The sequence below is a fragment of the Clostridium chromiireducens genome (assembly GCF_003575225.1).
Lineage (GTDB): Bacteria > Bacillota > Clostridia > Clostridiales > Clostridiaceae > Clostridium > Clostridium chromiireducens.
The window spans coordinates 770,726-828,396 of sequence record NZ_QXDJ01000001.1 but is presented as its reverse complement, the minus strand read 5'-3'; the positions used below and the strand labels follow the sequence as shown (position 1 = coordinate 828,396).

The window sequence follows — 57,671 nt, the reverse complement described above, 5'->3', positions numbered from 1 at the left end:
TGGCTTGGTGCTGGAAAGGACAATAAGGATTTAGCATTTGTTGTATGTGGATCAGGAATAGGTGGAGCTATAGTTAAAGATAAGAAGATTCATGGCGGAATTCATAAGCATGGAGGAGAATTTGGTTATTGCTCAATAACATGTGAGTTAGATGGAGAACCTAAATTCACAAGCTGGAGTCAAGCAGGATCTACTACAGCATTAGCAAGAAAGGTTGCAAAATTAAAAGGACTAGAAGAAGGAAGTCTTGATGGTGTTCAAGTTTTTGACCTATGTAATAAAGGTGATGAAATAGCAATTAATGAAGTGAATAAGTACTATTTCATTATGGCAGTAGGAATATACAATATTCAATATACTTATGATCCAGAAGTTATTATTTTAGGTGGGGCTATAAGCGAAAGGCCAGAATATGTTGATGAAATAAACAAGAGATTGGATGCGCTTATGAATAGTGACTTGGAAGGGACAATAAAACCAGTTCTAAAAACATGTGTATTTGGAAATGATGCTAACAAATTAGGTTCATTATGTAATTATCTTCAAAGAGAAAAGCAATAGCAAATTGTGAGATATAAAGGTATTGTGAAGCATCCGAAATATAAAAATACTTGCATTAGAGGTTATTTATAGTTTACTTCTAAGCAACCGAAATGGAATATATGTGTTTGCTTCGGTTCTTAGAAGATTTTACTGGGTGATTCTAAGAACATAAGTTGCATCCAAAGTGCTTGCTTCAAAGACTATGCTTTTGAACAAGCACATTTGGAACAACTTATATTCTAAGAATCACGACCAGTAAAATCTCCTTATGAACACTGCGCAAAAACATATATTCCATTTCTTTGTTTAATAGTAAGCTTAAATAGCAATATATTTATACAAGTATTTTTATATATATCTGGTTATAATACCTTTAATGGATGGATATTCAAGACTTTTCATACAGTTTATATATTTATAATACAATACTCATATATTCTTTGTTATGTATATGTGAAATAATTAAAGTTATAGCAAAACAAAGAAATAGAATACATATATGTGGAGTCAGGCATTGAAAAATAAGCTGCTAGAATATCTTAATGGGAAGTTGTTCCACTTTTGCTTGTCCTGTGCTTGTCACAGGAACACGCAGAAGTGGTGCAACTTTCCGTTTAGATATCACCAGCGAAATTTTTCACAGTCCTGCAGAACATATATGTATTCTATTTCGGTTGTTTATTGCTTCACTTTAAGTGCTTTACAACCCTTATAGCAAGAACAAATGCATGATATTTTATTACTTAGAATATACTTCTTTTCCTAAGATAAATACTTTCTTGATATTTATATCATCATCAAACAAAATCAAATCTGCATCATAACCTTCCTTAATCTGTCCTTTATGATCATGAACTTTACAGTGTTTAGCACCATTATAAGAAGCCATTTTTATTACTTCATAAAGTGGAAGATCAGAATTTTTATATACATTTCTAATTGCTTTATCAAGAGTAAGGACGGAACCAGCTAAAGCGCCATTCCTTAGGCGTGCTTCACCATTATTTACAACAACATCCTGACCTCCTAGTGAATAGTCGCCATTAGGCATGCAGCAAGCCATCATTGCATCAGATATTAATAAAACATTATCAGTACCTTTTTGTTTATACGCAATTCTTAAAACTGGATAAGAAATATGAACTCCATCTGAAATTGTTTCAGTTGTTATATTACTATCAAATATAGCACCAACTACACCAGGGTTTCTGTGATTTAAAGGTGTCATAGCATTAAAAAGGTGAGTAGAGTGACAAGCACCACATTCAATAGCTTCTATAGCCTCTTCATAAGTCGCGCTGGTATGACCCAGTGAGCAAACTATACCCTTTGAAGACAGATACTTAATAAGTTCTTTTGCACCTTCGACTTCTGGAGCTAGTGTTATTGATACAATAATATCTTCATAGTCTTTAACTATTTCATTATATGTTGAAATAGATGGAGTTAAAATATAATTTGGGTTTTGCGCTCCAATTGCTTTTGGACTTACAAATGGACCTTCTAAATGAACTCCAAGGACATGAGCTCCCCCTTCGCCTTTTACCTTAACATTTTTAATTGCATCCAGAGATTTTCTTATATCGTCTATAGAAACAGTCATGGTTGTAGGAGTGAAAGAAGTTGTTCCATGTTCAACTATAGTTTTAGAAATGGTATTGATTGATTCACTGGTACCGTCCATTGTGTCGCAGCCTCCTGCACCATGTATATGCACATCAATAAATCCAGGTGAAATATATAAGCCTTTTGCATCAAGTATATTTTCATCAGAACAATTGGTAGGATTAATCTCCTTTATGCAGCCATTTTCAATAAGTATAGAGCCAGTTTCTATTTTATCTAAATAAATAATATTACAGTTTTTTATTAACATATTATCGCTCTCCTAAAAAAATTATAATATATAAGTGGATATTATCAGTTTCTTATATCTAGTATAATGCATTATTAAAGAATTTTTCAAGTGTATATTGACATATTTAAAAGAATAAATTATACTTTTGTTAAAGTGGTAGTTACCACTAAATGAATTTGTTATTTTGAATTTATATGCAGGAGTGTTGATTTGTATCATATATTAGCTTATTTATATTTTCTTTTGTACAGAGAAATAGTATAATTGGTAATAAACTGCTAGAACTAAAAGAGGTGCACTTATGAATACAATAAACAAAAATTCTAATACTCCTTTATATATTCAATTAATGAATATTCTTATTGATCAAATAGAAAATCATATGAAAGAAAATGACAAATTAGATTCAGAAAGAGAAATTTGTAAAAAATATGGCCTTAGTAGAACTACTGTAAGAGAAGCCTTAGACGAATTAGAAAAAAACAAATATATTTATAAAGTTCAAGGAAAGGGAAATTTTATTTCTCCTAAGGTAGTTGAGCAAGATTTGATTAAGGTTTCTTCTTTTACAGAGGAGATGAAGAAGCATGGAAAGAATCCTACTTCTAGGTTATTAAATTTTGAGGTTATAGAAGCCAGCACCAAAATAGCTGGAAAACTAAAAATAGAAGAGAATGAACTTGCATTTAAAATATCAAGAATAAGAATTGCCGATGATATACCAATGATATATGAAATTACGTATTTACCATATGAAAGATTCAAAGGTCTTGCAAAAGAAATGATTGAGGGCAATCCTTTATATGAGATATTTAAAAGTTCTTTCGATGCATATATTACGTCTGCTGAGGAAGTCATAGAAAGTGTTCTGATAAATAAACTTGAAAGTGTCTACCTTGAGGTTCCACAAGGACAAGCGGGACTTAAATTTGAAAGAATAGCATATGAGCAGACTGATATTATTGAATATACAATTACAATTGCTAGAGGAGATAAATATAGATATAGAGTTTGTTTGAAAAATTAAAGATAAAGGGGAGTATTAACAATGAAGTTACTAGTAGTTAAAAATTATGAAGAAATGAGCGAAGTTGCAGCAAAGATATTTAAAGATGTTATTACTGAAAAATCAAATGCCATCTTAGGACTTGCAACAGGAAGCACCCCTGTTGGATTATATCAGGAACTTATAGAAATGAATAAAAATGATGAAATAGATTTCTCTAATGTGAAGACTGTAAATTTAGATGAGTATGTTGGACTTGGAGAAGAGGATACTCAAAGTTATAGATATTTTATGAATGAGCACCTATTTAATCATATAAATATAAACAAGTCTAATACTTTTGTTCCAAATGGTTTAGCAAAAGATTTAGATGAGGAAGCTAAAAGCTATGATAAAAAAATAGAAGAATTAGGTGGAATTGATATACAAATTCTTGGCATTGGCGGAAATGGGCATATTGCATTCAATGAGCCAAGTGACTTTTTAATTGAAGGCACTCATGTAACTAATTTAGCTGAAAGTACTATTGAAGCAAACGCTAGATTCTTCAATTCAAAAGATGAAGTGCCTACAAAGGCTTTATCTATGGGAATTGGACAAATAATGAAATCAAAGAAAATATTATTATTAGTAAAGGGCCAGGACAAAGTTGATGCCGTAAAAGGATTATTAAATGGAAATATAACAACACATAATCCGGCATCAGTACTACAAATGCATAAGGATGTAACTGTAATAATTGATGAAGAAATGGCGAATGCAATTAAATAGAAAAAGCTTATAATTAAATTACATCAGAAGTAGAATTCAAAAGTTATATCAAAATATTAAATTATTTTGATATAGCTTTTTTATTATACATAACATTTAGCAGAGAAGTTATTTTTATTGGATTATAATAAAATTAAGATATTACATATAAAACTTATAAAGTTGAAAAATAAGTAGATTTATGTATATAATAAGGGATATAAATGATATAATCAATGTATAAATAAGGTATGTTGTAAGAAGGGGCGGAAAGCATAATGGCGAAATATGAAGAAATAGCTGAAGACATAAGGAACGGAATATTAAGCGGTAAATATAATCCTAATGAGCAGCTACCGTTAGAAAAAGAAATGTGCGAATATTATGGGGTTAGTAGAATTACAATAAAAAAAGCTGTCGATGAACTTGTATTTCAAGGGTTAGTAATAAAAAGAAGAGGATCAGGAACTTTTGTAAAGGCACTTGATGATAACGATGTTCAAGAATTAAGCTTAGCAAGACAATTTGAAGGGTTTTCTGAAAATCATAAAGATAGAAAAGTGACATCTGAAGTTATAAAATTTGAGGTGGTTCATCCAACAGAGGAAATTACAACAAAACTAAAAATTACATGTGATGACTTTGTTTACTATGTCGTAAGGGCTAGATTTGCAGATGGTGAACCATATGTAATAGATTATACATATATGCCGATAGGTCTTGTACCAGGAATGAAGAAGGATGTTTTATTAAAGTCAATTTACGGTTATATTGAGAACGATCTTGGGTTTAAAATAAAGAGTGCACATAGATTAATTAGGGCAATTTTACCTAGTGAATTAGAGCAAAAATGGCTAGAGATAGATAGTAATTTCCCAATATTAGAGGTTGAACAAGTAGGATTCTTAGACAATGGTCAGCCTTTTGAATACTCAAAAGCACACCATAGAAGCGATAGAATTGAGTTTAGAACTGTAAGCATTAAATAGATTTTTGGATTATACTAAATAACCGAAATGGAATATATGTGTTTGCTCCGGTTCCTTGAAGATTTTGCCGGGAGATTCTAAGAATATAAGTTGTGCCCAAAATGCTAGCCTCAAATACAAGATTTGAACTAGCATATTTGGAACAACTTATATTCTAAGAATCACGACCAGCAAAATCTTCTAATGAACACTTCGCAAAAACATATATTCCATTTCTTTGTTTAGTGTAATTTTAAAGCACAGCATACTTAGGCAAGTATTTATATATTTCTTTGGGTTCTATGTGCAAGATACTTAAAGTAATTGCGATACAAAGAAAGAGAATACATATATGTGAAGCAGGCATTGAAAAATAAGCTGCTGCATATCTTAATAGAAAGTTGTTCCACTCTTGCTTGTCCTGTGCTTGGCACAGGAGCATGCAGGAGTGGTGCAACTTTTTATTTAGATATGCTCAGCGAAATTTTTCACAGCCCTGCGGAACATATATGTATTCTCTTTCGGTTGTTCATCGCATTACTTTAAGTTCTTCACCATACCGTATTTATTGTTCCTCGTTTATTAAGCCTTTTCTGTAAGCTCTGAGTAATAATTTTAAATCTTTAATTTGGTTTTTAAGTTCTTTACCAATATCGGTATCCCCAACTTTTTTTCTATCTGTCTTTTCAACAATTTGCCTTGAGGATAAAATATCTGTTTCTTTACTGAATGCATCTTCAAGTGATTTAAATGGTTGATGAGATATAAGCTGTAAACCATATGAATTGTAAGTTAAAGTATAGCCAGCTAAGCCTGTTTGACTTCTATAAGCTTTTGCAAAGCCGCCATCAATTACAATTAATTTTCCATTGCATTTTATTGGATTTTCACCAAACTTATTTTTTACTGGAACATGTCCATTTATTATCTTTGATTCAGTTGGCTCTAAACCAAATTCTTTAAAAATCAAATTACACATTTCTTCAGAGTCTCTAAAGTCGTAATAAGGATTTTTCTTTTCCTTATGAGTGCTTTTATCTTTAATAAAATATCTTTCAAATGTAGTCATGTCTTCTTTTCCAAATAAAGAGGAGCAGGCGCCAGTCCATAAGTACCACATTATGTCCATACCATATAACTTTTCTTCACTGCCTCTATTATTAAAATATCCCTCTCTAGCTAAAGAGTCGAATTTATCGAGAAGCCTTTTTCCTCTATATTCTTCACCATTTATTATCATACTTTTAAAGGTCTTATCTTTATTTAAAGGAATGCATCCATGAAATAAAAGATTAGAGTTATAAGTTAGATAGATTCGTCCTTTATTAAATAGGAACAAAACATGCTTTTGCAGCTTATCGCTATTTACAAATGAACTTTTCAGCTTATCCATTAATTTTCTTTCGTCGCAGGTAAGCTCAAAAGGTTTATTAGTGTTAATTGTAGGGAAATTTATATCATTGAGTTCATAAGTAACATTATTTAAGGTTATAGTTTCATCGCTATAGTTAATTTTGTCAAGGAGTAATCTATGATTCATATTGAATTCAGGTCTTCTTTTTATTATTTCATACTCAAGTTTAAACTGAATAATAGTTATTGCTTTATGCATTTTTGAAATTAGCTCTATTTCAGAAGTTCCATAGACGCTTGCTTCATCATTATTCTTAGGGATAAAAGCATTACAATTATCATCCTTGTAATGTTTAAGGGCAAAGGTTGCAAGAGGTAATAAATTTATTCCATAAATATCTTCAATAACATCTAAATTTGAATATCTAGCTGCAATTCTCAAAACATTTGCTATACATGTAGCATTTCCCGCGGCAGCTCCCATCCATAGAATATCATGATTACCCCATTGTATATCCACTGAGTGATAATCAATAAGCGTATCAATTATGATATCAGGTCTTGGACCTCTATCATAGATATCTCCAATTATGTGCAATCTATCTATTACCAATCTTTGAATTAAATTTGATAAGGCCACTATAAACTCGGGTGCTCTTTCAATCTCTATGATAGTCTTTATAATTCCATCATAATAACCTTGTTTGTCATGATTTTCGGATTCTTCGTGTAGTAATTCCTCAATAATATAACTAAAATCTTTAGGAAGAGCTTTTCTCACTTTAGATCTTGTATATTTTGAAGATACATGTCTGCATAATTCAATTAGCCTATATAAATTAATCCTATACCAATCGTTTATATCTTTCTCTTCCTTTTGAACAATTTCTAGTTTTTGTTCAGGGTAGTATACTAATGTAGCCAGACTTTTTTTCTCGCAATCCATCAAAGAGTTCCCAAAAACATCTTGAATCTTTATTTTTACAGCACCAGAACCATTTTTTAATACATGGACGAAAGGTTCGTATTCGCCGTGAAGGTCAGCTAAAAAATGCTCAGTACCTTTAGGTAAGTTTAAGATTGCCTCTAAATTTATTATTTCAGTAGAGGCGGCTGCTATAGTAGGGTATTGCTTAGCTAATAATTTCAAATATTTTATGCTCTCATCATAATTCTCCATGAGGTCCTCCTTTTATAAATAAAAATGTTTAGATTTAATAAACTAAACATTTTTAATCTTTAAAAGTATATCCTATCTCTATATATATTCTACATTATATTTATTAAGAATACTATAAAACAATGAAGAATTTACAATTAATGTAATTATAAACTGTAGGCTATAAACTAGACTAAATATCAGATATCTAGTATGCTATATTCCTTTAGGAGTATTATTTAGTAATCCTCTTTCAGATAAAATATCATAAATAGTTTGAGAAGTAGTATCTTCTAAAGTATAACCAAGTAACTTTACTATGTTTTCTAATTTTTCTTCAGAATCAGTTTCAATCTCTAAATAAGGGAAAGGACAAAAAATTTTATCATTAATATCTATTTCAATTAAACAATCATGCAATTTATAGCTTTCTCTATATTTTTTATTGGACTCTTTAAGTATTAGTCCGAGTGATTTAAATATACCTTCTCCCATTTGTTTATTGTCAATTATAACTTCATTTTCTTCCATAACTTTAAATCTTTCTTGAGACAACATTTTTTTTGTAGTCATGAAATAAACAACCTTATTATTCAGCATATCATTTACAGTCCTTATACGTGCATAACCTTTCTTTGCTAAAAGTCTTCCGTCTTCAAAATCATATATGTCGTTTATTTGATCCTCAACTTTAACTTTTTGAGCACCATTTGATAGTAAAGTTTTTCTTGTATTTTCAACATCAATATCAACAATTCTAGTTTCTAGTTCTTGCATAATGATTATCTCCTTCTTATAAATTATGATTTATATTACAATGAACTTTATTTGAGTTGTCTACATATAAAATTCATTAATACTATATACAAATTCATATAATATTATAATATAGCAGATCAGGATTACGCTAGATTAATTACATAATGAAGTGAGAAATAAGGAAAAATTTAAATAAAATAAATATACTTGCAGAAATTGGTAGTATTAATATATAATAAAAACAAAATTGGTAATGTCCAGTTGATAGTCTGTATAAATGTCAGTAGAAACATTATATTAGTGTCTTATGTTTATGCTTTTAATGAATTTGAATAAAGATCATTTTATGATTGGGGGAAAATTTTATGGAAGGGTCAACAAGGGAAGATGAGGTTATAAAATGTCTAATTGAATTAGAAATAAAAAATAAAAGAGGTATAACAGCAGCTGAATTAGGTTCATTTATGGGATTAGATCGCACTAATATAAGCAGATATTTGAATAAGCTATATAAAGAAAATAGAGTAACTAGGAAAGAAGGAAGACCAGTTGCATTTAGCAGTATTAAAGATGAAAAGCAAGAGAAAAGTTTAAATAAAGATAAACAAGATGGTATAAGAAATAATAATGATAGCTTAGAGGTTCTGGTAGGTTCGGAACAATCATTAAAGTTACCAATACAACAGGCTAAAGCGGCAATATTATACCCTCCAAGAGGGCTTCATACTCTTATACTAGGAGAAACTGGTGTGGGAAAATCATTGTTTGCTGAGGCGATGTATCGTTTTGCAAAAGAGTCAAATATGATATATCAGAATGCGCCTTTTGTTAGATTTAATTGCGCTGATTATGCAGATAATCCACAATTGGTTGTAGCACAGATATTTGGAGTAAAAAAGGGAGCTTTTACAGGAGCAGATAGTGAGAAAGAAGGATTATTAAAGAAAGCTGATGGTGGGATCTTTTTCTTAGATGAAATACATAGATTATCTCCACAAGGACAAGAAATGTTATTCACTTTTATAGATAAAGGATATTTTAGACAGCTAGGAGATACGGAAAAGAAAATTAAAGCTGAAGTACAAATTATAGCTGCAACTACTGAACAACCTCAATCATTTTTATTAAAAACCTTCACAAGAAGAATTCCAATGACAATCGTTCTACCACCTTTACGTGAAAGGAAGTTAGAGGAACGATACTATCTTTTAAATGAATTTATAATAGCAGAATCATTGAGACTGGGACAGAGCATATATATAAGCAAAAATGCAGTAATATCATTTCTATTATATGATTGTCCTAATAACATAGGTCAATTAAAAAGCGATATTCAGCTTTCTTGTGCAAAAGCATTTCTAAATTATAAAGTAAACAAGGGGAATTTTATTCTAGTTGATCAGGCCGATTTACAGCCTAGAGTTCAAAAGGGATTAATGAAAATTCGTGAATATAGAAAAGAGATAGATAGCATAGCTAAAAACATGACGGATATATTAAGATTTTCTAATGAGGATAAGTTATTAAAGAAGCTTGAATTCGAGGTGAATCAAGAGGAAACATCTGAAAGCAAAAGTTTTTATTCCATTGTAGAAAGTAAAATGGAAGATCTAAAGAATAAAGGAATTGATCAATCAAGAATTAATGATATTTTAAATATTGATTTAGAAAAGTATTTTAAAAAGTATATTAGAACAATATCAAAAAGTTTTAAAAAGGATGAGATTGCTAAAGTTGTTGATTTTAAAGTAGCAACAGTTGTTGAGAATATGTTAGCGGTAGCATCTGAAAAACTACATAGAGAATTTGAACAAAAAGTTTTCTTTGGATTATCTCTACACTTACAGGGAAGTATCGAAAGAATCACTTTAGGGAAAAAAATATATCATCCGAAGCTTAATGTTATTAGAGTTCAGTACAGAGAAGAATTTAGTGTGGCAATGGAGATAATTAAGCTAGTTGAAAAGGAATTTAATTTAGATGTTCCGTTAGATGAAATAGGTTATATAACTATGTTTTTATCGGAATGTGATGATGATAGTAATGAGCAATTGGAAGAAAAAGTCGGCATATTAGTAATGATGCATGGAATTAGTACGGCTAGTAGTATGGCAGAAGTAGCTAATTCTCTTATAGGGGAAGAATATGTACAAGCGTTGGATATGCCTTTAACAATGAAGGCAGAAAGTATGCTAGAGAAAGCTAAAGAAAAAGTTAGAGAAATGAATAATGAAAAAGGCATATTGTTATTAGTAGATATGGGCTCATTAATTAATTTTGGAAATATTATTAGCAATGAATTAGGAATTAAAATTAAAACTATTGATATGATAACCACATTAACTGTTATTGAAGCAGGAAGTAAAGCATTAAATGGAAGAAATTTAGATTCAATATATAACTCATGCAGAGATATAGGAAGAGCATCTATACAGATAGCTAAAGAAGATTATAAGGAGGATAAGGATCTTATTATAATTACCACATGCTTTACAGGAGAAGGCGCGGCAGAAAGAATAAAAGAAAGATTAAGTTTTAATTTAAAGAATATTGAAAAGGTGAAAATCGTACCATTAGATATCCTAGATAAGGAAGATTTTTTGGCCAAAGTAAGTAAATTAAAAGAAAGGTATATAATATTAGCGGTTGTAGGTACAATGAATATTTTTATTGAAGGGGTACCATTTATACCAGCGCAAGACGTATTTGTAGAGCAAGGAATAGGTTGTTTAGATCAGTTAATTAATTGTGAATATGATTTTCTAAAAGTACAGAAAGCACTAATAAATGAGATAAAGAATTTGAATTGCATAAAATTAGTATCTTGCATTAGAGAGGTAATAGAAAAAATTCAAGAAAGTTTAGAAATTAAAGTTCAACACGATGCCCAAGTAGGAATGTTAATTCATATGAGTTTTCTTGTAGATAGGCTGAAAAATGGAGGGAAAGAAATTCTATTTAAAAATTTGAAGGGTTACAAGGAAGAGAATAGTAAAGAATTTTCAGAAATAAAAAAGGCATTGAAAGCTTTTGAAGAAACTTATGATATAAAAATAGGAGATGATGAGGTAGCATATATAGTTAGAATGGTTAAAGAAAATATAGTTTAGTGTGTAATGATAAAAAAGTGTGCAGAATGAATTGCACACTTTTTTTATAAATTTGCACAATTAAACAGAACTATATTATAGAAATAAAGCCATTTAAATTTCTTTATTTGATGGATAGGTATTGGCATGACAATTGCTTAATATATTTGTGTAAAGAAAATAAAAATAAATGATATGGTAGAGGAGGTTTTTTATGAAAAATATATTATTAGTTTGCTCGGCTGGAATGTCTACAAGCTTGCTAGTTTCAAAAATGCAGAAGGCAGCAGATGAAAAAGGAATAGAGTGTAGTATACAGGCTGTTGGAGAATCAGAAGTGAAAGATTATATAGATAATGCTGATGTTTTATTATTAGGGCCACAAGTTAGATTTTTACTTACAAAGTTCAAAAAGAGTCTAGTGGATAAAAACATAGAAGTAGAAGTTATAAATACAGTTCACTATGGAACAATGAATGGGGAAAAAGTTTTAGAAAGAGCTTTGGAACTAATAAAAAATAAGTAGTTAAAAGGAGCAAAACATAATGGAAGAAATAATAATGAATCTTATAGTGCATAGTGGGGAAGTTAGAAGTTATTCTATGGAAGCAATTCAATGTGCGAAAAAGGGAGAGATTGATGAAGCTAAAGAACTAATAGAAAAAGCTTCTGCTGAGCTTTCTGAGGCGCATAATGTTCAAACAAGCTTAATTCAAAAAGAAGCATCTGGAGAAAAAACGGAAGTTTCATTACTTATGGTACATGCACAAGATCATTTAATGACAAGTATGACATTAAAATATCTTGCATCTGAAATTATAGAGATACATGAAGAATTACGTAAAAGATAGAGTTTATGTATTTCTTATTTTAAGAAGAAGGTGGTTATGATATGAAATATGTTATAGGTGTTGATGGCGGAGGAACAAAAACAGAAGCTACAGCCTATGATTTAGCTGGAAAAGCTATAAGAACTTCAATAAAAGGTTTTGCGAACTTGTTAAATAATAAGGAAAAGGCTTTAGAAAATATAATAACTGCTATAAAAGAAATAATAGATGAATTAGAAAATCATGAGCTTTGTGGCGTATATCTAGGCATCTCAGGATCAGAAGTTGGAAATAATGCAGCAATAATAAGAGAAAATATAAAAGATAGGTTAGGAATTGAAAGTGTAGTTATGCATGATTCTGAAATAGCCCTTAAGGCTATGCTCAAAGGGAAAGATGGAATATTAGTTATAGCTGGTACTGGTTCGGTAGCATTTGGAGTTAATAATAATTTAACTGCAAGATGCGGGGGATGGGGAAACCTGTTAGGAGATGAAGGCAGCGGATATAAAATTGCGATAGACGCTATAAAGAGAATGATATTTGAAGAAGAAAATGATTTGTCTCCATCTGAATTAAGTAGAGAAATTATGAATAAATTGCAGATTAGTTCAGTTGATGAAATAACAAGATTTGTATATTCATCTACTAAAGATAAAATTGCATCATTAGCAGAAATAGTTGCAAGGCTAGGTGAGTCAGGGGATGAGATAGCATATGAAATACTAACTAATGAGGGAATAGAACTGGCGAAGACAGTCAGCAATGTGTATAAAAAATTAGGCTTTAAAAGCTGCTCTATTGCGCTAGTTGGAGGCGTTATTAAAAAGGCAAAAGTAGTTAGAAAGGCCTTTGAAGATTATATCAAAGAAAAAATAGTTGTCGAAGAGTTCGTAGATGAGGAAATTTCACCGACAATAGGAGCTTACTATATGAATAAGATTAAGGATGAAAGTGAGGTGTAGAAGGATATGAAAAGATTAGGGATTTCAGTTTATCCAAATGAGAATAACATAGAAGAAATAATTGAATATATACATCTAGCTGGAAGATATGGATTTAGAAGAATATTTACATGCTTGATTTCAGTTGGAGATAGAGATTTAGATGATATAGTAAATGACTTTAAAAAAGTTACGGAAGCAGCAAAAGAAGAAAATATGGAAGTTATAGCAGATTTGGACCCTACAGTATTTAAGAAACTAAATGCATCAATATATCACCTAAAGATATTTAATGAAATTGGACTCGATGGAATAAGGCTTGATATTGGTTTTAGCGGGCAAGAAGAAGCTATTATGAGTTTTAATGAATATGGACTAAAAGTAGAACTAAACATGAGTAATGGAACTAAGTACATTAATAATATTTTGTCTTATAAAGCCAATATTAATAATTTGTATGGATGCCATAATTTCTATCCTCACATATATACAGGTCTTTCACTTGAACATTTTATTAAATGTTCAAAACAATTTAGAGAACTGGGATTAAATACTGCAGCCTTTATAAATTCACAAAGAGCAGAGTATGGTCCTTGGCCAGTTTCAGAAGGTTTATGCACACTAGAAATGCATAGAAATCTGCCTATAGATGTACAAGCTAAGCATTTATTAATAACAGGATTAATTGATGATGTAATAATAGCAAATCAATTTGCGTCTGAGGATGAGCTTAAATTATTAAGTGAATTAAATAAAGAAAAGATAACTTTTAAGGTGGAATTGGCTGGAAGTGCATCTAAATTAGATAAGAAAATTATTCTGGAAGAGTTCCACTACAATAGGGGGGATGTTTCAGAATATATGCTAAGATCAACTCAAAGTAGGGTTAAGTATAAAGGTGAAAGCTTCCCAGCAGTTAATACTCCAGATATTAAAAGAGGTGATATATTAATAGATTCGGATTTGTACACTAGGTATGCAGGTGAGCTTCAAGTTGCTCTGAAAGATATGAAGAACACTGGCAAAACAAATGTAGTAGGCAAGATAGTCGATGAAGAAATGTTTTTACTCGACTATATAGAGCCATGGATGAGCTTTGGTTTTAATTTAAATATTTCTAAATAAAAGGGGGAAAATTTAATTATGAATAAGTTTTTTGAATGGATGGAAGAACATTTTGTACCAATCGCATCGAGGATTGGATCACAAAGACACTTAGTAGCAATTCGTGATGGATTTGCTACAATTATGCCTATTATTATGGCAGGAGCTTTTGCAGTTTTATTTAACAATTTGGGTTTTGAGTGGTATCAAAATTTTATGAATTGGCTGCTCCCAGCCTCTTGGAAAAACTGGGGAGGAGCTGTTTGGACTGGATCCTTTGCAATTATGTCAGTATTGGTTGTTTTCACCATATCATATCATTTAGCGAGGTCTTATAATAAGGATGGATTAGCAGCAGGAATAGTATCAGTTGCAGCATCAATTATATTATATTCAACAACTCAGGATGGAGCATTACCAATGACATTTTTAGGCGCTCAAGGTCTATTTATTTCGTTAATAGTAGCATTGATAGCTACCGAGATTTTTGTGAAATTAATAGGTAATCCTAGACTTGTAATAAAAATGCCTAATGGAGTACCACCAGCAGTTTCAAAATCTTTCGCAGCTTTATTACCATCGATTATAGTTCTAGCATTGGCGGCAGGAATTAAGGAATTATTTATGTTTATGAGTGTACCTGATATACATCAAGCTTTATTCTTTACATTACAAAAACCACTACAAGGTATTGCAGGAAGTTTAGGTGGAGTACTTGTAATAGTTTTTTTAGTACAATTATTATGGTTCTTTGGTTTACATGGTTCAAATATACTTGCACCAGTTATAAATGCATTATTACTACCATTGCTTCTAGCTAATACAGATGCAGTAAAAAATGGGCTAGCACCTGAATATATATTAAACAGTCAATTTTTAGATTCATATGTAAACATGGGAGGAGCAGGAACCACAATTGCTTTATTGATTGCAATATTTATTTTAGGTAAAAAATCAGGTGCTCAGCAAAAGGTAATTGCGAGCTTAGGAATAGCCCCAGGATGTTTCAATATAAATGAACCAATAATATTCGGTATGCCAATAGTTTTAAATCCAATTTATTTTATTCCATTTATACTAGCTCCAATAGCGTCATTATTAATAGCATATACATTAACTGTTATAGGATTCGTACCAAAAGTATCAATACTTGCAGCGTGGACTACACCACCAATCTTAGGTGCAATTATATCTACAAATTCAATTATGGGTGGAGTTACAGCTCTTATATGTTTAATTGTAAGTGTAATAATATATCTTCCATTTGTAGCTATAGCAGGTAAGCAAATATCAAATGACTAATAAATATAGATAAACAAACTGAAACTGCAAACAATATGTTACTTATTTCTATTAAAGTGATACAATCAAAGTTAACAAGTGTGGATATTTATTCTAATTATAAGTTTCACATATGCTTCGAAATAAATACAATTACGGAAATTAGACACATTTTTGTTCAGCAGGAATTTTCATAGCCTGCGAAACAACAATGTGTCTATTTTCGGTTGATTATAGCATAAGTTTAAGTTGAGTATTGGATATCTATAAATTTTACATAGTTTATAATTTCATTTATTCTTAAATCTGGGCTTTACAATAAATAATAGATTAAGTTAAAATTAGTATAATAAATTCGGATAATATAAATAAAATATATTGATGTACTATAAATAAGATAAAGTGACTCATGAATAACGAGTATGACTTTCTCTATAAGATATGATTTTAATTGAAAGTAAAAGGGTGATAATATGAGTATAACCATGGATTCGGCAGTCGTAATAAAGTCTTATAATAACAATATAGTCTCTGTAGAAATGAACGGACAAGAAAGAATACTTTTTGCAAAAGGTATTGGATTTGGAAAAAAAACTGGAGATAAGATTGAAAAAGGCACCGAAGTTGAAAAGGTATTCCTTATTGAAAATGAAGATAACTTAAGAAATTTCAAGCAAGTTATTGAAAATGTTGATGAAGAATTTTTTGAATTATGTGAAAGGATGATATCTTTTATTGCAGATGAATTACAAGAAAAATTAGATGAGAGGATCCACGTTGCACTAGTAGATCACTTGAATTTTGCTGTCAAGAGAATTGCTGATAGTGAAGAAATAGAAAATCCATTTCTTATTGAGATTAAAGCTTTATATTCAACAGAATATTCATTAGCAGAAAGAGTTGCAAAAAAACTGCAAGATGAGATAAATATAAATATACCATTAGGTGAAATCGGCTTTATAGCTTTGCATATTCATTCGGCTAGGAACTCAGGAGTAATATCTAACTCTATAAAGAACACGTATATGATAAACTCAATAATTGAGTATATAGAGGAAAAGATGTCAATAAAAATTGATAAAACATCACTAGATTATGCTAGATTTTTAACACATCTGAAATTTGCTATAAAAAGAATATCAACAAACATATCTATAAAGAATGATTTTATTAAAGAAATAAAATCTAAATATAAAATATCTTATAAGATAGCCAAAGGCGTGTCAAAAATATTGGTTGAAAAGTTAGAAAAAGATGTTGTCGACGATGAAATAGCTTACTTAGCAATGCATATAGAGAGATTTAGAAGGGCCACTTTAGAAAGTTAAAGTTTTTTAATAAATATGAGAGCTGTCGCATAAAAGAAATTGATACGGTATATTAATTAAGTGACTAAATTGAAAATTAATACATTGCATTAAAATATTCTTTCTTGTGACAGCTCTTGTTGTTTATATAGTAAAGTTAATTACTTCATCCTGTCCTGCTGTAACATTTTTACCAACAGCAGTATTTAATCCTTTTACTAAATCCATATTAGTAATCAAAACAGGAGTAACTAGTGAAAAACCTTTATTTAGAATAAATTCTCTATCTATTTTTATTATCGGTGTTCCAGCTTTAACTTTAGTTCCAGCTTCAATTAGCTGCTCAAATCCCTCGCCATCTAAAGAAACTGTATCAATTCCTATATGAACCAATAATTCAACTCCATTGCTTAAAGTTATTGCAAAAGCATGTTTTGTATTAAATACTAGTGTTAATTCTCCATCAGCAGGTGCAACTACAATATCACCAACTGGATCTATAGCAATTCCATCACCAGCTAATTTTTCGGCAAATACTTTGTCGGGTACCTCAGATAAATCTATTGTTTTACCAGTTATAGGGGCAAGAAGTTTTATTTCCGTGATTAAATTCTTTTTAAAAAAATTAAACATATTTATATTCCTGAGCAGTCAGGAATGGTCACATCCTTTCATTCTAATATTTATATTTACAACAGAAAAAAGCATAAGTTTTCCGTACGACGTAAACTCATGCCTGATTTAACAGTTACACATTTATGACTTAATTATATTATTTTAAATTATTGGTGTCAATAATAAAAAAATTTAAATAGGTATTGACTAAAGGATAAAAGTAGAATAATATGATGGTATAAGATACGTTGTTTGGCGTGTAACCGATTAGATTTGGGCATTAGCTGAAAAGGATAATTATTAATTTATCCTTTTCAGCTTTTTTATTTGCTAAAAACAATGATTAATTATATGTTTTCTTAATAAACTTATAGTGTATTTAAGGATTAAAATATCCTTAAAATAAATTAATAATATGGAGGGAGAACTTTATTATGATGAAGTATCTACAAAAACTAGGGAAATCTTTAATGCTCCCAGTAGCTTGTCTACCTGTTGCAAGTATTTTAATGGGGATAGGTTATTGGATTGACCCTACTGGCTGGGGAGCTAACAATGTAGTTTCAGCGTTCCTATTAAAGGCAGGTGGTGCACTAATTGATAATATGCCAATTTTATTCGCAATTGGTGTTGGTGTTGGTATGTCAGATGATAATGATGGAACATCTGGACTTGCTGGACTTGTTTCATGGCTTATGATTACAACTTTATTAGCACCAGGAGCTGTCGCAATGTTTAAAGGCATTGATGTTAAAGAAGTTCCAGCCGCTTTTGGTCATATTCAAACACAATTTATCGGTATTTTATCAGGTTTAATCGGAGCAGCATGTTATAACAGATTTAAAGGTACTAAATTACCAGATGCATTAGGCTTCTTTAGTGGTAAAAGATGTGTTGCAATAGTAACAGCAGCAGCATCAATTTTCGCAGCACTTATATTATTCTTTATATGGCCTGTTGTTTATGGAGCTTTAGTAGCTTTTGGTGAATCAATTGTATCTACAGGTGCTATCGGTTCAGGTATTTATGCATTCTTTAATAGATTATTAATACCATTTGGACTTCACCACGCACTTAACTCAGTATTCTGGTTTGATGTAGCTGGAATCAATGATCTTGGTAACTTCTGGTCAGGTAAAGGAACACTTGGAACTACAGGTATGTACATGACTGGATTCTTCCCAGTAATGATGTTTGGATTACCAGCAGGTGCATTAGCTATGTATCATACAGCTAAAGATAAGAGAAAGAAAGCAGTTTATGGTCTATTATTAGCAGCAGCAATATCTTCTTTCTTCACAGGTGTTACAGAACCATTAGAATTTGCATTCATGTTCTTAGCTCCTAGCTTATACTTAATCCACGCTGGATTAACAGGAATTTCAGCGGTTGTATGTACATTACTACCAGTGAGATCTGGATTTAACTTTAGTGCAGGTTTTGTAGACTGGTTCTTAAGTTTTAAAGCGCCAATGGCTGAAAATCCACTTATGATAATTCCAATAGGATTAGTATTTGGTGTAATTTATTATGTAGTATTCCGTTTTGCTATAACTAAATTTAACTTAAAAACTCCAGGTAGAGAAGATGAAGATAGTGAAGAAATCAATGTAAAACTTGCAAATAATGATTATACACAAGTAGCAGCTATCATCTTAAAAGGTGTTGGGGGAAAAGAAAACGTAGTTTCAATTGATAATTGTGTAACTAGATTACGTTTAGAAATTAAAGACCAAGCAGTTGTAGATGAAAAAGTTATTAAATCTGCAGGTGTATCAGGAGTAATAAGACCTGGAAAAACAAGCTTACAAGTTGTTGTAGGAACACAAGTACAATTTGTAGCAGATGAATTCAAAAAATTATGCAAATAGAAACTAAGCCTCACAATTCCAATTTATATACAACAATTTAAATTTTATACTCATTAAACCTAACAAGAAAAAGGGCACTCCATTGCAAAGTATTGAGTTACAGAGATATTCTCTAAAAACTGAGCAATAGAGTGCTTTTTTGTATAAACCTCATATTAAGTATTAAATATATTTATAGGCAAGCATACTAAACTAGAATGTATATTTAGACACTAGAAAGGGAAGGTATTCTTTTGCGGAGTGTTGCATTGAGAAGACAGCTGCAGATATTTCTTAATTAAAAGTTGTTCCGTTCACGCTTGTCCTGAGTTTTAGCTCAGGAGCAAGCATGAATGGGTGCAACTTTTACTGCTAGAAATTCGCAGCTATCTTCTCAAGCAACCGAGCAAAAGAATACCTTCCCTTTCGGTTGATTAAATTACAATTCTAGTTTCTAAGTTTAAAGTCTTTTTTTTGATTTCATTAAAGTTTATAATATCTAATGTACAAATATAAGTGGATGGTGAAAACATATGGAGTATATAAATGATATTAATATAAACGAGGCAGTAATTCATATATTAGATAGTAATGGAGAAGAACCTATTTTAAATGAATATAGTTTAGAATTAGATGAGGATATCTACGCTTTTTTATATAAACACCTAGAAAAATGTTTAAAAGATGAAGAGCTAAAGTATGGAAGATTTAATTTAGAAAGAAATATAGTTAAGGAAATTGCGCAAGATTATTTGAACGGAGTAGATAATAATTTAGTGAACTTATCTAAGGAACTAGCAAGACAACTGTTTATTATAATGAAGAGCAATGTGAATATTCCATCTGGAGATCTAATCATAGCATCAATAACTACGGATCAAGGCCCTATGATAGCTATACTTAAGATGGATTATGTTAAAAACTTTACCCATGAAGTACAATTTAAAGATGACAAAATTGGAATAGGCATAGTACCTCAGATAGCTGGTCTTCCAGGTAGTGGTCAAAAAATACAAAAGGCCGCTTTTATAAAACCTATTATAGAAGATGAAAAATATAATCTAATGATTTTAGATAAACAAAAAAGTAGCAAAGAAGATGAATATGGAGCCAATTATTTTATAAATACTTTCTTGGGAGCAAGTATAATTACAAATGAGAGAGATATGACAAGAACATTCGTGAAAGCAGCTGAAAACTGGACTAGAAAGAATATCACGGAAAATGCAGAAAAAGCAGAAGAAATTAGAACTGCTATTAAGACCAAGTTAAAAAAGGAAGATACTATAAATATCGATAATTTCTCAGCAGAACTATTCACGGAACAGCCACATGTAAAGGAAGACTTTTCTAATTATATAAAGCAGCAAGGATTAGATGAAGAGGTAGCAGTTGATAAAACTTGGGTAGAGAAAAAATTAAAAAGAGTTAGACTTAATATCGATAAGCAGATTGATCTATATATTAATGAAGATACTTACCATGATTTAAGTAAATTTGAGATCCAAAGAAATGGCGATGGAACAATAAACCTAATAGTAAAGAATGTAATTAATTATATAGAAAAGTAGTATAATCTATTAGATTATAAAGTTAAATTATTAAAATGAAAGTATACTTATATTTTCTGAGCAATGTTTATTTTGAAATTATCTCTATAATGAGTATTAATTCAAGAGTTATTGTATTTTTAAAACTTTCTAAGTAAGGCTAAGAGGTTAAAAAATACAATAACTTTTTATTATGTAATTATAATTGAAATGTGTAACTTTAGTGTTTGACTATATGGCCAAACTTTGAAAAAATTGGTTTTGAAGTTAAATCGTCATCAGTAATTAATTGACAAGGCTTAGAGTATACAGGAACCCTTAATTTATCATATAGATATTTATCGATATCTTCTTTAGCAAAATTTAATGATGAATGCTTTCGGCTCAATTGATATTCAAAAATTAAGTTATCATCATAAACATGAATTTTCCATATAAATGGGACTATTGGCATAGAGTAAACTATATCTTGTATATCTGCAAGAGTAAATTCCATGCCTTTAATATTTAGTACATTATCATCCCTGCCATAATGAATAAGAATAGGTGAATTATCTCCGCAATCACAATTAAAATTGTCCTTAATCTCAACTATATCGTGATTAAAATATTTTAGTAAAGGCATTCCCTCTCTTGCAGAAGAAAGTATGCAATGACCTTTTAGGTTATGACCTAGTGGTTTAAAATTGGAGTCTACAACTTCTACTTTCAAGTTAGGATGATTTATATGGTGTTGTCCATTTTTGCAGGTCATAAATAAACCTCCAGTTTCTGTAGATCCAAAGAGATCAAAAACTTGAACGCCCCAAAGTTTCTCTAAATATTTTCGTCTAGTGGAAGTAGATAAATCTCCAGCTATAATCAAAGCTCTTAAGTTTGGAGTTGGTAATGTAATACCTTTTCGAAATGCTGATTCTGCAAGAATTTCAGCTTCAGCAGGTGGGAGAGCGATAATAGAAGGATTAGATCGTTGAATTATCTCAATAACTCTGGCAATGGGAGTAATAGAAGAAGCTTTATCTACGGCAATATGTCCTGCATTAACTTTTTGACACGCCCAAAAAAGAATAAATGGTGGCAATGCTATTGCGAATGGAAATCTATTTAACAATAAGTCGTTAGATGAAAGATTAATATGAGAATTAATAATAACTTTTGCTTCTTGATCAGAATCTTTGAAACTGTACCAGCTTGAAGTAGGAGTGCCTGTAGTTCCACTTGTTTCATGATAAGTAGCTATCTTCTTAAAATCTGTTCCTATTAAATCGTAAGCATCACATTTCCGAAGTTCTTCTTTAGTAGTAATTGGAATACCACTCCAATCATTTAAATTTAATCCATAAAATTTATTTTGATAGAATTTTGAGTTTAATGCTATTTTTATAAAATCTTCATTTTTCATATAAAATGTAACCTCCAAATAGAATATAAAAGTATATACAGTAAATTATAGTATAATATGGATAAAAAGGTCAATAAATGAGACAATATAAAATATTAGATGTGGAGATACACTGCATGTAAAATTGATTTATTTAATTTATGAAATATTGAAGAATGTATTTTGAATTTTGAGGAATAATATTCAAGAAGTTATTTAAGACATCATTAAGAGAATATATTAATATTTTTAATTTTTTCTATAGATGTTTCAGTACGGAGGAGAATATTATGAAGAAAAAAAACAAAGGATTATCTGCATGGCAGATTGCAATGATGGCGCTGGGAAGCATAATAGGAGGGTCATTTTTTCTTGGTTCAGCTGTAGCCATTAATGCGGCAGGACCATCGATTTTAATATCGTACATATTGGCAGGAGTAATGGTATATTTTATACTTTATGCTTTATCAGAAATGACTGTTGCAAATCCTCATTCTGGATCTTTTAGAACTTTTGCAACACAAGCTTTTGGGCCAGGGGCTGGATTTGTTGTTGGATGGGTTTATTGGGTTGGAATGGTTCTTTCAATGTCTAGTGAAGCCACTGCTGTATCAATTTTATTAAATGAATGGATTCCTAATATATCTATAGCTATAGGTGGAACTATAATTATAGTAAGTGTAACTTTACTTAATCTTTTAGGAGCTGATAAATTAAGCAAGTTGACTAGTGGTCTTTCAGCTATAAAGTTACTGGCAATAGTTTCATTTATAATCATATCCTTTTTATTAATTATCGGAATAATTCCAGGGAGAGCAGCTATAGGGGCTGGAGAATTAATTAGAGAGCCTTTTATGCCGCGTGGAGTAAGTGGTATTGCTGGAGGGATGCTTATAGTAGTATTTGCTTATGCAGGTTTTGAGATAATTGGATTAGCAGCTTCAGAAGCACATAATCCTACAGAAACAATTCCAAAAGCAATTAACTATACTGTTATAGGACTTGTAGGTTTATATATACTTTCCCTTCTCGCATTACTTCCATTAATTCCAACATCTGAGTTAAGTGAAAATATAAGTCCAATGGTTGCGGCACTTGATAGAATAGGAATTACATGGGTTGGTAATATTATAAACTTAGTACTAATTACAGCTATACTTTCAGCATCTCTTGCATCTATGTTTGGTATTGCAAGAATGTTAAGATCTCTTGCAGATGAGGGTGATGCGCCTAAATGGCTAAAAGATAAAAATGATATTCCTTATAAGGCTATAGTATTTTCGGGTTTGTCTATGCTTTTAGGACTAGGTTTTGGATTATTATTTCCTAGAATTTATCTGTTTTTAGTTACTTCCAGTGGATTTGCATTACTTTTTACTTATGCAGTAATTATGGCTACACATATACGATTTCGTAAAGAAAATGGATGTCCTCCAAACGGAAAATGTCAGATGCGTGGATATCCATACACATCTTGGATCGGTCTGATAAGCATGATTGTTGTTATTTTTAGTATGCCTCTTATCTCTGATCAGGCACCAGGTCTTATAGTAGGGTTGATAATGGTAGCATTATTTTCACTAATATATTTAGGAATGAGGTTTTTTAGAAGTTCAGAAAATAATAAGAATAGATACACAAATGTGAATACCAAATTATATAAATCTAGGTTATCAACAGAATTCTCAGAAGAGTTGACTAGTGAGAGTACGAAACAAGAAAAGGATAAATCTTGTGAAAATCAATGTAACAAGTGCAACAAAAATTGACGGGGATTGAAGGTTTAAATGTATTATTTATAGGATCTGTTAAAAAAGGCTGATTGTAGAGAGCGTATAATGACTAATTTTAATTTATAAATAAGTAAGAGACCTGATATAAAGTAAAAACATTATATCAGGTCTCTTTATCATATTTATTTTAATTAAAATTACTAAGTACTTGCCTCATCTATTATTTACGAAATAATGATGAGTGGAATTAATGTATAAAACTAAGTCAAACTTAATTATAACTGCTATCTAATGAAGTTAGTAGCAACCCTTGGTTCTCTATAAGGCAATGACAATCCAGAATTTTTACCTGCTTGTATGGATTTTAAAAGCCATGCCATATTTTTTCCAAGCAGTCTCATTGTTTGCATTCCTTCTAAATCCTGTTTTACTTCTTCAGGAGTATTCCCGTGAACCATGTTCCAATATTGAGAGGATACAACTGGCATATTTGAAATAGTGAAATATTTGTTTAACTGATCAAAAGCAGCTGTTGAACCACCACGACGACAACTCACAATTGCAGCTCCAGGTTTATACGCCAAAGAACCTGCACTAGCATAAAAGAGTCTATCTAAGAAAGAAGTGATTGAACCTGAAGGTGCTGCATAATGTACAGGGGAACCAAAGATCAAACCATCAACCTCTTTAGCTTTTTCTAAAGCTACATTTACAATATCATCACTATATACACACTTACCAGCGCCACTTTTATGACATCCGCCACAGCCAATGCATCCACTGATAGGTTTATTTCCAATTTGGAAAATCTCTGTTTCGATATTTTCTTTTTCTAATTCATTTGCTATTTCACATAAAGCAGTATAAGTACATCCTTTAGCTTTTGGACTTCCATTAATTAATAATACTTTCATTTTCTTACACCTCATTATAATTATATATTTATAAATACTTGTTATTAATAATATACAATAATGTAATAGAAAAAGATAGAACTCAACTTAATGTATGATTCTATCCTTAAATGAGAGTTAGCTTAGTATTTTTCATATAAAGCGTGTTCGTCACTTTTGAGAAATATATAAAATATTTGTGAATGTTGTAATATTCATATTTTCTCAGGTTTATAATCTTAATGAAAGGATAATAAATTTGCTATTACATTATCAATATTGTCTGGTGAATTTAACAACTCATCTGAAATTACAGCATAATTGCAGTCATTAGTTTTACTTTTAAGATATGTATATATTATCTGAGATTGATCAATCTCTTCTTTCCCAATATCGATAGGATAATTAATGTTTTCATGATTAAAGCAACGAACAACTTCGTTTATTAAGAGTGATTTCAAGTCTTTTGAATCAGCATCCTTTATAAAATACTTCTTTTTAAAAAGCATGTTATTTCCTTTAATGAGAAAAAATTTAAAGCTATTATTATCTAAATATTCTAGCAAAGCAATATTTGTGTTGTTTTCAGTAAATTTAACAACATTAATTCTATCAATTAGATAATTTACTGCATTTATATAATCTCTATATTTAGCAGCATTTTCAAAATCAAATTTTTCTGATGAATTCTTCATGATACATTCCATTTCGTCAAGAATACTGCTATCTGTTCCATTGAGGAGTTTAACTATTTTATTTAATATATTTAAGTATTCCTCTAAAGCTGAGTGGTTAAAACACATCCCTATACATAAGCCTAAAGAATGATTGATGCAAGAGGATGAATTTTTTGAATTGTTATTACAAAGTATTTTGAAATATTCTTTTAATCCATAAATTCCTCTTTCAACGAGGTTTCTTCTTGAATATGGTCCAAAATAAATATTTCCATCAGTTTTACTAGATTCATGAGAGGTTTCAATACTCGGAAAATTTTCGTTTAGAATTATTTTAATATAAGAGTAAGATTTTGGATTTTTCATTAACCTATTATAAGCAGGCTTAATTTCTTTTATTAATTCACATTCAAGTAAGAAAGCCTCAAATTCTGTATCAGTGGTTCTATACTCGAAATCCTTAAGATTTTGAACTAACTTTATAATTTTAGGAGAATGAGATTTCGAGTTTATGAAATATGATCCAACTCTATTTTTTAAGTTTTTTGACTTACCAACATAAATAATGTTATTAAGAGAATCTTTCATTAGATATACACCAGGGCTAGAAGGAAGTTCTTTTACTTTCTCTTTTAAATTCATATTATACACTCCTAAAAACTAATATAGAGAAATTATTTAGTTATTATATTTTATCATGGTATATATCTAATTAATAATAAATTTTATTACCATTAAATTATGTAATAATATATGATTTAAGCAGATGTCTAATTTGACAAAAAGTGAAAATATACTATAATTATTATTAATTGTAAATAAATGGATTTGATATGGAGTAAACTATCCTTTGGAAAATGTAGCTTGTGATAATCTTAACCTTATATAGATCTTATAAGGGACAAGCAATAAAATAATACTGTTTTTTAGAAGGTATATATGAAAATAATTAAGGAGAATAGTAGAGGTGAAACGGTGAGAAGGAGTACTAATAGGACTTTAGAGTTAAGAAAATCATTAAATAATAACTCTAGAAAAAAGGCAAGAGTAAGAGCATCTAATAGTAATTTTTTTAGGGAATGGGTATTACCAACAGTTTCTGCGCTTACACTTGCGTTGCTAATAAATAAATTTATATATTTTAATGTATATATCCCCAGTGGGTCAATGATACCAACTTTGAATATTGATGATAAGTTGATTGTAACAAAAGTGTATGATAAGCAGAATCTAAAAGAAGGCGATATTATTGTATTTTATTCAGATGAGTATAAGGAAAGGTTAGTAAAGAGGTTAATAGGACTTCCGGGAGATAAAATAGAAATAAAAGATGGTATTGTATTTAGAAATGGTGAACAACTTAAAGAGAATTATTTGAAAAATAAAGATAAATACAATGGAACTTTTGAAGTACCTAAGGGAGAATACTTTTTCTTAGGAGATAATAGACCAGATTCAATAGATTCAAGACGTTGGGAAAAGCCATATATAGATGGTTCTGATATAGAAGGAAAAGTTCAGTTTAGATTTTACCCAATTAAGGATTTGGGGACAGTTAAATAACGATAAATGTGCATAGATATCCAATACAAAACTTAGATTTATGATATAGCCAACCGAAAGAGAAGGTACTCTGTTTCTCGGTTGCTAGAAAAGATAACTGTGGATTTCTATCAGTAAAAGTTGCACCAGTCCTGCTTGTTCCTTAGGCAAGCTAATGACAAGCAGGACTGGAACAACTTTTACTGAAGAAATACCTACAGCTATTTTTTCAATGCAACACTACGAAAAAGAGTACCTTCTCTTTCTGGTCTGGAAAGTATTTCAAAGCATAGATCAAATTAATGGTTTGGATATCTATATACAGAATGTGATAAAGATATTTTTGATTATATCCCTATACTAGAAATAAGTAACATATTGTTTGCAGTGTTTCATTGGAATTTTGATGGTAATGATTCTCGGCTAGAAGTTGTTCCGAATATGCTGAAACTTTAGGTTTATATCTTTACTAGAAATTATAAATATTTTCATAGCTTTTCGGAACAAAAATACTTATAATTTCGATAAGTTATAGATATAAACTAAGTTATTTCATTAATTTAACAAGCACAGCTTTTTGAGCATGTAATCTATTTTCTGATTCATCAAAGATTGAATTCGCATGTTCCTCTAAAACTTCAGCTGATATTTCTTCACCTCTATGGGCTGGAAGACAGTGAAGTACCATGGCACTTTTATCAGCAACTTCCATTAGTTCCTTATTAACTTGGAAGCCTTCAAAGGCTTTAAGTCTTTCAGCAGATTCATCTTCTCTTCCCATACTAGCCCAGACATCAGTAATCACTACATCGGCATTTTTAGCAGCTTCAGACGGGGAAGTAGTGATTGTAAATTGAACTCCTTCTTTTTCTGCAATTTCCTTAGCTCTGCTTAAGTATTTTTCAGAGGCTGTGTAGTTTTTTGGAGATGCGATTGAGAAGTTCATTCCAACTTTTAGACATCCAATCATCAAAGAGTTTGCCATATTATGACCATCACCAATGAATGCAACTTTCAAACCTTCAAGTATGTTTTTGTTCTCCCTTATTGTCATTAAATCAGCTAATACTTGGCATGGGTGTTCTTCATCTGTTAATCCGTTTATAATCGGAATTGATGCGTATTTAGCTAATTTTTCAACTTCGTCTTGAGAGAAAGTTCTAATCATTATTCCTTGTATGAATCTAGAGAGAACTCTTGCTGTATCTTCGATTGGTTCGCCACGACCAATTTGTAAATCTCTATCAGTTAAAAAAAGTGAATTTCCACCTAATTGATACATACCTGTTTCAAAAGAAACTCTAGTTCTAGTAGATGATTTTTCAAATATCATTCCTAAACTTTTACCTTTTAAATGAGGATGTTCTATGCCATGTTTTTGTTCATATTTTAATTGATCCGCTAAGTTCAAAATATCTAAAATTTCTTCTTTAGAAAGATCATCCATTTTTAATAAATCTTTTTTCATACATATGCCTCCAAACAATAAAAATAAACAACGAACAATTAATGAGAAATTTTCAAAGAAATATTTAATCTTAAAAGGTTACTCTATAAATGTTCGTCGTTCATTAATAAACTCTATTCTACAATATTAGATAAAATCTCAAGAATAATATCTATACCAGTCTTTAATTCTTTCTCAGTTATAACAAGTGGTGGGAGAAGTCTTACTACATCTTTTCCAGCTGTTAATACTAATAACCCCTTTTTTATGGCTTCCTTTTGAACTAATCCTGGATCACATTTAACTTTTATTCCAAGCATTAATCCCATACCACGTACATCTACAACTTGAGGATTCTGAGCTTCATCTACAAGCTCTTTTACATAAGCACCTCTTTTAGATATCTTTTCTAAATATTCTTCGTTGCATATTTCTTCAAGAACAACTAAAGCACCAGAGCATGAAACTGGATTAGCTCCAAAAGTTGAACCATGATCACCAGGCTGAAATACATCTGCAACTTTTGATGAACAAAGTATTCCACCAATAGGAAGTCCAGCACCAAGGCCTTTAGCTACAGAAACTATATCAGCTTCTACATCGAAATTATTATATCCGAACATTTTACCTGTTCTACCTATACCGCATTGAACTTCATCGAAGATAACAAGTACATCTTTTTCATTACATATTTTAACTACTTCTTGAACAAAGTCCTTATTAAGTGGAATAACTCCACCTTCACCTTGGATAGCTTCAAGCATTATGGCACAAACATCATTTGTAAGTTTTGCTTTAAAATCTTCTAAATCATTTGCTTTTACATAATCAAAGCCTTCTGTGAAAGGGAAGAAGTATTTGTGGAACTTTTCTTGTCCTGTAGCTTTTAAAGTTGTAATAGTTCTTCCATGAAAAGAATCTATTAATGTAAGAATTTTATTTCTATCAGCCCCATATTTTTCATAACTATACTTTCTTGCGAGTTTTATTGAACCTTCATTAGCTTCAGCACCAGAGTTAGCAAAAAATACTTTGCTCATGTTAGCTTTTTCGGTTAATTCTTTAGCTAATTTTAAACTTGGTTCAGTATGGAAAATGTTTGAAGTATGAGCAACAGTGTTTAATTGAGTACTAGTAGCTTTAACCCATTTTTCATGTCCATATCCTAAGCTGCTAACGCCAATACCGCTAGTAAAATCTAAATATTTATTTTCATCCTGATCGTAAAGGTAAACACCTTCACCATGAGTAAGTATTAGATCTAAACGTCCATAACTATTTACAACATGTTCTTTTGCTTCATTAAAATCGTATGACATAAAATTACCTCCCAATATAAAATCAGTTGACAATTTATAATTAACAATGAGCAGTTAAGAAAGAAACTCTTTTTGGGAATTTGGACCGTGAGTTTCATTCTTAATTGTTCACAGGATGCAAAGAATTAGCATCAATATACATTGTCAATTGTTAATTATTAATAAATCATTGTTCCGATCCCTTCATTAGAGAATAACTCTAAAAGAATAGAATGAGGTACACGTCCATCAAGGATAGTTGCTTTTTCAACACCCATTCTAATTGCTTCAACACAACAATCAATTTTAGGAATCATTCCACCTTTTATTATACCTTCAAGGCATAATTTAGGTATTTGATGTAATCGTAACGTACTAATTAGAGTAGAAATATCTTTTGGATCTTTCATAACTCCTGGCACATCAGTAAGTAGTATCAATCTTTCAGCTTTTAATGCAGATGCAATTTTTGCTGCGCAAGTATCAGCATTTATATTATATGCTTTATTATCATCTTCACCTAAAGCTACACTTCCAACAACGGGTATATATCCTGAACTAATAGTAGTTTTTAATATTTCCGCGTTAACTTTAGTTATTTCACCTACATAACCTAAGTCATTTTCTGATTCTATTTTTTTAGCTTTTAAAAGAGAGCCATCCATTCCACATAAGCCAATAGCTTTTCCGCCAAATTTTTCTATTAAAGAAACTAAATTTTTGTTTACTTTTCCGCCTAAAACCATTTGAACTACTTCAATGGTGATATCATCAGTATATCTTAATCCATTAATAAATTCACTTTTGTGATTTAATCTATTTAATAAATCTGAAATATCAGGACCGCCACCGTGCACTACGATTGGTTCAATTCCAACACATTTCATTAATATAATATCGTTTATTACTGTTTCTCTAAGTTCATCACTTATCATTGCATTTCCACCGTATTTCACTACTATTATTTTTCCACGGTAGCGTTGAATATAAGGTAGTGCGTGAACTAAGACCTCAGCTCTTTCTGTCTGATTCAAGTTAATACCCCCAGTCAATTTAGAATGTACAGTTCATAATTAAAAAATTATGAACTGTACATTAAAATAAATCTAAAATTTATTAATCTATAATTTAGGATTAACTCCTATAGTCGCCATTTATTTTCACATATTCATAGCTTAGATCGCAACCCCAAACATAAGCGCTGTAACCACCTAATGATAAGTTAATTTTAATAATTACTTCATTTTCACTAAGAACTTTCTTTGCAATATCTTCATCGAAAGGTAAAGAGCTACCTGCTTCGCAAACTTTTATTGAGCCAGCCGTACTTTCGAAGGCAACATCAACTTTTTCAGGATCGAAATCAATATTTGCATATCCAAGTGCACAAAGAATTCTTCCCCAGTTTGCATCACTACCAAACATTGCAGTCTTTACTAAACTAGAATTGATAACACTTTTACCTAGAACAACAGCATCTTTTTCATTCTTTGCACCGATTATTTGACATTCTAATAGTTTTGTAGCACCTTCACCATCTTTAGCTATATTTTTAGCCATAATTGTATTTAATTCAGTAAGGGCACTTAAGAAAGTATTATAGCTTTCATCTTTTTCAGTTATAGTAGGATTTTCAGCTAAACCATTAGCTAAAATTAATACCATATCATTAGTACTTGTATCTCCATCAACGCTGACTCTGTTATAAGTTAAACCAACACTTGATTGGAGCGCTTCATGCAGCAATTCTGGAGCGATAGAAAGATCAGTTGTAATAAAAGAAAGCATTGTTCCCATATTTGGCTCAATCATACCAGAGCCTTTTGCCATTGAACCAATAGTGATTTTTTTATCTCCTAAATAAAATTCTAAAGCTAATTGCTTTTGAAAAGTATCTGTTGTCATTATAGCTAAAGATGCATCATTAGATCCATCTTTAGATAGATTTTTAGTAAGCATTGGAATACCATTTTTAATAGCATCTATATTTAAAGGAACCCCAATTACCCCTGTAGATGCAACTAAAACTTCATCTGTTTTTAAGTTTAATTCTTTAGCTTGTAGAGATGTCATCTTCTTAGCTTTATGTAATCCATCATCACCATTACAAGTGTTTGCATTACCACTATTTATTATTATTGCTTGCGCCTTTTTGTTTGATAAATGCTCTTTTGTAATATAAATAGGAGCACCTTTAACTTTATTTTTAGTATACATTCCTGCTGCTGCAGCAGGGATTTCTGAATAAATCAGAGCTAAATCCTTTTTTAAGCTTCCTGGCTTTAATCCACAGTGTATACCAGAAGCTAAGAAACCGTTAGGAGCTGTAACTCCACCATCTATATATTTTATATCCAAATTTATAACCCCCTTTAATTGACTAAAATGCCGGTGCAATTAGATTTAATCCTTCTGCTTCATCAAAACCTAAAATTATATTCATGTTTTGAATTGCTTGTCCGGAAGCGCCTTTAACCATATTATCTATTGTACTAATAACAATGATTTGATCTTCCCTATGATTTAAGTGTAGAGATATATGACAATCATTTGTTAATCGTACATTTTTTATTGAAGCTGTATCACCAAGTGGAAGTACATTTACGAAAGGTTCATCTTTATAAAACTCTGTATATAATTTATGAATTTCTTCAAGATTTACTTTATCTTTTGGAATGCAATAAATCGTTGAAACTATGCCTCTATTAATTGGAAGTAGGTGAGGAGTAAATGTTATATTCACTTTATCTTCTGCCATAGCAGATAATGTTTCTTCAATTTCAGGTGTATGTCTATGAGCTCCTACTTTATAAGGTGCAAAAGTTTCATTTTCTTCTGGAAAGTGAGTATTTAAGGTTAAGCCTCTTCCAGCACCTGTAGTTCCAGATTTAGAATCACAAATAATGTTATCTAATTTTATTAATGAGTTCTTAAGTAATGGCATTAATCCTAATTCTATAGTTGTTGGATAGCAACCAGGATTAGCAACTAAAGAACATTCCTTGATCTTATCTCTATTTAATTCTGGAAGGCCATAAACACTGTCTGAATGTATTTCAGGTTGTGTGAATTTTTTTCCATACCATTTTTCGTATTCTTCTTCGCTGGATAATCTGAAATCGGCACCCATATCAATACAGATTTTTTTATTATCTAGTGCTTTTTTAGCAATATCTTCACTTAATCCATGAGGTAGGGCAGTGAAGATCACATCGCACTTTTCAACAACATCATCAGCAGATTCACAAATTAAATTTGTTTTACTTAAGAAATTTTTATATATATTGCTAATCTCTTGACCCTCAAAGGAAACTGAGCTTAAAGCTGCAACTTCAACCTTTGGGTGAGATAATAATAATCTTAAAAGTTCAGCACCTACATATCCTGTAGCACCAATTATTCCGATTTTAATCACTTTTAAATAGCCCCCTTTTTATTAAATTACAGAGTGAATAATAGTATATTATTTTTCTGCATCTTAATTTTTAACAATAATATTTCAATTGTCTATAAAATTTCATGTTAGAAATTTCATAGACAATTGAAAGTTCTTATTAAAGAAGAAACCTTAAATAAATTTCTTCTTTAATAAGTAATCATATTTATTAAACTTCTTTATGTTCAGCTATAAAATTTTCTAATGCAGTAATTTGCATTTTTACTGATTCTGTAGAAGGACCTCCGATAACTTTACGTTCTTCTACACAAGTTAGTAAATCTATAGCATGATAGATATCTTCTTCAAAGATAGGAGAGAAGTTTTTAAATTCTTCCATAGTTAGTTCTTCAATCATCTTATTATCTTTTATGCATTGTAGAACTATTTCCCCAACGATTTCATGAGCGTTTCTAAATGCCATACCTTTTTTTACTAGGTAGTCAGCTACGTCAGTAGCATTAGTAAATCCAAGACCAGCACCTTTTCTCATATTTTCTTTCTTAACTTTCATTGTTTTAATCATTCCGCAGAAAGTTTTAAGTGAAAGAACAACTGTATCTAATCCATCAAATAGAGCTTCTTTATCTTCTTGCATATCTTTATTATAAGCAAGAGGAATTCCTTTCATAACAGTAAGTAAAGTCATAAGATCTCCGTAAACTCTACCAGTCTTACCTCTAACTAATTCTGCAACATCAGGATTCTTCTTTTGAGGCATAATGCTACTTCCAGTACTATAACCATCATCAAGTTCGATAAAGCTAAACTCATTAGTACACCAAAGAATTATTTCCTCTGAAAATCTTGATAAATGCATCATTATCATTGAAAGACATGAAAGTGTTTCAATAGCGTAATCTCTATCAGATACAGAATCTAAACTGTTTAGTGTAACTTTTGAAAAACCAAGATCACGAGCAACAGCTTCTCTATCAATAGGGTATGTAGATGTTGCTAGTGCGCCAGATCCAAGCGGCATCTCATCAACACGTTTATAGCAATCAGAAAGCCTTCCTAGATCTCTTTTAAACATTTCAGCATAAGCTAAAAGATGATGAGCAAATGTAATTGGCTGAGCCTTTTGCATATGAGTATATCCAGGCATTATTGTACCTATGTTTTCCGTAGCTTTTTCCAAAAGAACTTCTTCCAAAGCTATGATATCTTGGTTTAATGACTTTATAGCTTTCTTTAAATATAATCTTAAATCTAAAGTTACTTGGTCGTTTCTACTTCTGCCAGTATGAAGCATTTTTCCATATTCACCAATGTAATATGTTAAAGTACCTTCAACAAAGCTATGGATATCTTCCGAAGTTTCATCAATTTCTATAACTCCATTATCCATTCTTTTTAATATTTCTAGAAGACCAGAAGTAATCCTATCACTAGCTTCTTTAGAAATTATATTTTGATTCCCAAGCATCGAAGCATGAGCAAGACTTCCTTCAATATCTTCTTTATACATTCTGCTATCAACATTTATAGAAGAATTAAAATCATTAACTAATTTGTCAGTGCCTTTTTTGAATCGTCCGCCCCAAAGCTTCATTACATTTCCTCTTTCTTAATTTTTTCTTGCATTTTAGCTCTTACAACTGTTGGAAGACCATATAGATTTATGAATCCAGCAGAATCCTTTTGATCGTATACTCCATCTTCTCCAAAAGTTGCATATTCTTCACTATATAATGAATAAGGTGAAGTCATTCCGGCATTGACAATATTTCCTTTATATAATTTTAATTTAATTTCTCCTGTAACTGTTTCTTGAGTTTTATTAATGAATTCAGTTAATGCTTCTCTAAGAGGAGTAAACCATTGACCGTTATACACTAAATCAGCAAATTTCAGAGCTATTTGCTCTTTATAATGAGCAGTTTCTCTATCTAGGCAAAGTTCTTCTAAGTCTTTGTGAGCTTTGTAAAGAATAGTTCCACCTGGAGTTTCATAAACACCTCTTGATTTCATACCAACAAGTCTGTTTTCTACCATGTCAGTAATACCAATAGCATTTTCTCCACCAATTTTGTTTAATTCATCTAGTAATTCAACACTGTTCATTTTTTTACCATTTAAGCTAACTGCAATTCCTTTTTCAAAAGACAATGTAATATAAGTTGCTTCGTTTGGAGCAGCTTCTAATGACTTACAAAGTTCTAAAATCTTTTCATATTGTGGTTCATTTTCAGGAAACTCTAAATCTAAACCTTCATGGCTTAAATGCCAGATGTTTTTATCTTTACTATAGTTTGTTTCACGATTTATTTTTAATGGAACATTTTTAGCTTCTGCATATTCAATTTCATCTTCTCTTGATTTAATGTCCCAAATTCTCCATGGAGCTATTATTGGCATTTCTGGAGCAAATGCTTTAACTGCCATTTCAAATCTTACTTGGTCATTTCCTTTACCTGTGCATCCGTGGCAAATTGCATCTGCTCCTTCTGCTTTAGCAATTTCAACTAACCTTTTCCCTATTATTGGTCTAGCGAATGAAGTTCCAAGAAGGTATTTTCCTTCATATATAGCACCAGCTTGAATTGTAGGGAAGATATAATCATCAACAAATTCTTGAGTTAAATCTTCTATATATAATTTTGATGCCCCTGTTTTTATTGCTTTTTCTTCTAATCCGTCCAATTCATCCTTTTGACCTACATTACCGCATACTGCTATAACTTCGCATCCGTAATTTTCTTTAAGCCATGGAATAATAATAGATGTATCTAAGCCTCCTGAATAAGCTAAAACTACTTTGTTATACTTTGTCATTTTAAAAGCCCTCCTCAATATAATAGAAAATATCAGGCATATAAGATAAAATAACAGTCCCCCAAATATACAAACATGCTGGGCTGTTATTTTTGGAATACACCTGGATAAATTAATATAATTTTCTAATCTCATTTGATGTTTATAATTATACAGTTTTATGAAAAAATAATCAAGTGAAAAAAGAAAAAATATTCATAAAAACATTAAAAATATACATAATAAAATAAATACAATGCATAATGAATAAAAAATATGCATAAAATTTTAATTTTTATGCATGAAATTAAATCGTGCATAAGGATATGCAGAAACTGCATATTTATATAGGAATATATTCTTTAAATTAATTTCGGATAAAATTATAAAAACACCAATTTAAAGTATATTCTCGAAGTTTGGCATTTGCAGCTTCTTTATATGCTCGATACTGTGTTTTACTAAATGTAAAGATGTATGCGCATCTGTTGCATTTTCATGAACTAGGTATGTACATAATCTTACAGATTCATCTAATAAATTATCAAACTCTTGATGACTAAGATAAATAGAAGTTATATTATTATTTTCTTCAATAAAGTTTAATAATTCAAGAGATTGAGAATAAGCCTCTTCCATTTTATCACTGGTGATTTTAGATTCTATATCTTCAGCTTGTGAGCTGATATTATCACATAATTTGAGAATTGAATTATTTAAAAAATAAACACAGGTAATTGTTAAGATAAATATAAGGATTGATAATATTGCATTTCTCATTTTTTAGCCTCCTTCTCATATTCATCAAAAAGTTGGTATTTAAAATTGCCTTCAGTATCATATGAAGCAATAAGTACATGTTTTATTGAAGAAATATTATATTTTTTTAATAAAACATTTATCCATTTTTCATCTTTATTCATAGAAATAATAGAGTTTTTATGTATTTTACCATCAGAAATTAATATTCTAGGTAATTTAACTTCAGAATTTTTAGAGTTATTTCCAGAAGTTGAGTTGGATTTTTTAGAAGAATTATAATCCATGGGAAGTATCGATATTTGTCCATCGTTTTCTAGTATTGCGTATTGAATTTCATCAAGATTAAAATAATTTAAAAGGCGTAATTCTTCTAATAATTCATCTATGTTTAATTGCTGCTTCTTAAGGGTTTGATAATTGATTTTCCCTTTGTTTATTAAGATGCATGGCTCACCATCAACAAGTTTTCTTGTACTTTGAAATTTCAATCCCAGCTGAGTCAGAATTGTTTTTAAAAACAATAAAGTTATGATAGGGATAATTCCTAGTAATAATGGCAATCTCGTATCTTGCATAGGCAAGGATGCTAAATCTGAAATCATAATTGTTATTACGAACTCATATGGTTGAAGTTCGCCTATCTGTCGTTTACCCATTAATCGCATCGTTACTACAACTAGCAAGTATAAAATCGCAGTTCTAATTGATACCACAAACATTAAAAAATCACCTCGAAAATAATATCTGCAAAAAATAAATTAATATACACACCTTAGAAAAGAGCAGCTATGCTGCAATTCGGATCATTTCGCCTTAGAAAAAGCAGCCATGCTGCAATCAGGATTATTTCACCTATAAAAAAGCAGCTATATTACATACAAGAATATTTCTTGGTAAGTTTTGAATTGCTAGTCTCTTACATAGACCTAATAAAAAAGTTTATCCTTTTTATTAAAAATGTATATAATATATTTGAAACCATTAATTTGGTGCTGAAAACTTAAAAAAATTAAGAATTTAAAATTAATAATTGAGAGTAACATATATTTTAGTGAAGAAAATTAAATTAATTAGGTACTCATAAAATTAATTTGTTGAAAGGAAAGGTTTGGATAATATGATTGATAAAGGGATTGAACTAAAAGATTTGAATATTAAAGCCAAAAAAGGATTAACATTTTATGAGTTAATTATTGATAGCTATAAAGGTATAGCCAAAGACGTAGCTATATGTAAGCTAAACGGGAAATATCATGAATTAACTGAAGTGATAGAAGATGATGGAGATGTAGAGCTAATAGGATTTGAAACTGAACTAGGAATGAAAATTTATACTAGGACACTACAATTTATTTTTATAAAAGTAGCCTTAGATTTATTCCCGGGATCAAAAATAACTATTGACCATGCTATAAGTGATGCTGTTTATGGAGAAGTCCATAAAGAGAAGATGTTAAGTAAAGGTGATATAGACAAAATAAAAGTAAAAATGCAGGAAATAATAAATAAGGATATTCCAATAAAAAGCTTTAGGACTTCTAAGGAAGAAGCGATAAATATTTTTACAGGATATAAAATGGAGGATAAAGTTAAACTTTTAAAATATCATGACATACAATATGTTCATCTTTATGAACTGGAGGGAAGGTATGACTATTTTTATGGTCCTATGGGCTATTCTACAGGAATAATAAATATTTTTGATGTATTTAAATACGAATCAGGCTTCATTCTGCAAATACCAGAAAGAAAAAATTTAAGTGAACTTGCTGAGTTTAGAGAAGAGAAAAGCCTAACGAAGATTTTCATAGAAACACAAAGATGGTTAAATATATTAGGAATAGAAGATGTCGGAACTTTAAATGAAAAAGTCAAAAATAATGAATTAAGAGATATAATAATGATTTCAGAAGGGCTACATGAAAAGAAGATTGCCAATATTGCTGATGAAATATTAAATCGAAAAGATGTAAAAATTATATTTATTGCAGGACCATCCTCTTCGGGGAAAACTACTTTTGCAAATAGATTGAGCATACAGCTCAAGGTAAATGGCCTAATACCTATACCATTATCTTTGGATAATTACTTTGTTAACCGAGTGGATACTCCTAAGGATGAAAATGGTGAATATGATTACGAATCAATTGATGCTTTAGATTTAGAACTACTAAATAAGAACCTAGAAGGATTAATGAGAGGGGAAGATGTAGATCTTCCTATTTATAATTTTAAAACTGGAGAAAAGGAATGGAAAGACTATAAAGTTAAAGTTCCTAAAAATGGTGTATTAATTCTTGAAGGAATTCATGGATTAAATCCAGCATTAATTTCAAACAATTTAAATAGTAAGGTTTTTAAAATATATATATCTGCACTAACTCAATTAAATATAGATAACCATAATAGAATTTCAACGACAGATGTAAGAAAGGTTAGGAGAATCGTTAGGGATTCCTTATCAAGGGGATATAAAGCAGAAGATACATTAAAGATGTGGAAATCTATAAAAAGAGGCGAAAAAAATAATATATTTGTTTATCAAGAGGAAGCCGATGTTGCCTTTAATTCTACGTTAGTTTATGAACTTGGGGTGTTGAAGCCTTATGCATTAGAAGAATTAAATAAAATAGGTGAAGAAAGTTCTGTATATTCAGAGGCAATAAGATTGAAGTCTTTCCTAAGTTTCTTTAAAGAAATTAATGTTGATGAGGTGCCAAAGAATTCTCTTTTAAGAGAATTTATAGGTGGATCAGTTTTCTACGAGTATTAAAGGTATTGTGTATTAGCAAAATATAAAAATACTTGCAGTAAACTTAAATTAAGACTATATTCATGCAAGTATTTTTATTTTTCTTCGATTATCAATATCCTTGATGGATGATATTTACAATATTGAATATAATTGATATGCTTGAAATACAAGAAACATCTGAAATCACAAAAGGTATCTGTGAAACTCTTAAAGTAATCGCAATACATAGAAATAGAATACATATATGTATTCTATTTCTGTTGTTCATTGCTTCACTTTAAGTGCTTCACAATACCTTTAATTTGTGATTTAATAAATGTAAAATCACCCAAACTAAAGATAGAATATACCTAGAAAAGAAAAGGGAGTAGTAAGTTAATGAAAAACGTAGGAGTTTTTGATATATTAGGGCCAATAATGATAGGACCATCAAGTTCACATACAGCAGGAGCTGCAAGACTTGGGAAAATAGCTAGGAGTATTGCTGGTGGAGACATAGCAGAGGTAACGTTTTTATTACATGGTTCTTTTGCCAAGACATATAAAGGGCATGGAACAGATAGGGCATTAGTTGCAGGTATTCTAGGAATGGAACCAAGTGATGAAAAGCTTAGATATTCAATTGATATAGCAAAAGAAAAGAACATTAATTTCTTATTTAAAGAAATGGATTTAGGGGATGTACACCCTAATACAGTGAAATTTATTATGCGTACTACAAATGATAAATATTGTGAGGTTATGGGATCATCTATAGGTGGAGGGAATATTAAAATTACTAGAGTGAATGATAATGAAGTAGATTTTACTGGAATGTATGAGACTTTGATTATAGCCCATAAAGATGCACCAGGAGCAATTAATAAAGTGACAAGTATACTTTATTGTGAAAACATAAATGTAGCTTTTATGAGAGTCTTTAGACACCAAAGAGGTGAAGAGGCTATAATGATTTTTGAGATGGATAACAAAGTAAGTGATAACGTAATAAAACAAATTGAAAATATTGAGTTAGTACATAAGGTGATTTCAATAAGCCCGGCAAAGGAAGTGGAGTAATAATGATCGCAAAAACAGGAGAAGAATTATTAGAGATATGTAATAAATATAATATTTCATTAGGTGAATATGCATTGAGATTTGAGATAGAGGAAAAAGGATTAACAAGAGAAGAAGTAGTTGAGAAAATGAGAAAAAACTTAAAAGTTATGATTTCAGCAGCTAATGAAGGTATGGAGAAAGAAGTTTATTCAGTAAGCGGACTTATTGGTGGAGACGCTTTTAAAATACATAACTACATTAAAAAAGGTGGCGCTCTAACTGGAGATGTAACTAATATGGCCATGGCTATGGCGCTCTCATCCTCAGAAGTTAATGCGTCAATGGGAAAAATTGTTGCATGTCCAACAGCAGGGTCCTGCGGGATATTGCCCGCAGTGATTTTAAGTGCGGGCAATAAGCTTGGTTTAGATGAAGATGGGCTTATAAATGGTTTATTTGCAGCTACATCAGTTGGAATGATAATAGCATTAAACGCAACATTAGCAGGTGCAGAAGGTGGATGCCAAGCAGAATGTGGATCAGCATCTGCCATGGGAGCAGCCGCTGTAGTAGAAATGATGGGTGGAACTCCGGAAATGAGTTTAAACGCAGCCGCTATAGTAATAAAGAATGTTCTAGGCCTTGTCTGTGATCCAGTAGCAGGACTTGTTGAAATTCCTTGTGCTAAGAGAAATGCCCAAGGAGCTATAACAGCATTATGCATGGCGGATATGGTGATGGCAGGAGTAGCATCCAAAATACCATTTGATGATACAGTGAGCGCAATGTATAAAGTTGGAAAGAGCTTGCCAGAATCTCTTAGAGAAACGGCTTTAGGTGGAATAGCTATAACTAAAGAAGGCCTAAAATTGAAAGAGCAAGTTTTTGGGAAAGAAAAATAATACATTTACTAAAGGTATTGAGAAGAACTTAATGTGAAGCGAGAACAACCGAAATAGAAGACATATATGTTCCTCAGGACTATGAAAAATCTCGCTGGGAATATCTAAATTAAAAGTTGCACCACTTCTGCATGCTCCTGCGGCAAGCGCATGACAAGCAAAAGCGGAACAACTTTTAATTAAGATATTCCAGCAGCTTATTTTTCAATGCCTGCTTCACATATATGTCTTCTATTTCTTTGTTTTGCTATCACTTTAAGTACTTCACAATACCTTTATGATGTGTATTATAGCGATTGGCATTCTATATTTCCTTATATAGATTTACTTCTCCGTTACCAATACGATATTCACCTAATAAAGGAACTATTCTTTTAAAATGTTCACTACTATTATGTAACTCGATTGCTTTCTGATCTTGCCATTCTTCTATGAAGGTAATTACGGATTCATCATTTATATCTTGAAATAGGCTATAAGAGATACAGCCAGATTCTTGTCTACTTTTATCAATTAAATCTTTCGCTAATTGAAGGTAGTTGTCTTTTTCTTCAGTTTTAATAACACTCTTTGCTACTATTTTTATCATAGTAATTTCCCCATTTCTATTTTTTTATATAGTTTAGTATATCATTTGATAACAATTTGTGTAACTAATATATGGAATAATGACCATAGATTAATTAGCATTATATTAAGTCATAAAGTAACTAATTATTGTTTAGGTATCTTAATTTGTATATAATTAACTATAAAATTGCCGATTTTATTCAGTATATAAGCCATAATATTTTTAGAAGAGGAGTTAATATGAATTTGATGGGAAGAGAGCAAATTACTATTCTTGTAGTAGACGATGAAAAAAGTATAATTGATTTTATACAAATGGGATTAGAATCAGAGGGATACATAGTGTACACAGCCTTAAATGGAAATGATGCAATTGAACTAGCTAATAAAGTAAATCCTAATATCGTTATATTAGATGTCATGTTACCAGGAATGGATGGATATGAAGTATGTTCTATTATAAAAAGGTCTACAAAAGCATCGATCATTATGCTTACAGCTTTAGATGAAGTAGATGATAAGGTAAAAGGATTAGATATTGGGGCTGATGATTATATGGCAAAGCCTTTTAGCTTTAAGGAACTTCTAGCACGTATTAATGCAAGAATAAGGAATAGTTTTCCTGAGTTAAATAGTATTACAAGTGTTGGGAATTTTACTATAGATGATAAGGCTCATGAAATGACTTATTGCGGAAGAATCTTAGAACTACCCCCAACACAATATAATTTATTGAAGTTTTTGATTATGAATAATGGAATGGCTTTAAGTAAATCATTAATACTTGAAAAGGTATGGGGATATGACTTTAATGGAGAAGAGAACATTGTTGAAGTATATATTAGATACTTAAGAGATAAGATAGATGATAAGGAGCATAATATTATAAGGACGGTGCGTGGCGTAGGGTATAAAATGGTGGCACAATGAAGAAAGTAAGAAATAAACTGAAAATAAAAAGTTTGAAATGGCAATTGCTATTTCGTTTCCTCATTATATTATTAATTTTATTAAGTGTAATGGGGATTTTCCAGTATATAAGCATGAGAGAATACTTATATGGGAGTAAACTTCAACTTTTACAGCAAAAATTTCATGAATTAGATTTAAAGAATTTATCAGAGGAAGATATAGAAGATATAGTTGAAGATAATCCAGAAGAAGTTTTAAAGAGGTTAGAAGATAAACACATGAGCATAGCGCTAATAAATAAGAGTGGAGAACCATTTTTGAAAATTAGAAACACAGATATTATCCATTCTTCAATTTCTGAAGATGATGATGATGGCGATGATGATAGCAAAGACGATGATTATAAAGATTTACTTGACAAGAAAATAGTAGAAATACCAGTACCAGTACTTTCTCCAAAAGATTATATTAGTATTTCTAACGAAAGTGGAAATTTAGAACATACATACAGAGTTGTAAAAGATCCTAATAATAAGTTGCAATTAGTTGCATTTAGGAAGGTTGGGGATTTGAATTCATCTTCAGGACTAATACAATTGAGTACACCAATAGAGGATATTACAAGTATTTTAGACAGACAGGAGTATGTACACATTAGTCTTTCCATCATGATTCTTATAATGGGAACAATACTTGGAATTACTATTTTTAATCGAACATTGAAGCCGTTATATAAGATAACTGAGACTGTGGAAGGAATAAGTGTAACTGATCTACATACAAGACTTGCTGAAGAAAATGGTCAACTAGAAATTGATAGATTATCAAAATCTTTTAATATTATGCTGGAAAGAATAGAGATATCATTTGAAAAAGAACAGTTTATAAAGGAAAAAATGAGACGTTTTGTATCTGATGCATCACATGAATTACGTACGCCACTAACCTCAATTCATGGCTTTGTTGAAGTATTGTTAAGAGGAGCAGCAAAAAATCAGGAAAAACTAGATTTAGCTCTAAACAGTATATTGATGGAAAGCGAAAGGCTTGCAAAATTGGTAAATGATCTTTTGGTGTTAACAAAGTTAGATCAACAGCCAGTTGTTGAAATAAACAAGGAAAATTTAAATGATATTATAAATGAAATAATCCCTCAACTCCAGATACTTTCTAAAGATCGAACTTTAAACTTAAAATTGAAGGACGATATATATGTATATATAAATAAAAATCAAATTAAACAGGTCATATTCAACATAACCCAAAATGCTGTGATTCATACTGATAAAGAAAAAGGTGTTATAACAATTTCTACAGATATTGAAAATTACAAAAATAAAACCTTCGCAGTTTTAAAGATATCCGATAATGGGACTGGTATACCTAAAGAGCATTTAGATAAAATATATGATAGATTTTTCAGAAGTGATTCTCACAGATCTAGGGAACAAGGAGGATATGGGTTAGGGCTTTCTATAGTAAAATCAATAATTGATAGCAATCGTGGGGAAATCAGCGTAGAAAGCGAGCTTGGAGTTGGGACAACATTTTCAATATATTTAAGATTACAAAATAAGGCAGATATATTTAATATTTTTTGATTGTGTCTAAAATTTAGAAAGGATGTTACAAAATAAGTTTATTATATTATTTTGCAACATCTTTTTTAGTATATTTAGTTATTCTATTGATTAAAATATCAACGCATCTCTAGATTAAGACGTTGTCAAGGAAAATCTGGGTCTGGAATTTTATATAATTCTCAGCAAATTCTAAGCTTGCACTAAGGATACATTAAGACTCTTTTGTTATAATTTCAACAATGAGGAGATTCATATATAGTTTAGGTAGGTGAGTATTATAAGTATAGTAAGTATTTTCATAGTGATGATTGGAATAATAATAGCTATTTTATTTTTTGTATTTGTGACGGGTAAATATGAAAAACATGAAGTAGCTAATAGTAGTTATGCTCTTGGAACTTTGATTAATTTAAGAGCAAGTGGAAATAAAGCTCAAATGGCAATAGATAAAGCGACAGAAAGGCTAAACGAAATTGATGATAGAATGTCAGCTTTTAAAGAAAGTAGTGACATATCAAAAGTAAATTTGAGTGCAGGAACTATGGCAGAGAAAGTAAATAGTGATACTTATTTTGTAGTTAAAAAGGCTATAGAGTACAGTGAAATTTTAGAAGGTACTTTTGATCCAACAATAAGACCATTAGTAACGTTATGGAGCATAGGTACAAAAGAAGAAAAAATTCCGGAAAAGTCGCAAATAGAGAAGACGTTAAAACTTGTAAACTATAATGATGTTATTTTTGATGAAGAAAATAATTCAATAATGCTAAAAAATAATAATCAGGCTTTAGATGTTGGGGGAATAGCAAAAGGATTTGCAGCTGATGAAGTAAGAGATATTTTTTACCAGCATAATATTAAAAGTGCATTAATTGATTTAGGTGGAAACATTTTTGCTCTCGGAAGTAAGGAGGATGGTTCAGATTGGAAGGTTGGAATTCAAAGCCCATTTAAATCTAGGGGAGAATATGTGGGAATATTAAGTGTAAAGAATAAATCAATAGTTACCTCAGGTAATTATGAAAGATATTTTATGAAAGATAGAAAGAGATTTCATCATATAATTGATCCTAAAACAGGATATCCATCTGAAAGCAAAATCATAAGTGCAACTATTATATCTGATAATTCAATTGACGGAGATGGCTTATCAACTGGTGTTTATATAATTGGCATTGATAAAGCTATGAAGATTATAGAGACTATAGAGGGGATTGACGCTATATTTATTACAGAAGATAAGAAAGTATATAAAACATCAGGCATTGATGAAAGTATTTTTACATTAACAGATAGCGAATTTTTTGAAGAACTATAGCATAAGAGAAGGAGTAATAAGTATGGCTAAGAAAATAAAGAAATCCCAGGTTTTAAGATATTGTGTTCAATTAATATTATTTTTATTATTACCAGGTTTATATGCAATGACTTTTAGTGAATTAAGAACAGTATATGAAATGATTATTAAAGGGAACTTTAATTTCCTTCAAGCATTACCAAGCTTAGTAGAATTTGTGGCAGTAATGTTTTTAACCATAATAGCAGGAAGATGGTTTTGTGGCTGGATGTGTGCTTTTGGGGCTTATAATGATTTAATATACTTTATATCAAAAAAGATATTTAAAGGTAAATTTAAAGTAAATGAAAAAGTTGATTCTATACTTAAATATGTAAAATATGTGGTATTAATATTCATAATAATTATTTCATGGACAATAGGAAGTAATATTTTAGAAAGCACAAGTCCTTGGGATGTATTTGGACAAATAACTAATATATCAACTGTTCTTTCTAATTTGCTTATTGGACTTGTATTATTAGTTTTAATTACTATAGGAGCATTTTTTATTGAAAGATTTTTCTGCAGATATTTATGTCCTTTAGGTGCTGTATTTTCAATAATTTCTAAGGTTGGAATAACAAAAATTAATAAGCCAAAAGCTGATTGTGGTAAATGTAGAGCGTGTACAATGAATTGTTCAATGGGATTACAACTTTATAAGGTTGATAAAGTTAAAGGTGGAGATTGCATAAACTGCCTAAAGTGTACAGAGGTTTGCCCTAGAAATAATGCTAATGCGAATATACTAGGACAAGATCTGAATGCTGCATTAACTGGTTCTGTGGCAATGGCTGCAATGTTAGGTGTTTATGGATTTACAAACTTCGGAGTTGACGCTTTAACTAAGGCAGGGATAATTTCTAGTGATAGTGCAGTTTCTAGTAGTGAATATTCAAGTAATCCAACTTTAGCTAATGATTCACAAAAGTATAAAGATGGGATATATACTGGAAGTGGTCAAGGGTTTAATGGAGGAACAACTAAAGTTTCCATCACAATAGCTGATGGAAAAATATCAAAGATCGATATTTTATCAAATGGGGATGATCGTCAATATTTTGAGAGAGCATCAGGAATAATAACAAAAGAAATACTATCAAAGCAATCAACAGATGTTGATGTAGTATCAGGAGCGACTTATAGTTCTAAAGGAATCCTAAGTGCAGTTAAGGACGCGTTAGGAAAAGCATCTGGTACTGATTCAGACAGTGATGCTTCAAACAATAGTAATGAAACTAAAGATCAAGCAGCAGCTTCAGTTCCAGCTCCAGAAGCAAGCTCGAAAAATAAAATCTTAGATACAGGAGATAGTGTTAAGGTAACCGCTTCGAAATTTAAAGATGGAACATATATAGGAACTGGAACAGGATTTGAAGGTGCAACAACTAAAATATCCGTTACTATAGCTAATGGAAAAATGAATAGTATTAAAACTTCATCTTATGGGGACACTCCAGAGTTTTATCAAAAGGCTTCAGGTGTTCTAATAAATAAAATGCTTTCAAGTCAATCAACAGTTGTAGATACAGTTTCGGGGGCCACTTTTAGTTCAAGGGGAATTATAGATGCAGTTAAAAATGCATTGAATCAAGCAGGTGTTCCTGATTCAGGCAGCAATGCTAGTAGTGCTGTTTCTAGCGATAATACGTCTAAGGGCGGACCACCAACACCACCAGTGGCAAACTCAAAAAGTACTCCACCGCCAGTTTCAGAGCAAACAGGTGCAACACCACCGCCAGTGGTAAATCAAAAGGGTACATCTTCTAACTCAACAGCAAGCCAAGGAGTCACAGGTTCAAGTGGAAGTACTAGTGGAGGAACAACTAGTAAGGGGAAATATAAAGATGGAACTTATGCAGGTAGTGGATCAGGCTTTGGAGGAACAACTAAAATTTCTGTTGCTATAACTAACGGAAAGATAGTAAGTATAAGTACTATATCAAATGAAGATACTTCAAGATATTATAATAGAGCTATAGGAACAATAACAAACAGTGTGATTTCAAAGCAGTCAGCTTCTGTAGACACCGTGTCTGGTGCAACATATAGCAGTAACGGTATAATTGAGGCAATAAGAAATGCTTTAAGTCAAGCAAAATAATAAAAAGAGATAGTACAGTTTGAACTAAACCTCGTTAAGTAGATATATAAATTACTTAACAAGGATAAATTCAACATGTACTATCTTTTTCGTTGGCTTTTATCTTCACTGATATAGTAGCTTTGATAGCTAATTCTCAGTCAATTCTCAGTTTGGATTAAGGGAGTATTAAGGTTGTGTTGCTATAATTCAATTAATGAAGAAATTAAAATATAGAAGATAATGAAGTGAAAATAATATTTCTATTAAAACTTAATCGTAAAAATTTGATTAATGGTAATTAACATAAAAATTCATTATCGCTAAAGATATAGAGCTAGAAAAGGAGAAGGAAATATGGCAAGTAAGATAAAAAGATCGCAGATCATAAGGCATGTTGTACAATTGATTTCATTTATTCTGTTACCAGGTCTTTATTCAATGACATTTAGTGAAGTAAAAACAGTATATCAAATGATTATCAATGGCAATTTTAACTTTTTTACAGCATTACCAAGTTTAATGGAATTTATAGCTATTATGCTTTTGACAATAGTATTAGGGAGATGGTTCTGTGGATGGATATGTGCATTTGGTGCGTATAATGATTTAATATATTTTATATCAAGAAAAGTATTCAAGATAAAATTTAGAGTAGATGAAAAAGTTGATTATGTACTTAAGTACGTTAAGTACATAGTATTAGTTTTTATAATAGCTATTTCATGGACTATGGGAAGCAGTATACTAGAAAGCACAAGTCCTTGGGATGCTTTTGGTCAAATAACTGATATATCTACTATTTTTTCAAGCTTACTTATTGGATTGATATTTTTAATATTAATCACAATAGGATCAGCATTTATTGAGAGATTTTTCTGTAGATACCTATGTCCTTTAGGTGCAATATTCTCCATTACTTCTAAAATTGGAATAGTTAAGATTAATAAGCCCAAAGCTGATTGCGGTAAATGTAGAGCATGCACAATGAATTGTTCGATGGGGTTACCACTTTATAATGTAGATTGTGTCAAGGGTGGCGATTGTATTAACTGCTTAAAATGTACTGAAGTATGTTATAGAAATAATGCTAATGTAAATGTAGCTAGTAGAGATTTAGATGCAAAGTTAACAGGATCAGTGGCAATGGCTACATTTTTAGGTGTATATGGACTTACTAGCTTCGCTGGAAATGCAGTAACTAAATCTGGAATTTCAGTTAATAGCAATACAATTCCAAGTAGTGAAAACTTAGAAAATAGTTCTTCACAAACTTATAAAGATGGAACAACTGCAATTTCAAATGCAGCTCAAAATACTACAAGTGAATATAAAGATGGTACATACACAGGAAGTGGAACTGGATATAGAGGAGGAACAACTAAGGTTTCTGTTACTGTATTAGATGGAAAAATATCAAATATAAAAACTATATCTAATCAAGATACTCCAAAGTTTTATAAAAGAGTAGAAGGAACTATAATAAAGAGCATAATTTCAAAACAATCAACCTCAGTAGATACAATTTCAGGTGCAACTTATAGCTCAAAAGGGATTATGAGTGCCGTAGCAAATGCTTTGACTCAAGCAAAATAATTAAAATAGTCTAATTTATCTTAAGTTGTATATAATCTGTAGTTTGTTTTAGTATTTAAAGTACTAGAATTGAATAATGAGAAATTAGAGTAATAAATAGAAATTTTTTTATGACACTATATAGAATTAAATTTATAGGTTCAGAGTAACACATTTAGAGAAAAAAGTTAATATAATAATTTCAAGATTATAATATTAGCAGGAGTATGAGATAAAATGCCAACTAAAAGCAGAAATAATGCAGTTAAAAAAACTACTTTTGTACCAACAAAACGAGTTAAAGAGAAGAAGAAAACCATATTAATTGAAGTTGCAAAAGATCAAGTCATAGGAGAATTTGTTAATGGTTTTGAGGTAATAAAACCAGTTAAAAGATATGGTAAATACTATGTACAAGTTAAAAATAAATAATATTCAAGTGAGTGAAAATCTCACATGAAGAATTTGCCTTCTACATTATCATAGATATCAAATTTAAGATTTAGATTTATGTGTAACTTACCCAAATAAGTAACATATTGTGTTTTGGTTTCTAGGAATTTTGATGGTAATGATTCCAAAGAAAAACTAAAAACAAAATGTTTCTACTTTCGGTGGATTATCGCATAAGTCTAAGCTTTGTATTAAATATCTATATCGAATTTTAAATAATAAGTTATTATATACTTGACGATTTGCAATTAATGGTATAATCTTTATCTTGTGAAAGATAATTTTATAATTGAATAACTAGGGGAGCTAATATTTTGGCTGAGATTGGAAAGATTGATTTCCTAGACTCTTATAACCTGATTTGGTTAATACCAACGTAGGGAAGTATATTGATATTTTTTGTGCACATGTTTATTAATGTATCCCTTTGGATACATTTTTTTTGCTTAAAAATAATTAACTTCTTTCAAAGTTAATCATTTAATCACAGTAAGATGTGGTTTAATAAAATTTTATTTCACAAAGTTTTATTAATTTATTGATTTAAGGAGGTTTTTTAATGAAAGAAAAAAGTAAAGCACAAAAAATTGCATTAAGCGGTGTTTTAATTGGTATTTCAGTAATTTTTGGAACTTTTTCAATACCAATTTTAGGCGCTAAAATTTCTCCGATACAACACTTTGTAAATGTAGTTGGGGCAATAACATTAGGTCCAATTTATGCACTTTTAAATGCGCTTATTGCATCACTAATTAGAAATATTATGGGAACTGGTACTTTGTTGGCATTTCCAGGAAGTATGGTAGGAGCACTGCTTGCAGGTATTCTTTATAAGAAATTTAGGAAGCCAAGTATAGCTGTAATTGGAGAATTAATTGGAACTGGAATATTAGGAGCATTATTGGCTTATCCTATAGCTGTACTGCTTTTAGGTAAAAAGGCAGCACTTTTTGCATATGTGACTCCATTTATATCTAGCTGTAGTGTAGGATCTGTTATAGCATATTTCTTTGTAAAAGTTCCGGTGATAAGTAAAATACTAATAGATAATGAAGTATCAACATATGATAATGATTTAAAAAACACACATAAAGTTTAGAGATAAATATACAGAAATAATTTAACTATAGAATAAGACGAAAGGGTGATTTTATGTTTAGAGCATTAACTATTGCAGGTTCAGATTCATGTGGAGGAGCAGGAATTCAAGCGGATTTAAAGGCATTTTCAGCTAACGGAGTTTATGGGATGAGTGTAATTACTGCTGTAACTGCACAGAATACAATGGGTGTGTTTGGAATTCAAGATATAAATCCTGAGATGATTGAATCACAAATAAATGTTATTTTTGAGGATATAAGAGTAGATGCAATTAAGATAGGGATGGTTTCTAAAATTGAGTCTATACAAGCTATATCTAAAGCATTAAGAAAAGTTAAAGATTTACCAGTAATTGTTTTAGATCCTGTTATGATCTCTAAAAGTGGATTTAACTTATTGTCTAGAGATGCAAAGGATACTTTGGTTAAGGAATTATTTCCACTTGCAACATTAATCACTCCAAATTTACCAGAAGCAGAAGAAATTTTAGGGATAAAAATAGAAACTTTAGAAGAGATGAAAGAAGCAGCTTTAAAACTTAAAGAACTAGGGCCAAAATCCGTTTTGGTTAAGGGGGGACACCTAGAAGGTGAAGCAACTGATTTATTATTTGATGGAAAAGACTTTGTAATTTTGAAGCAAGAAAGAATTGATACTAAACATACCCATGGAACAGGTTGTACTTTATCATCTACTATAGCCGCAAATTTGGCTAAAAATATGACAGTAGAAGAAGCGGTTAGATGTGGTAAAAAGTATATAACATGTGCTATTGAACATGGATTTGAGCTTGGAAAAGGTGTAGGTCCGACTAATCATTTTTATGAGCTTTATAAGAAAGCGGGAATTGATATTAAGTAAAAAGAAGATAAGATATTCATTAAGAAATATATATCCAAGTTGTGACAACTTAGATACTTGAGACTTAAATATATAGATTAACCTTTAAATTAAATAATATTTTTTAAGGAGAGAAAAGAAATGAGTTATAAAACACAAATGGAAGCAGCAAAAAAGGGTATAGTTACTAAAGAGATGAAGATAGTAGCTGAAAAAGAAAGAATTTCAGAAGAGAAGTTAATGAAACTCGTTGCAGAAGGTAAGGTTGCTATACCAGCAAATATTAATCATAAATCTCTTAGTCCAGAAGGTATTGGTGATGGATTAAGAACAAAAATAAATGTAAACTTAGGGATTTCAGGAGATTCAGTTGATTATTGCAGAGAAATGGAAAAAGTGAAAATGGCAATCGACTTCGGGGCTGAAGCGATAATGGATTTAAGTAACTACGGAAAGACTCAAGAGTTTAGAGAAAAACTTATTGATTATTCTCCAGCTATGATAGGTACAGTTCCAATGTATGATGCAATTGGATATCTTGAAAAAGATCTATTAGATATAAAAGCAAAGGATTTTCTTGATGTAGTTTTAGCTCATGCAAAGGCTGGAGTTGATTTTGTTACTATTCACGCCGGAATTAATAAGAGAACTGTTGCATTATTTAAAGAAGATAAAAGAAGATTAAATATAGTATCTAGAGGAGGGTCTTTATTATTTGCTTGGATGGAAATGACAGGCAATGAAAACCCATTCTACGAATATTATGATGAGTTACTTGATATCCTTAGAGAATACGATGTAACAATAAGTCTTGGAGATGCAATGAGACCAGGATGTCTGGATGATTCAACTGACGCTGGACAAATTACTGAACTTATAGAATTAGGTTTGTTAACAAAGAGAGCTTGGTCGAAAGATGTACAAGTTATGATAGAAGGACCAGGACATATGGCTATGAATGAAATAGCAGCTAATATGCAAATTGAAAAAAGATTATGCCATGGCGCACCTTTCTATGTACTTGGACCTCTTGTCACAGATATTGCACCAGGATATGACCATATTACTTCAGCTATAGGTGGAGCTATTGCTGCAACACATGGGGCTAATTTCCTTTGCTATGTAACACCAGCTGAGCATTTAAGACTTCCAGATTTATCGGATGTTAGAGAGGGAATTATTGCATCAAAAATTGCAGCACACGCAGCAGATATAGCTAATGGACTTCCAGGAGCAAGAGATAGAGATAATGCTATGGCAGATGCGCGTCAAAAACTTGATTGGGAAGAGATGTTTAAGATTGCTATTGATGGAAAGAAAGCTAGAGAATATTTTGAAAGTGTACCGCCAGAAGATATGCATAGCTGTTCTATGTGTGGAAAAATGTGCGCAGTAAGAACTACTAATAGAATCTTAAATGGTGATAAAGTAGAACTTTTTGATAAAAAATAAAATCAATGATATACGGCCAATAAACCGAAATTAGATACATATTAGTTGCATAGGACTAATAAAAATTTCGCTGGAATGTTCTAAATAGAAGGTTGCATCCATTTATGCATGCTCCTAATATTCATTAAGACAAGCAAAAATGGAACAACCTTCTATTAAGAACATTCGGCAGCTTATTTTTATATGCCTATTTCACTAATATGTATCTAATTTCTTTGTTTGGGTATACATATAAGTATCGTTTGGTTATATATCAAATATAAAAGGGTATTGCATAATTTATATAGTTTAGAGGAGCTATTTATTAACAAAGAATGACAATGTGAATATTAAAATGTGTTTAATTTTTCTAGAATTTGTTGTAAGCTTTTAGATGAAAGTATACAAGTTTTGTTTTGATAAAATTTGATGTTTATTTTGAAAGGAGGTATTTTGGTAAGAATGATTAAAAGCTAAATTCTTACTAAAAGGTATTTATGAATAATAATGAAATATCAATTAAAATAGGAAATCTACTAGATGAGGTTAGGAATAAGAAACCACTTGTACATAATATAACAAATTATGTTACGGTTAATGATTGCGCGAATATTTTGCTTGCAATAGGAGCATCACCAATTATGGCTGATGATATTAAGGAAGCAGCAGATATTACTAAAATTTCATCTGCACTTGTAATAAATATTGGCACATTAAATGAAAGAACTATTGAATCGATGATTGTATCAGGAAAAAAAGCAAATGAATTAAATATGCCAGTTGTTTTTGATCCAGTGGGAGCAGGTGCATCAGAATTTAGAAATGCAACTACTAAGAGAATATTGGATGAAGTTAAGATAAGTGTGTTACGTGGAAATATGTCTGAAATTAAATTTATAAGTGGACTAGAATCTTCAACTAAAGGCGTAGATGCATCTGAAAGCGATGTAAAAACAGGTAGTGATGAAGGAATTGATGTTGCAAAGAATCTATCTAATAAGCTTAATTGTACTGTAGCTATTACAGGCGCAACAGACATTGTATCTGATGGAGAAAGAGTTGCTATACTTGAAAACGGGACTAAAATGCTATCAAATGTTACAGGAACAGGCTGCATGACAACTTCATTAATTGGAGCATTCTGTGGTGCAGGGTCAGATTATTTCCTTGGAGCAGTTTCAGGCATTACGTCCATGGGAATAGCAGGGGAAATTGCATTTGAAAAAGCAGGGCAAATTGGAACGGGAAGCTTTCATATAGCAATTATAGATGCTATAAGTAATTTAACTTCAGAAGTAATTAAGAATATGGCTAAGGCTACAGAAATATAAAAAAACTGGAGGAAATTTTTATGAAAACTAAAATAGATTATAGTATTTATCTTGTAACGGATAGAGATTTAATGAGTACAGAAACTTTAGAAGAAGCCATAGAACAAGCTATACTTGGAGGATGTACATTAGTTCAATTAAGGGAAAAAGATTGTTCATCTCTTGATTTTTATATTACAGCTGTAAGAGTAAAAGAAATTACTGATAAGTACAATGTGCCACTAATAATAAATGATAGACTAGATATTGCACTTGCAGTAGATGCTGCAGGAGTCCATGTTGGTCAAAGTGATATGCCAGCGACTATTGTAAGAAAAATTATAGGTGAAGATAAGATAATTGGAGTTTCAACAGGATCATTAGAACAAGCGCTAAAAGCACAAGAAGATGGGGCAGATTATATAGGGGTTGGAGCTATGTATGCAACAGGAACAAAGAAAGATGCTAACCCAACTAGTATGGAAGAATTAAAGAAAATAAGAGAAAACATATCCATTCCTATAGTAGTGATAGGTGGAATAAATAAAGATAGAGTTAGAGATTTTGAAAATATGGGAATCGATGGTCTTGCAATAGTTTCAGCAATTATAGCCCAAAAAGATATTACTGAGGCAACTAAAGAATTAAAGAATATTTTTATAAGTTATAGAGAAGCATAGTTATTTTCAGATATAATCAAAATGAATTTATCAATTCAACCTCATATATTTATATAAAATTTATGGAGTAAGTAAAATAAAGAATGAATTTAATTTTTATATGACCAATTAATATGCAAGTCCATGTTTAGGTGAGGCTTATTTTGGTTAAAAAAATTTTTATAATAAGGTAGGTATAATAATTATTAATTCTATCATGATTATTTGTAATAAATTGAATTAAAATATCAAGAATAAGCATATTAAAATAGCTTTATAATTGTGGAGGTATAATATGAAGTTTGATATTTATAAAATTGCTGATAATTATAAGCTCTCAGAAACAGAGAGACAGGTCTTGCAATACATATTGACTAATATCGATTCTGTTTTAACTAAAGGGGTAAGAGATGTTGCCACAATTAACTATACATCGGCAGCAACAATAATAAAGCTATCAAAGAAGCTAGGTTATACAGGTTATGTGGATATGATATATCGCTTAAACTTTATAATAAAAAATCATGAGAATAATCAAGAACATACCTCCGATATAACTAGCTTTATATCGGAAATTGAGAATAAGAAAATAGAAGATTTCATTTCTATGCTAATTAAACATAGAGAAGATATAATTTTAATAACGGCCACTGGATTCTCTGATTCAATTGCAGATTTCTTTTGGAGAAAGATGTTAGTGCTTGGATTTAAATGCATCAAAACAAATTCCTATGGAGTATATGACAGCAATCAAATAGGAGGGGCCTTAGTTATTGGAATATCTAAAAGTGGAGAAACAGAAAGTATAACAAAAGTGATTGATTATGCATCAAAAAATGAACTAGATATTATAACATTTACTGGCAAGTCAGAGAATCATATGGCTAAGAAAGCAACCTTAAATTTTATGATATTAGATGATAAAGAATTAGATGATAGAAATCTTACTGCAAACTATTTTTATGCTAGGGTAATGATTGTAATGGAATATTTGCTAGACAAGGTAATGAGTAATTTATAAAATATGTAGAAAGCTATCTCAAGGTTAACTAGTGAGATAGCTTTTTTTGATGTAAAGGTAAACATGTTTACTTTTGAGTCAACATGTTGCTGAAACGTCTAAAACTATTAACAATAGCTATTAATAATGATATTCTATTCTCACAGGTAATTACCAAAGAAAATTATAAATAGTGAAGGGGAATATTTAAATGAAAGATAAGATTTTAAATAGTATGCAGAAATTTGCCAAAGCTATGATTGGACCGGTCTTATTCTTACCTATTGTTGGTATGTTGATTGCACTGACAGCAGTTTTTACTAATAAAACATTCGTAACGGAAGGTGGAGTAATTTGGGTAACAGGAAAATTCTTTAATGGAATGTTATCACCGATTATGGGGAACTTGAGTATTTTGTTTTGTGTCGGAATAGCGATGGGGATGTCAAAGAAGAAAAAAGCGGAAGCAGCATTCATTTCTATTATGTCATATATTCTATTTTTAGGTGCGAATAGTAAGTGGTTAGAGCTATCTGGAAAAATAATTAAAGGTGATACAGCATCAGCTTTATATGGAACAGGACAAACAATCCAACTAGGATTTCATGTGACAGATATGGGAGTATTTCTAGGGATGATTCTAGGAGTGCTAGTAGCTGTAGTGCATAATAAATATATAGATAAGGAGTTTCGTGGTGCTATGGCTCCATATGGTAATAGTAAATTTGTATTCGTTATCATGATTCCAGTAGTAGCGATATTAAGCATTGGTACTACATATATCTGGCCTACAATAGCTGCTGGAATTACAGCTCTTACTGGATTTATGAGTTCTGCAGGGGCAGCTGGAGTATTTGTTTATGGATTTCTAAATAGATTCTTAGTTCCAACAGGCTTACATCATTTAATTTGGTCTCCATTCCTATATTCAGCAGTTGGTGATCAGATGATAATAAATGGCCAAAATGTAATTGGAGCAAAGCCAGTTTTTCTAGCATTGCTTAATGATTCAACAATCTCTATTATGCCTGATTCAGCAAGATTTTTAACATACGGATTAGTTAAAACTTTTGGTGTAATTGGAGTTGCCTTAGCATTTTACTTCACTGCTAAAAAAGCAAAGCGTAGTAATTTAAAAGCACAATTAATACCATCAACATTAACAGCAGTAATTGCAGGTATTACAGAACCATTAGAATTTACATTTATTTTTGCGGCACCATTA

Annotated in this window: 48 protein-coding genes and 1 riboswitch (2 of these 49 running past the window's edge); of the genes, 31 read left to right on the top strand and 17 right to left on the bottom strand. The window is 30.7% G+C overall.

Translation table 11 applies throughout. The annotated features are described in order from the left end of the window. Positions 1-561, top strand: the 3' portion of a protein-coding gene (locus D2A34_RS03425) for an ROK family protein (protein WP_119365713.1). It extends 345 nt beyond the left edge of the window; the window shows 561 of its 906 coding nt (coding positions 346-906); its start codon lies beyond the left edge, outside the window; its stop codon occupies positions 559-561. A 721-nt stretch (positions 562-1,282) separates the two neighbouring features. On the opposite strand, the gene nagA is transcribed toward D2A34_RS03425, so the two are convergent. Continuing rightward, complete coding sequence (nagA, locus tag D2A34_RS03420; protein ID WP_119365712.1) at positions 1,283-2,419, bottom strand: N-acetylglucosamine-6-phosphate deacetylase; 1,137 nt, start codon at positions 2,417-2,419, stop codon at positions 1,283-1,285. Between the two features lie 283 nt (positions 2,420-2,702). On the opposite strand from nagA, the gene D2A34_RS03415 reads away from it, so the two are divergent. The 3 genes from D2A34_RS03415 to D2A34_RS03405 all read left to right on the top strand — a co-directional run bounded on the left by D2A34_RS03415 (position 2,703) and on the right by D2A34_RS03405 (position 5,146). Continuing rightward, positions 2,703-3,428, top strand: coding sequence for a GntR family transcriptional regulator (locus D2A34_RS03415; RefSeq protein WP_119365711.1), 726 nt, complete (start codon positions 2,703-2,705; stop codon positions 3,426-3,428). A gap of 21 nt (positions 3,429-3,449) precedes the next feature. Then, positions 3,450-4,178, top strand: coding sequence for a glucosamine-6-phosphate deaminase (gene nagB / locus D2A34_RS03410; RefSeq protein WP_119365710.1), 729 nt, complete (start codon positions 3,450-3,452; stop codon positions 4,176-4,178). 257 nt (positions 4,179-4,435) lie between these two features. Next, complete coding sequence (locus D2A34_RS03405; RefSeq protein WP_119365709.1) at positions 4,436-5,146, top strand: GntR family transcriptional regulator; 711 nt, start codon at positions 4,436-4,438, stop codon at positions 5,144-5,146. A 544-nt stretch (positions 5,147-5,690) separates the two neighbouring features. Here the strand turns inward: D2A34_RS03405 and D2A34_RS03400 are convergent. Beyond that, positions 5,691-7,658 carry a fructose-1,6-bisphosphatase gene (locus tag D2A34_RS03400; protein ID WP_119365708.1) on the bottom strand — a complete coding sequence of 656 codons (1,968 nt, stop codon included), beginning with the start codon at positions 7,656-7,658 and terminating at the stop codon, positions 5,691-5,693. A gap of 195 nt (positions 7,659-7,853) precedes the next feature. After that, positions 7,854-8,414, bottom strand: coding sequence for a class IV adenylate cyclase (locus D2A34_RS03395; protein WP_079439389.1), 561 nt, complete (start codon positions 8,412-8,414; stop codon positions 7,854-7,856). 347 nt (positions 8,415-8,761) lie between these two features. On the opposite strand from D2A34_RS03395, the gene D2A34_RS03390 reads away from it, so the two are divergent. From D2A34_RS03390 to glcT, 7 genes are all read left to right on the top strand, one after another. Next, the gene (locus D2A34_RS03390; RefSeq protein ID WP_119365707.1) at positions 8,762-11,506 is read left to right on the top strand and encodes a sigma-54-dependent transcriptional regulator; all 2,745 of its coding nucleotides are present in this window, start codon (positions 8,762-8,764) and stop codon (positions 11,504-11,506) included. Positions 11,507-11,699: 193 nt separating this feature from the next. Then, positions 11,700-12,011 (top strand): PTS sugar transporter subunit IIB, encoded by a 312-nt coding sequence (locus tag D2A34_RS03385; RefSeq protein WP_119365706.1) that lies wholly within the window; start codon positions 11,700-11,702, stop codon positions 12,009-12,011. Positions 12,012-12,030: 19 nt separating this feature from the next. Continuing rightward, the gene (locus D2A34_RS03380) at positions 12,031-12,336 is read left to right on the top strand and encodes a PTS sugar transporter subunit IIA (RefSeq protein WP_119365705.1); all 306 of its coding nucleotides are present in this window, start codon (positions 12,031-12,033) and stop codon (positions 12,334-12,336) included. Between the two features lie 41 nt (positions 12,337-12,377). Continuing rightward, positions 12,378-13,280: an N-acetylglucosamine kinase gene (locus tag D2A34_RS03375; protein WP_119365704.1), complete on the top strand. Its 903-nt coding sequence runs from the start codon at positions 12,378-12,380 to the stop codon at positions 13,278-13,280. A 6-nt stretch (positions 13,281-13,286) separates the two neighbouring features. Beyond that, the gene (locus tag D2A34_RS03370; protein WP_119365703.1) at positions 13,287-14,384 is read left to right on the top strand and encodes a DUF871 domain-containing protein; all 1,098 of its coding nucleotides are present in this window, start codon (positions 13,287-13,289) and stop codon (positions 14,382-14,384) included. A gap of 18 nt (positions 14,385-14,402) precedes the next feature. Beyond that, the gene (locus tag D2A34_RS03365; protein WP_119365702.1) at positions 14,403-15,665 is read left to right on the top strand and encodes a PTS sugar transporter subunit IIC; all 1,263 of its coding nucleotides are present in this window, start codon (positions 14,403-14,405) and stop codon (positions 15,663-15,665) included. A 452-nt stretch (positions 15,666-16,117) separates the two neighbouring features. Next, positions 16,118-16,972 carry a glucose PTS transporter transcription antiterminator GlcT gene (gene glcT / locus D2A34_RS03360; RefSeq protein WP_079439382.1) on the top strand — a complete coding sequence of 285 codons (855 nt, stop codon included), beginning with the start codon at positions 16,118-16,120 and terminating at the stop codon, positions 16,970-16,972. A 123-nt stretch (positions 16,973-17,095) separates the two neighbouring features. Here the strand turns inward: glcT and D2A34_RS03355 are convergent, their stop codons facing one another. Beyond that, a complete protein-coding gene (locus D2A34_RS03355; RefSeq protein WP_079439381.1) occupies positions 17,096-17,584 on the bottom strand; it encodes a PTS sugar transporter subunit IIA in 489 nt (162 codons plus the stop codon). 416 nt (positions 17,585-18,000) lie between these two features. Between D2A34_RS03355 and nagE the strand changes: the two genes are divergently transcribed. Together nagE and D2A34_RS03345 are read left to right on the top strand one after the other, a co-directional pair. Further along, positions 18,001-19,437, top strand: coding sequence for an N-acetylglucosamine-specific PTS transporter subunit IIBC (nagE, locus tag D2A34_RS03350; protein ID WP_119365701.1), 1,437 nt, complete (start codon positions 18,001-18,003; stop codon positions 19,435-19,437). 512 nt (positions 19,438-19,949) lie between these two features. Next, positions 19,950-20,987, top strand: a complete 1,038-nt coding sequence (locus tag D2A34_RS03345; RefSeq protein ID WP_079439379.1) for a nucleoid-associated protein — start codon at positions 19,950-19,952, stop codon at positions 20,985-20,987. Between the two features lie 199 nt (positions 20,988-21,186). Here D2A34_RS03345 and D2A34_RS03340 read toward each other — a convergent pair whose 3' ends face one another. Then, positions 21,187-22,368: an AMP-binding protein gene (locus D2A34_RS03340; protein ID WP_079439378.1), complete on the bottom strand. Its 1,182-nt coding sequence runs from the start codon at positions 22,366-22,368 to the stop codon at positions 21,187-21,189. Between the two features lie 269 nt (positions 22,369-22,637). Here D2A34_RS03340 and D2A34_RS03335 point away from each other — a divergent pair, with 269 nt between their 5' ends. Next, a complete protein-coding gene (locus D2A34_RS03335) occupies positions 22,638-24,116 on the top strand; it encodes an amino acid permease (protein WP_079439377.1) in 1,479 nt (492 codons plus the stop codon). Positions 24,117-24,364: 248 nt separating this feature from the next. Here D2A34_RS03335 and D2A34_RS03330 read toward each other — a convergent pair whose 3' ends face one another. Both D2A34_RS03330 and D2A34_RS03325 read right to left on the bottom strand, forming a co-directional pair. Continuing rightward, positions 24,365-24,994: a flavodoxin family protein gene (locus D2A34_RS03330; RefSeq protein WP_079439376.1), complete on the bottom strand. Its 630-nt coding sequence runs from the start codon at positions 24,992-24,994 to the stop codon at positions 24,365-24,367. A 218-nt stretch (positions 24,995-25,212) separates the two neighbouring features. Then, positions 25,213-26,292 (bottom strand): GIY-YIG nuclease family protein, encoded by a 1,080-nt coding sequence (locus D2A34_RS03325; protein ID WP_119365700.1) that lies wholly within the window; start codon positions 26,290-26,292, stop codon positions 25,213-25,215. Between the two features lie 297 nt (positions 26,293-26,589). On the opposite strand from D2A34_RS03325, the gene lepB reads away from it, so the two are divergent. Beyond that, on the top strand, positions 26,590-27,213 hold the full coding sequence (gene lepB / locus D2A34_RS03320; protein ID WP_079439374.1) for a signal peptidase I: 624 nt from the start codon (positions 26,590-26,592) through the stop codon (positions 27,211-27,213). A gap of 526 nt (positions 27,214-27,739) precedes the next feature. On the opposite strand, the gene argF is transcribed toward lepB, so the two are convergent. From argF to D2A34_RS03275, 9 genes are all read right to left on the bottom strand, one after another. Further along, on the bottom strand, positions 27,740-28,660 hold the full coding sequence (argF, locus tag D2A34_RS03315; protein ID WP_119365699.1) for an ornithine carbamoyltransferase: 921 nt from the start codon (positions 28,658-28,660) through the stop codon (positions 27,740-27,742). 113 nt (positions 28,661-28,773) lie between these two features. Further along, positions 28,774-29,958: an aspartate aminotransferase family protein gene (locus D2A34_RS03310; RefSeq protein WP_079439372.1), complete on the bottom strand. Its 1,185-nt coding sequence runs from the start codon at positions 29,956-29,958 to the stop codon at positions 28,774-28,776. A 158-nt stretch (positions 29,959-30,116) separates the two neighbouring features. Next, entirely contained in the window at positions 30,117-30,971 is an 855-nt protein-coding gene (gene argB, locus D2A34_RS03305) for an acetylglutamate kinase (RefSeq protein WP_079439371.1), read from the bottom strand. Positions 30,972-31,071: 100 nt separating this feature from the next. Beyond that, the gene (gene argJ, locus D2A34_RS03300) at positions 31,072-32,295 is read right to left on the bottom strand and encodes a bifunctional glutamate N-acetyltransferase/amino-acid acetyltransferase ArgJ (protein WP_079439370.1); all 1,224 of its coding nucleotides are present in this window, start codon (positions 32,293-32,295) and stop codon (positions 31,072-31,074) included. 22 nt (positions 32,296-32,317) lie between these two features. Next, positions 32,318-33,352, bottom strand: a complete 1,035-nt coding sequence (gene argC / locus D2A34_RS03295) for an N-acetyl-gamma-glutamyl-phosphate reductase (protein WP_079439369.1) — start codon at positions 33,350-33,352, stop codon at positions 32,318-32,320. 190 nt (positions 33,353-33,542) lie between these two features. Next, positions 33,543-34,928 carry an argininosuccinate lyase gene (gene argH, locus D2A34_RS03290; RefSeq protein WP_079439368.1) on the bottom strand — a complete coding sequence of 462 codons (1,386 nt, stop codon included), beginning with the start codon at positions 34,926-34,928 and terminating at the stop codon, positions 33,543-33,545. Then, positions 34,928-36,151 (bottom strand): argininosuccinate synthase, encoded by a 1,224-nt coding sequence (locus tag D2A34_RS03285; protein WP_079439367.1) that lies wholly within the window; start codon positions 36,149-36,151, stop codon positions 34,928-34,930. The genes argH and D2A34_RS03285 overlap by 1 nt, the downstream gene beginning before the upstream one ends. A 378-nt stretch (positions 36,152-36,529) precedes the next feature. Further along, on the bottom strand, positions 36,530-36,910 hold the full coding sequence (locus tag D2A34_RS03280; RefSeq protein ID WP_079439366.1) for a DUF4363 family protein: 381 nt from the start codon (positions 36,908-36,910) through the stop codon (positions 36,530-36,532). Continuing rightward, entirely contained in the window at positions 36,907-37,611 is a 705-nt protein-coding gene (locus D2A34_RS03275) for a DUF421 domain-containing protein (protein WP_079439365.1), read from the bottom strand. Before D2A34_RS03275 ends, D2A34_RS03280 begins: the two co-directional genes overlap by 4 nt. Before the next feature lie 398 nt (positions 37,612-38,009). On the opposite strand from D2A34_RS03275, the gene D2A34_RS03270 reads away from it, so the two are divergent. From D2A34_RS03270 to sdaAA, 3 genes are all read left to right on the top strand, one after another. After that, on the top strand, positions 38,010-39,665 hold the full coding sequence (locus D2A34_RS03270; RefSeq protein ID WP_079439364.1) for a nucleoside kinase: 1,656 nt from the start codon (positions 38,010-38,012) through the stop codon (positions 39,663-39,665). 360 nt (positions 39,666-40,025) lie between these two features. Continuing rightward, entirely contained in the window at positions 40,026-40,706 is a 681-nt protein-coding gene (gene sdaAB / locus D2A34_RS03265; protein ID WP_079439363.1) for an L-serine ammonia-lyase, iron-sulfur-dependent subunit beta, read from the top strand. A gap of 2 nt (positions 40,707-40,708) precedes the next feature. Next, positions 40,709-41,590 carry an L-serine ammonia-lyase, iron-sulfur-dependent, subunit alpha gene (gene sdaAA / locus D2A34_RS03260; protein WP_079439362.1) on the top strand — a complete coding sequence of 294 codons (882 nt, stop codon included), beginning with the start codon at positions 40,709-40,711 and terminating at the stop codon, positions 41,588-41,590. 304 nt (positions 41,591-41,894) lie between these two features. Here the strand turns inward: sdaAA and D2A34_RS03255 are convergent, their stop codons facing one another. Next, positions 41,895-42,179 carry a putative quinol monooxygenase gene (locus D2A34_RS03255; RefSeq protein WP_119365698.1) on the bottom strand — a complete coding sequence of 95 codons (285 nt, stop codon included), beginning with the start codon at positions 42,177-42,179 and terminating at the stop codon, positions 41,895-41,897. 221 nt (positions 42,180-42,400) lie between these two features. On the opposite strand from D2A34_RS03255, the gene D2A34_RS03250 reads away from it, so the two are divergent. The 13 genes from D2A34_RS03250 to D2A34_RS03190 form a co-directional block, all read left to right on the top strand. Further along, a complete protein-coding gene (locus D2A34_RS03250; protein ID WP_079439360.1) occupies positions 42,401-43,090 on the top strand; it encodes a response regulator transcription factor in 690 nt (229 codons plus the stop codon). Then, positions 43,087-44,673 (top strand): sensor histidine kinase, encoded by a 1,587-nt coding sequence (locus D2A34_RS03245; protein ID WP_079439359.1) that lies wholly within the window; start codon positions 43,087-43,089, stop codon positions 44,671-44,673. The genes D2A34_RS03250 and D2A34_RS03245 overlap by 4 nt, the downstream gene beginning before the upstream one ends. 250 nt (positions 44,674-44,923) lie before the next feature. Beyond that, positions 44,924-45,973 carry an FAD:protein FMN transferase gene (locus D2A34_RS03240; RefSeq protein WP_079439358.1) on the top strand — a complete coding sequence of 350 codons (1,050 nt, stop codon included), beginning with the start codon at positions 44,924-44,926 and terminating at the stop codon, positions 45,971-45,973. Between the two features lie 22 nt (positions 45,974-45,995). Then, positions 45,996-48,098: an FMN-binding protein gene (locus D2A34_RS03235; RefSeq protein ID WP_119365697.1), complete on the top strand. Its 2,103-nt coding sequence runs from the start codon at positions 45,996-45,998 to the stop codon at positions 48,096-48,098. 336 nt (positions 48,099-48,434) lie between these two features. Next, positions 48,435-49,673 carry a 4Fe-4S binding protein gene (locus tag D2A34_RS03230; RefSeq protein WP_119365696.1) on the top strand — a complete coding sequence of 413 codons (1,239 nt, stop codon included), beginning with the start codon at positions 48,435-48,437 and terminating at the stop codon, positions 49,671-49,673. A 216-nt stretch (positions 49,674-49,889) separates the two neighbouring features. Continuing rightward, positions 49,890-50,084 (top strand): hypothetical protein, encoded by a 195-nt coding sequence (locus tag D2A34_RS03225; protein ID WP_079439355.1) that lies wholly within the window; start codon positions 49,890-49,892, stop codon positions 50,082-50,084. A 310-nt stretch (positions 50,085-50,394) separates the two neighbouring features. Then, positions 50,395-50,505: riboswitch (TPP riboswitch) on the top strand. Positions 50,506-50,664: 159 nt separating this feature from the next. Continuing rightward, positions 50,665-51,204, top strand: a complete 540-nt coding sequence (gene thiW / locus D2A34_RS03220) for an energy coupling factor transporter S component ThiW (RefSeq protein ID WP_119365695.1) — start codon at positions 50,665-50,667, stop codon at positions 51,202-51,204. A 53-nt stretch (positions 51,205-51,257) separates the two neighbouring features. Further along, complete coding sequence (thiD, locus tag D2A34_RS03215) at positions 51,258-52,067, top strand: bifunctional hydroxymethylpyrimidine kinase/phosphomethylpyrimidine kinase (protein ID WP_119365694.1); 810 nt, start codon at positions 51,258-51,260, stop codon at positions 52,065-52,067. 120 nt (positions 52,068-52,187) lie between these two features. After that, positions 52,188-53,498 carry a phosphomethylpyrimidine synthase ThiC gene (gene thiC / locus D2A34_RS03210; protein WP_079439352.1) on the top strand — a complete coding sequence of 437 codons (1,311 nt, stop codon included), beginning with the start codon at positions 52,188-52,190 and terminating at the stop codon, positions 53,496-53,498. 476 nt (positions 53,499-53,974) lie between these two features. Beyond that, on the top strand, positions 53,975-54,808 hold the full coding sequence (gene thiM / locus D2A34_RS03205; protein ID WP_079439351.1) for a hydroxyethylthiazole kinase: 834 nt from the start codon (positions 53,975-53,977) through the stop codon (positions 54,806-54,808). Between the two features lie 20 nt (positions 54,809-54,828). Next, a complete protein-coding gene (gene thiE / locus D2A34_RS03200) occupies positions 54,829-55,467 on the top strand; it encodes a thiamine phosphate synthase (protein WP_119365693.1) in 639 nt (212 codons plus the stop codon). Positions 55,468-55,741: 274 nt separating this feature from the next. After that, positions 55,742-56,467 carry a MurR/RpiR family transcriptional regulator gene (locus D2A34_RS03195; RefSeq protein ID WP_079439349.1) on the top strand — a complete coding sequence of 242 codons (726 nt, stop codon included), beginning with the start codon at positions 55,742-55,744 and terminating at the stop codon, positions 56,465-56,467. Between the two features lie 190 nt (positions 56,468-56,657). Further along, positions 56,658-57,671, top strand: the 5' portion of a protein-coding gene (locus D2A34_RS03190) for a PTS transporter subunit EIIC (RefSeq protein ID WP_079439348.1). The gene runs 582 nt beyond the window's last position; the window shows 1,014 of its 1,596 coding nt (coding positions 1-1,014); its start codon is at positions 56,658-56,660; its stop codon lies off the right edge, out of view.

Bases quoted from the DNA above. Each gene is read 5' to 3' on its own strand.
- nagA (WP_119365712.1), bottom strand. From the start codon at position 2,419: ATGTTAATAAAAAACTGTAATATTATTTATTTAGATAAAATAGAAACT.
- D2A34_RS03415 (WP_119365711.1), top strand. From the start codon at position 2,703: ATGAATACAATAAACAAAAATTCTAATACTCCTTTATATATTCAATTA.
- nagB (WP_119365710.1), top strand. From the start codon at position 3,450: ATGAAGTTACTAGTAGTTAAAAATTATGAAGAAATGAGCGAAGTTGCA.
- D2A34_RS03405 (WP_119365709.1), top strand. From the start codon at position 4,436: ATGGCGAAATATGAAGAAATAGCTGAAGACATAAGGAACGGAATATTA.
- D2A34_RS03400 (WP_119365708.1), bottom strand. From the start codon at position 7,658: ATGGAGAATTATGATGAGAGCATAAAATATTTGAAATTATTAGCTAAG.
- D2A34_RS03395 (WP_079439389.1), bottom strand. From the start codon at position 8,414: ATGCAAGAACTAGAAACTAGAATTGTTGATATTGATGTTGAAAATACA.
- D2A34_RS03390 (WP_119365707.1), top strand. From the start codon at position 8,762: ATGGAAGGGTCAACAAGGGAAGATGAGGTTATAAAATGTCTAATTGAA.
- D2A34_RS03385 (WP_119365706.1), top strand. From the start codon at position 11,700: ATGAAAAATATATTATTAGTTTGCTCGGCTGGAATGTCTACAAGCTTG.
- D2A34_RS03380 (WP_119365705.1), top strand. From the start codon at position 12,031: ATGGAAGAAATAATAATGAATCTTATAGTGCATAGTGGGGAAGTTAGA.
- D2A34_RS03375 (WP_119365704.1), top strand. From the start codon at position 12,378: ATGAAATATGTTATAGGTGTTGATGGCGGAGGAACAAAAACAGAAGCT.
- D2A34_RS03370 (WP_119365703.1), top strand. From the start codon at position 13,287: ATGAAAAGATTAGGGATTTCAGTTTATCCAAATGAGAATAACATAGAA.
- D2A34_RS03365 (WP_119365702.1), top strand. From the start codon at position 14,403: ATGAATAAGTTTTTTGAATGGATGGAAGAACATTTTGTACCAATCGCA.
- glcT (WP_079439382.1), top strand. From the start codon at position 16,118: ATGAGTATAACCATGGATTCGGCAGTCGTAATAAAGTCTTATAATAAC.
- D2A34_RS03355 (WP_079439381.1), bottom strand. From the start codon at position 17,584: ATGTTTAATTTTTTTAAAAAGAATTTAATCACGGAAATAAAACTTCTT.
- nagE (WP_119365701.1), top strand. From the start codon at position 18,001: ATGATGAAGTATCTACAAAAACTAGGGAAATCTTTAATGCTCCCAGTA.
- D2A34_RS03345 (WP_079439379.1), top strand. From the start codon at position 19,950: ATGGAGTATATAAATGATATTAATATAAACGAGGCAGTAATTCATATA.
- D2A34_RS03340 (WP_079439378.1), bottom strand. From the start codon at position 22,368: ATGAAAAATGAAGATTTTATAAAAATAGCATTAAACTCAAAATTCTAT.
- D2A34_RS03335 (WP_079439377.1), top strand. From the start codon at position 22,638: ATGAAGAAAAAAAACAAAGGATTATCTGCATGGCAGATTGCAATGATG.
- D2A34_RS03330 (WP_079439376.1), bottom strand. From the start codon at position 24,994: ATGAAAGTATTATTAATTAATGGAAGTCCAAAAGCTAAAGGATGTACT.
- D2A34_RS03325 (WP_119365700.1), bottom strand. From the start codon at position 26,292: ATGAATTTAAAAGAGAAAGTAAAAGAACTTCCTTCTAGCCCTGGTGTA.
- lepB (WP_079439374.1), top strand. From the start codon at position 26,590: ATGAAAATAATTAAGGAGAATAGTAGAGGTGAAACGGTGAGAAGGAGT.
- argF (WP_119365699.1), bottom strand. From the start codon at position 28,660: ATGAAAAAAGATTTATTAAAAATGGATGATCTTTCTAAAGAAGAAATT.
- D2A34_RS03310 (WP_079439372.1), bottom strand. From the start codon at position 29,958: ATGTCATACGATTTTAATGAAGCAAAAGAACATGTTGTAAATAGTTAT.
- argH (WP_079439368.1), bottom strand. From the start codon at position 34,928: ATGAAGCTTTGGGGCGGACGATTCAAAAAAGGCACTGACAAATTAGTT.
- D2A34_RS03285 (WP_079439367.1), bottom strand. From the start codon at position 36,151: ATGACAAAGTATAACAAAGTAGTTTTAGCTTATTCAGGAGGCTTAGAT.
- D2A34_RS03280 (WP_079439366.1), bottom strand. From the start codon at position 36,910: ATGAGAAATGCAATATTATCAATCCTTATATTTATCTTAACAATTACC.
- D2A34_RS03275 (WP_079439365.1), bottom strand. From the start codon at position 37,611: ATGTTTGTGGTATCAATTAGAACTGCGATTTTATACTTGCTAGTTGTA.
- D2A34_RS03270 (WP_079439364.1), top strand. From the start codon at position 38,010: ATGATTGATAAAGGGATTGAACTAAAAGATTTGAATATTAAAGCCAAA.
- sdaAB (WP_079439363.1), top strand. From the start codon at position 40,026: ATGAAAAACGTAGGAGTTTTTGATATATTAGGGCCAATAATGATAGGA.
- sdaAA (WP_079439362.1), top strand. From the start codon at position 40,709: ATGATCGCAAAAACAGGAGAAGAATTATTAGAGATATGTAATAAATAT.
- D2A34_RS03255 (WP_119365698.1), bottom strand. From the start codon at position 42,179: ATGATAAAAATAGTAGCAAAGAGTGTTATTAAAACTGAAGAAAAAGAC.
- D2A34_RS03250 (WP_079439360.1), top strand. From the start codon at position 42,401: ATGAATTTGATGGGAAGAGAGCAAATTACTATTCTTGTAGTAGACGAT.
- D2A34_RS03245 (WP_079439359.1), top strand. From the start codon at position 43,087: ATGAAGAAAGTAAGAAATAAACTGAAAATAAAAAGTTTGAAATGGCAA.
- D2A34_RS03235 (WP_119365697.1), top strand. From the start codon at position 45,996: ATGGCTAAGAAAATAAAGAAATCCCAGGTTTTAAGATATTGTGTTCAA.
- D2A34_RS03230 (WP_119365696.1), top strand. From the start codon at position 48,435: ATGGCAAGTAAGATAAAAAGATCGCAGATCATAAGGCATGTTGTACAA.
- D2A34_RS03225 (WP_079439355.1), top strand. From the start codon at position 49,890: ATGCCAACTAAAAGCAGAAATAATGCAGTTAAAAAAACTACTTTTGTA.
- thiW (WP_119365695.1), top strand. From the start codon at position 50,665: ATGAAAGAAAAAAGTAAAGCACAAAAAATTGCATTAAGCGGTGTTTTA.
- thiD (WP_119365694.1), top strand. From the start codon at position 51,258: ATGTTTAGAGCATTAACTATTGCAGGTTCAGATTCATGTGGAGGAGCA.
- thiC (WP_079439352.1), top strand. From the start codon at position 52,188: ATGAGTTATAAAACACAAATGGAAGCAGCAAAAAAGGGTATAGTTACT.
- thiM (WP_079439351.1), top strand. From the start codon at position 53,975: ATGAATAATAATGAAATATCAATTAAAATAGGAAATCTACTAGATGAG.
- thiE (WP_119365693.1), top strand. From the start codon at position 54,829: ATGAAAACTAAAATAGATTATAGTATTTATCTTGTAACGGATAGAGAT.
- D2A34_RS03195 (WP_079439349.1), top strand. From the start codon at position 55,742: ATGAAGTTTGATATTTATAAAATTGCTGATAATTATAAGCTCTCAGAA.